This window comes from Kitasatospora sp. NPDC094028, from assembly GCF_049543595.1.
Lineage (GTDB): Bacteria > Actinomycetota > Actinomycetes > Streptomycetales > Streptomycetaceae > Kitasatospora.
In genome coordinates this window covers 1-55,416 of sequence record NZ_JBMVFA010000033.1, presented here as the reverse complement: position 1 = coordinate 55,416, position 55,416 = coordinate 1, and the positions used below count along the sequence as shown (strand labels likewise).

The following is a 55,416-nucleotide window of genomic DNA, read 5'->3' as shown; positions in this document are numbered from 1 at the left end:
GAGCAGCGGTCTGCCGAACGCGCGGAAACGGTCCGTCTTCTCGAACGCGGCGCCGTTCCTGATCAGGATCTCGTGGATCAGCTCCACCGAGTTCGCCAGGTACATGTACTGGCCGGCGACCTTGTAGGCGCCGAGGTCTCCGCACTGCTCGAAGGTCCGGGAGAACAGTGCCAGCCGGTCCTGCTTGAACTCCCAGGTGTTGCCGATGAGGGCCCGGCCCTTGAGCCGGGGTGGCGCCTGGTCGCGGACAGCGGACGAAATGGCCATGAAGTCGTGGCCTCTCTGGGTACGGGTGGGCGTCAGCGCGAACGCGCGCGCCGGAACGCCAGCCAGATGACCGGCGCACCCAGGGCCGCCACCGCGGCGCCCACCACTGAGGTGAGGTGCATGCCGTGCAGGAAGCTGTGGTCGGCGAGGTCCGCCAGCCGCGGCAGGTGGGCCTGGGCCGCCACCGCCTTGGCGGCCTCGGCGGACTCCTCGGCGGCGTGCGCGGCCGGGGCCGGCAGGTCGGCCAGCTTCGGGCGGAGGTCCGAGGCGTAGGAGTTCGCGAGCAGCGAGCCGAGTACCGCCACCCCGAGCACGCCGCCGATCTGCCGCATCGAGTTGTTGACGGCGGCGCCCGCGCCGGTGCGCTCGGGCGGCAGCACGGCCATGATCGCTTCCGTGGTGGGCGCCACCGAGGCGCCCATCCCGGCGCCCTGGACCAGCATCACCAGCCAGAACCAGGGCATCGCGGTGTCCGCGCCGAACCGCACGTAGGCGAGGAAGGTCCCGGCGGACACGAGCATGGACAGCGCGACGACCGGCCCGACCCCGAACCGGCGGACCAGCGGGGCCGAGAGCGGGGCGCCGGAGAGCACGCCGACCGCCACCGGCACCAGGTTCAGGCCGGCCTCGAACGGCGTCTGGTTCAGCGTGCCCTGCAGGTAGAAGGCGGTGTAGTACATCGAGCCGCTGAGCGCGAAGAAGGTCAGCATCACGGCCAGGCTGGAGCCGGCGAAGCGGCTGTTGCGGAACAGTCGCACGTCGAAGCTCGGGCTGGGGACGCGCAGTTCGACCAGCACGAAGACCACCAGGACGGCCAGGCCGCCGAGCATCGGGCCGAGCACCACCGGGGTGGTCCAGTCGTTGCGGTGGCCGCCCTCGATCAGGCCGTACACCAGGGACAGCAGGCCGACGGTGGAGAGCAGCACGCCGACCGGGTCCAGGCGGGGCTTCACCTCGCCGCGCGCCACCGGCAGCAGCAGCCGCGCGCCGATCAGCGCGAGGCCGGCCAGCGGCAGGTTCACCAGGAAGATCGAGCCCCACCAGAACCGCTCCAGCAGCGCGCCGCCGACCAGCGGGCCGGCCGCGATGGCGAGTCCGCTCGAACCCGACCAGACGGCGATCGCCATCGGCCGCTTGGCCTCGTCGAAGACCGCGGCGATCAGGGAGAGCGTGGCCGGCATGATCAGCGCGCTGCCGATGCCCATCGCCCCACGGGCGACGATCAGTTCGGTCGCACTGGTGGACAGGCCGGCCCAGAGCGAGGCGCCGGCGAAGGCCACCAGGCCGGTCATCAGGAGCGCGCGGTGGCCGTACCGGTCTCCCAGCACGCCGCCGGTGAAGAGCATCACCGCGAAGATCAGGGTGTAGGAACTGATGCTCCACTGCAGCTGGTTGGGCGTGGAGGCCAGCCCCTCGTCCGGCGAGGCGAGGGTCTTCAGCGCGACGTTGAGGATGGTGTTGTCGAGCCACACCGTCAGCTGCGCGAGCACCAGGACGACGAGGGCGAGCCACTGGCGGGCCCCGGAGCCCCTCACTTCGGGGCGCTCCGACGCCCCTTGGGCGAGCTGCTGCACCACGTCCGCACGACCTCTCGACGAAGGGTTTGTCGCTCAGCCCCACCAGGCCGGCCCGGCGGCCGCGCCCGCTTGTCAGCTTGGCGCCAGCACCGCGCACCCATCGTGTCGGGCTTGTCCACGGAGGGTCAACGACCGGCATTCCATTGGCAATTACTTGCCAGTCACCCCGTCTGACCGGCCGCGCTCTCGGCCAGCGAGCGCAAGGTCTCCAGCTGGCGGCGCATCATGAAGAGGTCGCCCCACACCATCGCCCGGCAGCGCAGCCGCCCCAGCGGCCCGCCGCCGCGGCCCACCAGCAGCTTGACCACCAGCCGGGTCAGCCCCGGGCCGTCGTCCAGGACGACGTAGCTGATCGCGAACCCGCCGAACACCCCCCGGGCCCACGGGGTGTCCAGCACCATGGTCAGGTGGCGGTCCACCTCGAAGTCGGTGAGCTCGAAGATGGTCATCACCCGCTGGCCGCGCGCCAGCTCCTCGGCGCCCGGGGTGAGCGAACGGGGGCTGAGCCGGCCGAAGTTGTCCAGCGCGTCCCAGCTGTACGGGGCCACCTTCAGCTGGCACAGCCAGCGGAAGACCACCGCGCGCTCGGCCCGGACGGTGACGGCCCGGAACCACTCCTCGGCCGGCGGCGGCAGCAGGCCCTCGCACGGGTACGCGGCCTCGCACTCCTCGGGCCGGGCACCCCAGTTGCGCGGATCGGCCACCACCGCGCTCACCCGAGGGCCCGCTTGAGGAAGTCGAGCACGGCCTCGCGGTACTGCTCGGGCACCGCCTTCAGGCCCTGCAGGTGCTCCGTCCCGGGCAGCACCAGCACCTCGGCCTTCGGGTAGCCGGCCGCGAGCCGCCGCACCTCGTCCACCGGGATGATGCTGTCGTCCTCACCGGCCAGGAAGAGCGAGGGCACCCGCAGGTAGCCGCCCTCGGCCGGCGGCGGCCACTCGGCGTGCAGCATGGCCGTGCCGACCGAGCCGAAGACCCGGCTGAGCACGCCCAGCGCGGGGGCGGTGCGCAGCGGCCGGGGCACCGGGATGCCCTTGGCCTCGATGAAGTTGCGGAACAGCGGCGGGATCGCGCGGGCCGGGCCGCTGTCGGTGACGATCGCGTCGACCGGGCAGTCGGCGCGGCGCAGCAGGTAGAACGAGGGGAAGGTGGAGAAGGAGAAGCCGAACACCGCGACCTTGGCGCCGGCGTAGCCGCGCTGCTCGCGCAGGTACGCCACCACGGCCGCGACGTCGTCGGTGTGCCGCCGGCTCAGGCCCCAGCAGGCGCGGTCGGTGAAGCTTCGGCCGTGGTTGCGGTGGTCGAACATCGCCACGGTGTAGCCGGCCTCATGCAGGAACGCGGCCTGGGCCAGGCTCGCGGACTTGCTCAGGCCGATGCCGTGCCCGACCACCACCACCCGGTCCGAGCCGCCGGGGCAGAGCCACACGTGCAGGTTCCGCCCCGGCCCGCCCACGGGGAGCAGCACTTCCTCGGCGTCCAGCCCGAACTCCTCGGGAGTGCGGTGGTGCGGGCGGCGCGGCGGGTGGTACACGAGGTAGGAGAGTGCCGCGGCGTACAGCGGCGCGACGGGCACGGCCAGGACGGCCAGCGCCCTGGTCAGCGGGCTCGGCCGACGACCGCGGGCGTCGGCGGACACGCCCTGGTCACCAGTCGGTGCGCGGTCCATCTGATCCCTCCCCGCTCGGATTCCCGGCCGAGCCCATTATGCCCGCGCACCACCAGAAGTGATACGCACAACCAGAACTGACTGATTGTCAGTCTTGTGTTCCCGACGCCGGACCGCGGTGTCAGACGACGATGCCGCCGTCGACCTGCAGCACCGCGCCGGTCACGTACTCCGCGCCGACCAGGTAGGAGACGGCGTCCGCGACCTCCTCGGGCCGGCCCAGCCGGCGCAGCGACACGTTCTCCGTCGCCCGGGTGCGCACGGCGTCGGAGAGTCCGGCCGTCATGTCGGTCTCGATGAATCCGGGGGCCACCACGTTGGCCCGGATCCCGTAGCGGCCGACCTCCTTGGCGAGCGCCTTGGTGAAGCCGATGACCCCGGCCTTGGAGGCCGAGTAGTTGCTCTGGGTCGCGTGGCCGTAGACCCCGGCCACCGAGGAGAGGGTGACGATGCAGCCCGCCTTGCGCTTCATCATCTCGAAGACCACCGAGCGGCACACGTGGAAGGTGCCGTCCAGGTTGGTGTCCATCACCTCCCGCCAGTCCTCCTGCTTCATCATCAGCAGCGGCTGGTCGCGGACGATCCCGGCCGAGGTGACGACGATGTCGATGCCGCCGAGCTCCGCGTTGACGGCGGCCACCAGGTCCCGCACCTGCTGCAGGTCGGCCACGTCGGTCTGCCGGCTGTAGGTGCGCACGCCGAAGCCGGCGAGTTCCTTCTCCAGTTCCTCGGCCGCGTCCGGCCGGGAACGGTAGCAGAAGGCCACGTCGTGCCCGTCCGCGGCCAGGCGCAGCGCGGTGGCCCGGCCGATCCCGCGCGATCCGCCGGTGACCAGCGCGACCTTGCCCGTCCTCGCGTTCATCCGTTCTCCTTCCTGGACACCGCCGGCTGCCCGGCGGTGAGCTCGGTGGCGGGCCGCATCGCCATGACCACCCGCCCGATCTCCATCACGGTGCGGCCGTCGACCACGGCCTCGCCCTCGAAGATCACGGTGTCGCTGAACGACCGGACCAGCCGGACCCGGTGCTCCAGCACGTCGCCGGGCAGCACCGGGTGGTGGAAGACCACGTCGGCGATGCCGCCGAAGAGCATCACCTGCCCGGTCAGCACGTCCGGGTTGGGGAGGTCCCAGGCGGCCAGTACGCCGGCCGCCTGGCACCAGGACTCGACCAGCAGGACGGACGGGTAGGCGTGCTCCCGGTCGTCCGCGCCCTCCGGCAGGTCCTGGTACCAGGGCTCGTTGGCGGTCACGGCCTTGCGGGCGGTGAGCCGCTCGCCGGGGACCAGGTCGTCCACCCGGTCCACCAGCAGCATCGGGTAGCGGTGCGGCAGCACCCGCTTGATGCCCGCGACGGTGATCACAGCGCACCCTCCTCGGTGAAGCGCAGCCGTACCGCGGCGGCCTGGCCGCGCGCGGTGCCGGCCACCGCCCGGCAGCGCCAGGCGCCGTCCTTCTCCTGCCAGGCCACCTCCACCTCCAGGCGGTCGCCGGGGAAGACCGGGCTGAGGAAGCGGGTGGACTCGATCGCCGCCAGCCTCAGCCCCGGCTTGGGCAGCGTGGCCAGGGCGGTGTGGTGGACGTGCTCCACCACGCAGACCCCGGGGAAGATCGGGAAGCCCGGGTAGTGGCCCGGGAAGACGGGCTCGTCCGCCGCCACCAGCACGGCGGCGGTGCCCGAGCCCTCCGCCACCGGCTCGGGGCGGCCCCGCACCGGGCTGACCGCGCCGGGCATCAGGCCAGTCCGAGCTTGTCGGCCAGCAGGTCGTGGGCCTTCTTCAGGCAGGTGACCTGCTTCAGCTCCTCCTCGCCGAGGGTGACGCCGTACTTGCGCTCCAGGACGACCATGACCTCCATGGCCATCAGCGAGTCCACGCCGACCTCGTTCACGAAGTCGGCCTCGTCGGTCAGTTCGCTCTCGTCCACGTCGAGGACGTCGGCGACGGTGGTGCGCAGCTCGTCCATGTCCAGGACAACGTTCGACATGATTCCTTCTTCCTGTGCGGTCGTGCTCACGCGGGCCGAGGGGCCCGGGAGTCGGGGAGAGGGTCCGGACGGTGTCCGGACGGTGTCCGGGGGGCGGCCGGGGGCGGCCCGGGGCGGGCAGCCGGGGGCGGTCGGCCCGGCGGGGTCAGACGAAGAAGACGTCCCGGTAGGCGGACCAGTCCAGGCCCGGCGCGTCCGGTCCGCCGGCCCGGCGGACCCCGGGCTGCAGCCAGCCGGGGCCGGCCTCGAAGTGGGCCAGGTCCGCCGCGTCGACGAACACCCCGGCGCCGTGTTCGAGCAGGCTGCGGACCGAGTCGCGGGGGCTGGGCAGGGTGTCGAGGGTGTCGTGGCCGACCCGGACGGCCGGCGCGGGCCGGGTGTCGGCCGCCGCGAAGGTGACCGCGAGGCCGCGCAACAGGACGTCCACGCCGCCCAGTTGGCGGTTGAGCTCGCGGGCGAGGTACAGCACGTCGGCGAACTGGGTCTCCAGCGCGCCGCGGTAGGCCCGTTCGATGACCAGCAGCCGCCGGCCGGGGGTGTCTCCCTGGTCGGCCATCTCAGATCACCCCCAGGAAGAGCGTGGTGCGCGCGGCCGCGACGTGCTCGGCGAACTTGAACGGCGGCCGCAGCTTGATCCGGTCGGCCAGCGGGACGCTGCCGCGCTCCTCGGTGCAGAACCGGCAGGAGTACCAGGTGAGTTGCTCCGGGAACGCGTCCAGCAGCCGTTCCGCGAGGGCCAGCGTGGACGGGTAGCCGTGGGCCCAGTTCTCCAGGTTGCGCGGCTTGGTGGCGCCCAGCGCGGCCTTGGCGATGCCGGTGGCGTGGCCGCACGTCCACAGGTGGACGGTGGCGCCGCGCTCCAGCAGGGCCTGGGCCAGCCGGACGGCGCTGGTGAGCATGTCGCTGGTGTGCGGGGCGCCCATCAGGGCGAGCAGCACGTCCGCGTCGGGGATCCGCTGGGCCATCTCAGTGCCACACTCCTCGCACCTGCGGCTCCAGCAGCCGTTCGGCCACCTCGGCCATCTCCACCAGCCGTACTCCGTCCAGCACCTGGTCGGCGGTGAGGGCGCGGTGGGCGAGCGAGAACCCGTCCACCCAGACCTCGCCGCCCTGTTCGAGCAGGGTGTGCAGGGCGGTCGGGCCGCTGGGCAGCGCGGCCACCACGCCGTTCTCCACCAGGAAGAGCACCACCCGGTGGCCGGCCCGGCGCAGCGCCACCGCGTCCTCGGTGAACCGGTCGGCGCCCGGCCCGGCCCACGGCCCCTGGGATTCGGTCAGCAGGTAGTCAGCCACGGCCCACCATCCGGTCCTCGCCTTTCCCGGTCGCGAGGTCCTTCCCGGCCGCGAGGTCCTTCCCGGCCGCCTGGAACGCCTCGGTGAGGAAGCCCAGGAGCCGTTCGCGGTAGTCGGCCTCGTCGAACCGGATCGCGTTCATGTGCAGGGCGTTGGGCGCCGTCCAGCTCACCGCGTCCGGGTAGCGGGCGGCGACCGGGGCGATCTGCGCCGGCGGCACCACCGCGTCCTGCCCGCCGGCCACGAACATCAGCCGGGTCGGCACCGCCCGCAGGTCCGGCGGCCACTCGCGGACCGCCAGCATCAGCCGGCCGAGCAGGCCGAAGGCGTGCCGGTAGAGCGCGGCCGGCAGGCCCTCGGTCAGTTCGGCGGGCAGCGTGCCGCGGCGCAGGGTGGCGAAGTGCCGCAGCCCGGCCCCGATGTCGTACATCGGCCCGCTGTCGCAGACCACCGCCGCCACCGGGCGGCCGATCCGCTTGAGGACGTTCAGGCAGACCCAGGTGGAGAACGAGAAGCCGACCAGAGCCACCCGCCCGCCGCCGAGCTCCCGGTCCGCGCGCACCCAGCGCAGGACGTCCGCCAGGTCGTCGGTGTACCGGTCGGCCATCCGGGTCAGCCGCCGGTCCCGCCCGCTGTCGCCGTGGTTGCGCATGTCGAAGGCGACCACGTGCCAGCCCGCCTGGTGCAGCAGCTTGATGTGCGCCAGGGTGCTGGACTTGCTGCGGCCCATGCCGTGGCAGAGCACCACCGTGTCCGGCCCCGCCCCGGGCACCGCCCAGCCGCGCAGGGCGATGCCGTCCCGGCTGGTGGTGAGGGTGAACTCGCGCTGCGGCAGGCCCTTGTCGGCCGGGGTGCGGCCCGGCTTCCCGGCCGGCGGGTGGTAGACCTCGAAGGCGTGCCGGGCCGCCGTACCGAGCGCGGTCGCGACGGCGGCGGGCAGGCGGGTGAGGCTCATCAGCTGGTCAGCGCCTCTCCGCCGTCGACCCCGATGATGTTGCCGGTGATCCAGGAGGACTCGGCCTGCGCCAGCAGGACGACGGCCTCCGCCACGTCCTCGGGCCGGGTCAGCCGGCCGTGCGGGTTGCTGCGGGCCGCCAGGTCGACCAGGCTCTCGTGCTCGGGGATCCGCTCCAGCGAGGGGGTCACCGTCACGCCGGCCCGGATCGAGTTGACCGCGACCCGGCTGGGGGCCAGCTCCAGGGCGAGCTGGCGCACGTGCGACTCCAGCGCGCACTTGGCCGCCGAGACGGCGCCGTAGTTGGCGGTGACCCGCTGGTCGCCGGCGCTGGTCATCGCGAAGATCTTGGAGCCGGCGCCGAGCAGCCCGGCCCCGTACAGGTCCTGGCTCCAGTAGACCAGCGAGTGCGCCATCACGTCGAGCGTCATGTTCATCTGACGGCTCGTCAGCACCGCTCCGCCGTCGACCGGCAGGTACGGCAGCAGGCTGCCGAAGGCGAGCGAGTGCAGCAGCACCCGCAGCGGCCGGCCGCCGGTCAGCTCGGCGAAGGCCGGCAGCAGTTCGGCCCGGGTGGCGGCGGCGGCCGCGTTGGCGTTGAAGAAGTGCGCCTCGACGCCGGTGGAGCGCAGCTCCTCGACGGCGGCGCGCGCCTTCTCCTGCCCCGCGGCGGTGTCGAAGTGCACGCCGAGCACGTTGGCCCCGGCCAGCGCCAGGCCCTTCGCGGTGGCGAGGCCCATCCCGCTGGAGGCCCCGAGGATGAGGTTCCAGCTGCCTTCGAGTGGTGTGGTCATGACGTCCTGCCCATCCGATCGTCGATCCAGCGGTGCATCAGTTCCGCTCCGGCGGCGTCACCAGGACGACGGCCAGGTTGCCCTCGGCCGCGGCGGTGACCACCGCCACCGGGCCCTCGCCTGCGGCGAGCGCGCCGGCCACCTGCAGCACCGGCTCCAGCGAGCCGGCCCCGGCCTCGACCCGGGTCGCCCCCGTGCCGAGCGCGGCGCTCACCGCCGCGGCCACCGGGGAGTCGTCCACCACCGCGACCGTGCGGTGCCGCCGGCCCGCGGGCAGCCCGAGTTCCGTCAGCAGCGCCGCGATCCGCTCGCGCAGCCGGTCCGCCGCGCCGGCGGCCGCCGGCGGCGGCAGGAAGAGGCTGCGGGCGGCGCAGCGGCCGTAGCCGCGCGCGCCCCGGGCCCGGAGCCGGTCGGCGGGCTCCAGCACCAGGGCGGCCGCCCCGCGTTCGGAGGTCCGCGCGCCCGGGTCGCCCTCCGGCAGCGCCTCCTCGGTGGCGCCGGCCAGCAGCCAGGACGCCCGGCCGAGGCCGACCGCCCGGCTGCCCGCCTCGATGGCCTCCAGGCCGGCCACCCGCGGCGAGGTGAGGGTGAGGTTGAAGCCCTTGAGCGCGTGCTCGGTGGCCAGCCGGCTGCCGAACAGGTTGATCGAGAAGTACGGTGCGGTGGCCGGGTTCAGCATCCGCGCGCCCTCGGCGACCACGGTCGCGTCGATCGCGGTGTGCACCGCCACCGCCGAGCTGTTGGTGCCGACCGCGGCGCCGCGGCGCTCCTCCTGCTGCTCGGGCTCGCCCGCGTCGGCCAGCGCCTGCCGGGTGGCCGCGAGCAGGTACTGGGTCGCGGTGGGCAGGTACTTGTACCCGCGCGGCCCGAGCCGCTGCCGGTAGTCGAACCACGGGTCCGGGCCGACCGTGCGCGGCCCGTACGCGGCCTCGTCCGGCCGGTCGGACCACGGGGTGACGACCCCGATGCCGGAGACCACCAGATCGGTGCTCATACCCCCGCCTCCTTCAGCACCAGGGACACGTTGTTGCCGCCGAAGGCGTAGGCGTTGACCAGGGCGTAGCGGCCGGTCAGCGGCGTGGCCGCGGTCGGCAGGAACACCTTGCACTCCGGGTCCTGCTCGCCCAGCGCCATGTTCGGCGGCACCGTGCGGCGGTAGAGGATCTGGACGGCCGCGACGAAGGCCAGCGCGGCCGCGGCGCCGCCGGTGTGCCCCAGCAGGGCCTTGAGGCTGTAGACCGGCAGCCGGTCCGGGGTGGCGCCCAGCACCTCGCCGAGCACCTGGCTCTCCACCAGGTCGTTCAGCTCGGTGCCGGTGCCGTGCGGCACCACGCAGCCGACCTGGTCGGGCGCGGCGCCCGCCGCCGCCAGCGCCTCGCGCATCGCGCGGGTGATCTGGGCGCCGGTGGGCTCGGGCGCGGTGGCGTGGTAGGCGTCGCAGCTCCAGCCGACGCCCGCCAGCTGGGCGTACACCCGCCGGGCCTGGCGGGTACGGGCGTGCACCGCGGACTCCAGCACCACCATCCCGGCGCCCTCGCCGAACAGGGTGCCCTTGCGGTGCCGGTCGAACGGGCGGCAGCGTTCGGGGTCGATCGCGCTCAGCCGGTTGAAGCAGGCCAGCGCCACCCGGGAGTACGCCTCGGCGCCGCCGGCCACCACCACGTCGGCCTGGCCCGAGCGGATCAGGTCGGCCGCCAGCGACAGGCCGAACCCGCTGGCCGCGCAGGCGTTGCTGACACTGGAGTTGGCGCCCTCGGCGCCGAACCAGGAGCCCACCGCCGAGGCCACCGAGAAGACCGGGGACCAGCGGTCGGACTCGGGCCGCCCGTCGGTGCGCCACTGCTCGTGCAGGCCGGAGTCGCCCATGCCGGTGCCGATGACCACGGCTACCCGGTGCGGCGGCACGTCGCCCAGGCCCGCGTCGGCGACCGCCTGGCGGGCGGCCTCGACGGCCAGCTTGGAGCCGAGGCCGAGCCGCAGGTCGCCGTAGCGCTCCGGGCCGGTCGGCACCGCGTCCTCGGGCACCGCGTACATCAGCGGCAGCTTCATCCGGGCGTGCGGGTCGGGGACCGTGGTCGGGGTGCTCCGCGCCGCGGTCAGGCCCTCCCAGAAGGCGTCCACTCCGGTGCCCAGGTGGGAGACCACTCCCACGCCGGTGATCAGCACGTCGTTCATCAGGTCCTCCCGCCCGTCGGTGCGGCCTCGGCGGTGACGTCGGTCATCGGTGCGGGTCTCCCTCTCGGTCGCGGTCTGCTCGGTGCTGCGGGGCCGATTCGCACCCGCCGAAGATCACCACGGAGTTCTCTGCCGCCGGAGGCCGGCGCGTCCGTCCGGTGCCCCCCGCGTGAATTCGCGGATTCCACCGCCGCCCCCTATTTCGAGACCGGTGGTTTCGCAATTCGGTGACGGGTCGGGCGGCGGTACGGCCGGCGGCGCGGATCAGTTCCAGTCGGCGGCTTCCGCGACGACCGTGTACACACCGTCGAGGTTCACCATCCGGCCGAGCTCGGACTGGTTGATGACGACGTTGAACTCCTTCTCCAGCGCGGCCAGGATCTCGATCGCGCGCAGCGAGTCGGCGTCGTGCTCCTCCTTGAAGAGGCTGGTCGCGGTCACCTCGTCGGGTTCGATCTCAAGGATGTCGCAGACGATGCCCTTGATGGTTTCCTGGCGCTCTTCGATGGTGGCCGCCACAGCGGTACCTCTCTTCTCTGGCTCTGCCGAGGAAATCCGCCAGGGAATCGAATGCTCCCCCGGGGTGACTTCACCGTATTCAGCGGCGACCGGGGCTTTCAACGCGCAGTCAAGTTGCTGCCAGTGCGGGCGTTCGGAGCGGTTGCGCCGATTGGCAGCTTCCGGCCATCGGGGGCCCGCGGGAACCGTTCCGGGAAATGCCGAATGGCGTGCACCGATGACCGGTACACGCCATTCAACACGTCCATTCGGAACGCCGTCCACCGAAGCGTCAGAATGCGGCCTCGGGCAGTTCCATCAGGGACTGGTCGCTCCCTTCCGCGAGCCGCTGCCACACCGGCAGCACGGGCAGCACGGTGCGGGCGAAGAAGCCGGCCACCGCCACCTTGCCCTGGTAGAAGGGACGGTCCCTTTCCGGGGCGGCGGGCAGCCGCTCCAGGGCCACCGCGGCCTGCCGCAGCAGCAGGTAGCCCACCATCACCTCCCCGGTGGCGAGCAGCAGCGCGGTGGTGTGCTGGCCCACCCGGTACAGCTCCCGGCCGTCCTCGGCAGCGCCGGCGAGCTGGGCCAGCAGGGCGCCGAGCATCCCCTCCAGGGCGTCCAGGGCCGTGGTCAGCCGGGCACGGCCGGCGGCCAGCCGCTCACCGCCCGGGCCGTCCGCCAGGAACCGCCGGATCTCCCCGGTCAGCCGCCCGAAGGCGACGCCGTTGTCCCGGACGACCTTGCGGAAGAAGTAGTCCAGGCCCTGGATCGCCGTCGTCCCCTCGTACAGGCTGTCGATCTTGGCGTCCCGGATGTACTGCTCGATCGGGTAGTCCTGGAGGTAGCCGGAGCCGCCGATGGTCTGCAGGCTGTGGGTCAGCTGCTGGAAGCATCGCTCGGAGCCGAAGCCCTTGACCACCGGGAGCAGCAGGTCGGCCAGCCCCCGGGCGGCCGGATCCGACTCGCCCCGGTGCTCGGCCTCGACGACCCGGTCCTGGAGGGTGGCCGTGTACAGCACCAGGGCGCGCAGGCCCTCGGCGTAGGCCTTCTGGGTCATCAGCGACTGCCGCACGTCGGGGTGCCGGGTGATCGGCACCCGGGGCGAGCCCTTGTCGGCCATCGCGGTGAGGTCCGGGCCCTGGACGCGCTCGCGGGCGTACTCCAGGGCGTTCAGGTAGCCGGTGGAGAGGGTGGCCATCGCCTTGGTGCCGACGAACATCCGGGCGAACTCGATGATCGTGAACATCTGCCGGATGCCGTCGTGCCGTTCGCCCAGCAGCCAGCCGCGGGCCGGCCGCTCCACCCCGAAGGTCAACTCGCAGGTGGTGGAGGCCTTCAGGCCCATCTTGTGCTCGACGTTGGTGGCGCAGACGCCGTTGCGCTCGCCGAGTTCGCCGGTCTCCCAGTCGAAGTCGTACTTCGGCACCAGGAACAGCGACAGACCCTTCGTCCCGGGCCCGGCCCCCTCGGGGCGGGCCAGCACGAAGTGCACGATGTTCTCGGCCAGGTCGTGCTCCCCGCCGGTGATGAACCGTTTCACCCCGGACAGCTCCCAGGAACCGTCCTCCCGCGGGCGGGCGGTGGTGCGCGCGGCGCCCACGTCGCTGCCGGCGTCCGGCTCGGTCAGCACCATGGTGGCGCCCCAGCGCCGCTCCACCATGTGCCGGGCCAGCCGGTGCTGCTCCGTCGTCCCCAGGCGCTGGACCACGGACGCGAAGGACGGGAAGCCGCAGTACATCCAGACCGCCGGGTGGGCGCCCAGCAGCAGTTCGCCCACCGCCCAGAACAGCGAGGGTGGGCACGGCGTGCCGCCGAGCTCCTCCGCCATGCCCAGGCGCCACCACTCGGAGTCCAGGAAGGCCTGGTAGGAGCGCCGGAGGCCGTCCGGCACGGTGACCGAACGGGTGGCCGGGTCGAAGACCGGCGGTCTGCGGTCCGACTCCGCCCAGGAGTCGGCCAGCGGGCCGGCCGCCAGCCGCCGCACCTCGTCGAGCACGCCCCGCGCGGTCTCGGCGTCCAGCTCCGCGAACTTCCCCGTCCCGTAGAGCTGCCGGGAGTCGAGCACTTCGAAGAGGTTGAACTCCAGGTCGCGGAGGTTGGACTTGTAGTGCCCCATCTGGGCCTCCGAACTGTCGGGCGCTGCCCCGCAACGCCGGTGCTGGTGGGGGTGGTTCAGGAGCCGGCGCCGACCGGCGCGCTCACCGGGGCCCGCAGGCCGGCGGGGTTCCGGTGCGGCCCGGGCCGCGGTGCCAGCATCCCCATCTCCGCCGCCAGCATTCCGGCCCGGAACCGCGACTTCGTCCCCAGCGACTCCAGGATCTCGGCGACGTGGCGGCGGTAGGTGCGCACCGAGATCCGCAGTTCGCGCGCGGCCTTCTCGTCGGTCGCCCCGGCGAGCAGGCGGGCCAGCACCTGGCGGGCGATCTCGGTGTGCTCGTGCTCGGGCGCCGGCGTCCGCACGCGCGGGGCGCCGGCCGACTGCCAGACGTTGTCGAAGAGCGCGCCCAGCGCGTCGATCACCACCGCCGAGCGGACCACCGAGGCGTCCGCGCCGACCGCGGTGCGCACCACCGAGACGTGCCGGTCGACGATCACCGCCTCCAGCGACGGGATCCGGGCCGGCCGCACCTCGATCGGCCAGTCGCCCGCCAACTCCGCGACCACGAAGTCGTGTTGCATCCCCACGTGGGTACAGAGCATGCGCACCGAGACCGCCCGGTCCAGCACCGCCAGCAGCTTCCGCAGGTCGGCGCAGAGCTCCTTGGTGCGGCGCGGGCTGGCCGACAGCACGATGTCCACCGACGCCCGGGCGCCGCTGATGACGTTGACGATGGCCTCGCGCACCGGGCCGATGCCGGGCTCCACCAGCTCGACCGGACGGCTGCGCTGGGTCCACTTCCGGTACCGGTGGGCCGCCGTGTCGATGAGCATCCGGACATTGCTCAGCGCGGCGTCGAACTCCTCCTCGTCGGCCCCGACCAGACCGCGTAACTCGGCTGCCGCCGGCGCCGGTTCGAGCACCCCTGAGTCACGCTCCATAGCCACCCCTGTGGATCGTTCCCTGCACTGCCACGCCCGGCGGCACGCACCGCCGCCGGGAGCCCTTCCGCACGGCGCCGGCGTGGTGCTCCGACGCCGGAGTCCTACGCCGAGGTCGAGACGAGCCCCAGTTCGACGGCCCGGGCGCCGGCCTGGAAGCGGGAGCCGGCGTCGAGTTCGCGCATGATCTCGGCCACGTAGCGCCGGTAGGTCCGCAGCGACAGCCGGAGGACCCGGGCCGCGACCTCGTCCGTCTGGCCGGCCCGCAGGCATTCGAGGATCCGCAGGCCGGTCTGGCTGCGGGCCCGGCTGTCCGGGCCCGGCCGGTCGGCGTACCGCAGGGCGCTGGCCCACGCCACCGCGTAGAGGGAGGTCAGCGCGCCGACCACGGCCGCGTCCTTGACCACCGAGACCCGGCGCTCGCCCGCGCCGCTGCCCGACCAGACCAGGGCGGCCGAGGAGTCCAGCACCACCGCCTCGCGCAGGGCCGCCTCGGTGACCCGCAGTTCGCAGTGGTCGGCGGTGCGCAGGGCCTCCCGCACCGGGGTCCGGCCGACCGCCCGCGGATCGCAGAGCACCCGCAGCGTCGCCGGCTCCACCGCGGCCACCCGCCGGCCGGCCAGCGCCACCCGCATCAGTTCGCTCGCCGCGCCGGTGTCCGGGACGGAGACGCTGACCTGCCGGACACCGCCGCCCACCAGCGTCGCCAGGGCCGTCTCCAGGGCGGACTGGTCCTCGACCAGCAGCGCCCCCGAGGACGGGCCGCGGCGCCGGATGGACTCCACCGAGTCGAGAAGTTCGCGCGCCCGGGACAGCGTCAGGGCCAGCTCGGCCTCGGCCGGCGGCACCGCGCCCGACCGGACGGCGGTTGCGCCGCCCCCCTCCCGCCGCTCCCACCGTGCTCCGGCGAGGCCATCCGCTCCACTGCTCGCCGGTACGGAATCCACTGCCCGTCTCCCCCACTCGGACGGCCCTCACGACGGTGGGCGGCCCCTGCTTGCCTGAACGCCTCGGCCGAGGGGCCGGGCTGACCGCCTTCCGGCCGGCCGACGCGCAATGGTTGAAAGTGAAATGACATTCGGAACAGCTTCGTCCGCATCCTCGGGGCCGGAGTGTGTCCGGTCACCATCCGAACGGCTCGAACCGCACACGAGCCACCCCGGGGCGAAGCGGGCTCCATCTCCCCATAAACGCCCAGCACGCGCAAGACCGTGGCAGCTTCTTGCCAGCCTGCTCCCAACAAGCCGGCCAGGAAAGCGAATTCACCTCGCCACGCGCGGACATGACGCCTGGTCGGACGGCTTGTGACAGGTGCACGCACAGCCGCGCGCTCTCCCGCGCCCGGCACGCTCAAACCCCCCAGAAAAGGGGGGTTCGGCCACCCCCGCCACCCGCGTAACGTCGACCCCGTGACAGGAGGCGGACCCTCGGGGCCGAACTTCACCGGACGGCCAACCGGGCTTCCCCGAGCGTCACTTGCCGTACCTTCGCAAGATCTTGACGTTGTGTGAGTTTCGAGATCCACTTAGCTCGCGTCGCATCGGGCTGCCTGGAGGGTCTCATTGGGGTCAGGGCTGCAGCGGGCCAGGCGGTTCATGCTCCTGGCCACCGGCCTGTACCGGGCCAGCCACCTGATCGGTGGCCTCGCCGCGGCGGTGGCCGGCGGGACGGGCCTCCTGCTGTTCGGTGCCGCCCTGGCGAGCAGCGCGGCACTCTACCTGCCGGGGTACCGGCGCGGGGCCCTCGACCGCACCGCGCTCTGGACCGACGTCGTCTCGGCCGGCTGCCTGGTCCCGTTCCTCGCGCTGGTCACCGACAGCGTGCCCGTCTCCCAGCCGGGCACCTGGGTGATGCTGCTCGGCAGTTCGGCGTGCGCCACCGCGGCGGCCGGGCTGGCGGGGCGCGGCGCGGTGGTCGCGGTCGGCCTGGTGGTGGCCGTGCACACGGCGTGCTGCCTGCGGGCCGGCGAAGTAGGCCCGCTGGGCGGACACCTCGTCTCACTGCTCTCCTCCGCCCTGATGGCACACGTCCTCTGGCGCTACCTGCACCGCCAGGGCGTACTGCTGGACGAGGCCCGGGAGCGGGCCGTCCGGGCCGAGGCCGCCCGGGCCCGCCGCGCCGAACGGATCGCCCAGCACCGGGCCCTGCACGACACCGTGCTGGCCACCCTCACCGCCGTCGCCCGGCAGCGGGTCGACCCGACCCGGGCCGAGTTCCGGGAGCGCTGTGCCCGCGAAGCCTCCTACCTGCGGCGGCTGATCCAGCGCTCGGACGAGGAGGACGGGCAGGTCGGCGAGGTCGCCGCGGGCGAGGCGCTGGAACAGGCGGTGACCGCCGCCGAGGGCATCGGCCTGACCGTCGCCACCCGGTACCACGCGCTCCCGGCCCTGCCCGGCCCGGTCGCCCGCTCGCTCGCCGCCGCCGTGACCGAGGCGCTGAACAACGTCCGCCACCACGCCGGCACGTCGACCGCCCACCTGACCGCCACCGGCCGCGGGCACGGCATCGCCGTCACCGTGGCGGACGACGGCGCCGGCTTCGACCCCGCGCTCGTACCCGCAGACGGCACCGGCCTGCGCCGGTCCATCCACGCCCGGATGGCGGAGATCGGCGGCACCGCCGAGGTGGACAGCGCCCCGGGCGAGGGCACCCTGGTGGAACTGCGGTGGCCGGCATGACCGGTGGAGCGGACCACCCGATCCGCGTCGCGGCCGTGGACGACGACCGGATGCTGCTGGACGGCCTGTGCTCCTGGCTGGAACGGGTCCCGCGGCTGCGCCTGCTCGCCGCCGCCCCGACCGTCGACGAACTGCTCGCCGGGCCCGGCCGGCAGGCCGACGTGGTGCTGCTCGACCTGCTGCTGCGGGACGGCTCGGCGCCCGCCTCCAACGTCGCCCGGCTGTGCGCGGCCGGCCCCCGGGTGCTGGTGATCAGCACCCAGGCCGGGCCCGCCGCCGTGGCGGACACCGTCGCCGCCGGCGCGGCCGGCTACCTGACCAAGGACCACGCCCTGGACCGGCTGGTGGACGCGATCGGCGAGGTCGCCGCCGGCCGCGCCGTGCACTCCCCCGAACTCGCCTTCGCGCTGGCCCACGACGACCGGCCGGACCGCCCCCGGCTGACGCCCCGGGAACAACAGGTGCTGCTCGACTACGCCTCGGGCCTGACCCTCAAGGCGACCGCCCGGCGGACCGGGATCAGCCCGCAGACCGCCAAGTGGTACCTCGACCAGGTCAAGGAGAAGTACCGGCAGGCCGGGCGGCCGACCTTCACCAAGCTCGACCTGGCGTCCCGGGTCCGCGAGGACGGGCTGGACGCCGGGTAGGCCGCCGGGTAGGCCGCCGGGTAGGCCGCCGGGCGCGGGTAGCATGCGAAGTTGGCTGCCACGCAAGGTTCGTGACGGTACGCCAGACTGCAGGGGGGAACTCACGTGGGATCGCCTGTCCGGAGCGGACCCGATCGTCGCACCCGATCCGATGGCCCGGCGCCCGCCCTGCTGCCCCCGTCCGCGCGCGGGTGGCTCTGGCTGCCGGCGGCCCTCGCCGCGCTGGTGGTCCTGGTGCTCGGGATCCGGTACGCGGGCGAGGGCGAGCCCGGCCCGGTGGACGACGGGATCGGGACGGCACTCTACGGAGTGGGGGCACCGTGGCGGTCCGTCGCCCACGCCCTGGACGCCCTGGGCGAGCCGGTCGGGGCGACGGCCCTGGTCGCGGCGGCCGTGGCGGGCTGCCTGCGGTTCCGGCGTCCGCGCGGTGCGGTGTTCGTGGCGGCCGCCGTCGCACTGACCGTGGGAGCGGCGACGCTGCTCAAACACCTGGCGGGGCGCACCATCCACGGCGACGCCAACCTGTCCTACCCGAGCGGCCACACCGCCTTCCTCACCGCCCTCGCCCTCTCCCTCGCCCTCCTCGCCACAGGCCGCCCGGGCCGGGCCCGCCGCGGCCCCGGCCCCTGGCCACTGCTCGGCGCGGCACTCCCGGCCGGCGCCGTCATGGCCTGGGCCCAGGTCGCCCTGGGCGCCCACTACCCGACCGACACACTCGGCGGCTGGTGCCTCGCGCTGGCGGTGGTACCGGTGACCGCCTGGGCGGTCGACCGGGTAGCGGAGCGGAGATAGTTCAGGCGAAGCGGCGGAAGACCGGCTTGACCGGGCGGCCGCCCAGCCAGGGGGTGGGGTCTCCGGCGTCCAGGGCCTTGCGGTAGACCGCGCAGGCGGCGGCGACGGCCTCGACGGTGTGGGCGATGTCCGCTTCGTCGAGCGCGCTGCTCACCACGAACGAGGGTGCCAGCACGCCGCCCGCGAGGAGTTGGCGCAGGAACAGGGTGCGGTACTCCTGCGAGGGCCGGCCGTGCTCGTCCAGGGTGGCGAAGACCAGGTTGCTGGCCCGGCCCCGCACCACCACGTGCTCGCCGACGCCCATGCCCGTGGCGGCCTCGCGGACGCCGGCGGCGAGTTGCTCGCCGAGGGCGTGCAGCCGGGCGGTGATGCCCTCCTCGGCGTAGGTGGCCTGCACGGCCATCGCGGCGGCCAGGGCGTGCGTCTCCGCGCCGTGGGTGGTGGAGAGCAGGAACACCCGGTCCTGCGCGTGGCGCAGGCCGCCGCGCTCCATCAGGTCGCGGCGCCCGGCCAGTGCGGAGACGGCGAAGCCGTTGCCGAGGGCCTTGCCGAAGGTGGAGAGGTCGGGGGCGACGCCGTACAGGCCCTGGGCGCCGGCCTCGGACCAGCGCAGGCCGGTGATCATCTCGTCGAATATGAGTACGCAGCCGTGCCGGTCGGCCAGTTCGCGCAGCCCGGCGAGGTATCCGGCGGGCGGCTCGGTGTGGCCGGCGGGTTCGAGGATCAGGCAGGCGATCTCGCCCCGGTGGCGGGTGAGCAGGTCCTCGGTGGCCGCCAGGTCCCCGTACGGGAAGCCCACGGTGAGGTCGGTGATGGCGTCAGGGATGCCGGCGTTCATCGGTGTGGTGCCGATGAACCAGTCGTCGACGGAGAAGAACGGGTGGTCGCGGCAGACGGCCACCCGGGTGCGGCCGGTGGCGGCGCGGGCGAGGCGGACGGCGGCGGTGGTGACGTCGGAGCCGTTCTTGGCGAACTTGACCATCTCGGCGGTCGGCACGGTGGCCAGGAAGCGTTCGGCGGCGTCGAGTTCGAGGATGGACGGCCGGGCGAAGTTGCTGCCCCGGTCGATCTCCCGCCGCACGGCCTCCGTCACGCGCGGGTGGGCGTGACCGAGGCTGACGGACCGCAGGCCGGCGCCGTACTCGACATAGCGGTTGCCGTCGACGTCCCACACGTGGGCGCCGCGGCCGTGGCTGATGACCGGGGCCAGGCCCTCGGGGTACTGGTCGTCGCCCTTGGCGTAGGTGTGCGCGCCGCCGGGGATCAGCGCGTGCAGCCGCTCGTTGGCTGCCCGTGACTTGGGGAGCCGGAAGTCGTCAGTGGCCATGGGGATCTCACTTCTCCTTGGCGGCGAGGACCTCGGCGAGGTTCGGCGCCTCCCGGTCCCGCTTGGACATCGACACGGGCGGCAGCGGCCAGGGGACGGCCAGCTCCGGGTCGTCGAAGGCGATCGTGACGTCCTCGGCCGGGTCGTGCGGGCGGTCGATCCGGTACGAGACGTCGGCGTCGGTGAGCGCCTGGAAGCCGTGCGCGCAGCCCGCCGGGATGTAGACGCTGGCCTGGGTGTCGCCGGACAGCCTGAAGTGGGCCTGGCCCAGGTAGGTCGGCGAGTGGGGCCGCAGGTCGACGACGACGTCGAAGACCTCCCCGTGCGAGCAGCGCACCAGCTTGGCCTCCCCGGCGCCGGAGCGCAGGTGCAGGCCGCGCAGCACGCCCTGGACCGAGCGGGAGACGCTGTGCTGGACGAAGGCCTCGGGGTCGATGCCCACCGAGCGCAGCACCTCGGCGTCGAAGGTGCGGCAGAAGAAGCCGCGCTCGTCGGCGTACGGGGTCGGTTCGAACAGGAACGCGCCGGCGATCGCCGGGACTTCGGTCACCTTCATGAGGTCTCCCGTGGGAAAAGGGTGGTGGTCAGGGCGGCGAACTGCCGCTCCAGCTGCCGGGTGGCCGCGAGGTTCCGCTCGGTGAGGGTCTGCCGCAGCTCGGCCGCGTGCTTCTCCAGCTCCCGGAACTGCTCGATCAGCCGGTCGGCGTCGACCTCGCGCGCCGGGTGGCAGTAGGCGTCCAGCCCCATCCGGGCCATCAGCGCGTCGCTCTTCGCCGCGTAGCTGAGCGCGAGCGTCGGGGTGCCGGCCTTCAGCGCGCAGACCAGGTTGTGGTACCTGGTCGCCACCACCGCGTCGGCGGCGGCCGCCTCCGCCATCAGCTCGGCCAGCGAGGCCGCCGGGGAGGCGGTGACCAACGGCGAGCCGACCGCCTCGATGATCGCGGCGACCACCGGGGCGTCGCACTCGTCGCCGGTGAGCAGCCGGACCGGCCGGCCGTCCTCGACCAGCGCGCGGACGAAGCGGGTCGTGCCGTCGAGGTAGCGGCGGTGGATCCGCTCGGCCCGGGCGCGGTCATCGTTGCCGCCGTGGAAGTCCATGACGCCGACGCAGACCAGCCCCGGGGTGCCCGGGGATGCGGGCGGCACCGGCAGGGCGAAGGCGAGGTCCGGGTGGACCTCGTCCCGCGCGGTGTCCACGCCCATCCCCCGCAGCGCGTCGCGGGACAGCTCGTCCCGGTACGAGCGGTACGCGGCCAGCCGCGCCGACCGGCGCACCAGGGCCCGGGTGGCCCGGTCGCGGATCGGGGCGGCGCCGACGCCGACCAGCGCCACCTTCGTCCCGAGCAGCCGGCCGGAGGCGCAGAGCAGGAACAGCGCGTACGGGAAGCCCCAGGGCCGCAGCGGCAGGGTGGCCTCCAGGACGCCCATGCCCGGCACGATCACCACGTCGTGCCGCCGTACCCAGGCGGCGGTGCGGACGGCGTCGACGAGCTTGCCCAGGCCCTTGGCCGCGATCGCGCCCGCCCGCGAGGCCGTCCGGTACTCGCCCCGGTTCCAGTGCAGCCGGGTGGCGGGGATCCGGTACCGGGCCGTGACGGCCTCGGGCCCGCCGCAGAACGCGTCCACGACGGCCTCCGGGTGTTCGGCGCGCAGGTGGCCGAGCACGGCCTCCAGCGAGCCGTCGTTGCCGAGGTTGCCGGAGCCGAGCAGGCCGAACACCCCCACCCGCGACGGGGGTTGCCTCATGCCCGCCTCCCCTCGCGGCCGGCCACCAGGTCGTCGACGGAGACCGTGAGCGAGGACGGCTCGACCGGGGCGCGGTCCTCGACCCGCTCGCCGGCGCCCGGGCGCAGCCGGCTGGTCATCCAGGACGCCAGGTGGCGGTTGCACGCGCTGCGGTCGGCCGAGGACAGCGGCGCCCGCCGGATCGCCGAGGCGAAGCCCCAGACGTACTCGGCGAGCAGCCGGGGCGTCGGGTGCAGCAGACCCGCCCGGCGCGGGTCCAGGTTGACGCAGCGGGAGCGCTTGGAGGGGTTGGCCCGCTCGGCGCGGGTGGGGTGGTCGCGGCGGAAGTACAGCAGCTCCGGCACCTGGTGGAAGGGCCCGTGCAGGGTGATCTCGGCGACGAAGGTGCGGTCCGCGTGGTGGTAGCTGTCGTGCGGCTTGACCCGGCGCAGCACGTCGGCCCGCATCACGCCGTAGAAGTCGTCGCCGCCGGGCTCGAACAGCAGGCTGCGGAAGCGCTCCGGCGCGGACGGCGAGTCGGTGGCGAGGCCGTAGGCGTAGGGGACCTTCACCCGGCCGGTCTCGTCGATGACGGCCTGGTCGGAGTGGGCGAGGATGACCTCCGGCCGTTCGTCCAGCGCCTCCACGCAGCGCCGCAGCAGGTCCCGGGCGTACAGGTCGTCGTGGGAGGCCCACTTGAACAGCTCGCCGCGGCACTGGGTGAAGACGAGGTTGTGGTTCGGCGCGGCGCCGATGTTGCGGGGCAGCCGCAGGTAGCGGATGCGCGAGTCCTGCGCGGCGTACTTGCGGCAGATGTCCTCGGTGCTGTCGGTCGAGGCGTTGTCGGTGATGACCAGCTCGAAGTCCTCGTAGGTCTGGCCGAGCAGGGCGTCGAGGGACTCGGCGAGGTACTCCTCGCCGTTGTAGACGGGCAGCCCGATGCTCAACCGGGGAACGGCGGTCATTGCGTCCTCACTTCGGGATGGTCAGGGACGGGTGTGCGGTGGTGCTCGCGCAGGGCGGCTCGCAGCTGCAGCCACCAGAGGGCCGAGCCGCAGGCCGTGGCGGAGGCGACGCCCCAGGCGGAGCCGGCGGTGCCGGCCAGGGCGGCCCCGCCGAGCCCGCCGCCCAGGTAGCAGGCGGAGGCGAAGAGCTGGCAGCGCAGGCTGCGCCGGGCGGCGGCGAGGGCGCGCAGTCCGGCCGCCGCGCCGCTGCCCAGGCCGGCGCCGGCGACGCCGAGGGTGGCCGGCACGATGAGCTTCGACGCGTCGTGCCAGACGTCGCCGAGGACGAGTTCGCCGAGCCGGTCCGGCATCAGCAGCAGGGCCGAGCCCCACAGCAGGGCGGCGCCGGCCTGGCCGCCGCCGAGCAGGAAGCAGAACCGGCCCAGCCGCCCGGGGGTCTGCCGCAGGACCCGGGCCGCCTCCGCCACGGTGACCAGCGACAGCCCCATCAGCAGGGCGAGGAACGGGCCCTGGAGGAGTTCGGCGCCGCGGACGGCGCCGACCGCGCCGACGCCGACGATCGCGCCGAGCCCGTACGCCCGCAGCTGGCCCGCGCCGCTGAGGCTGACGTTCTCGACCAGGTACCGGCTGCCGAGGTCGCGCTGCTCGCGCAGCCAGCCGCGGGTCCCGGTCACCCGGGGCCGGATGCCGGACTGGAGGAAGCCGTACCCGGCCGCCGCCGCGGCGGCGGCGCCCCAGGCCAGCACGAAGCCGGCCACGGTGCCCACCCGGGCCGCGACGACCATGGCCGGGACGAGCGCGACACCCTGCACCAGGTCGTTGGCGAAGGCCTTCTGCCCGGTGCCGGCGGCGAAGAACGCGAACCGGCGGGCGTCCTGGAGCAGGAGCGCCGGCAGGGCGACGCCGAGGCCGGCGAACGCGGGCCCGACGTCGCCGCCGAGGCCGAGGCCGACCAGCAGGCAGCCGGCCCCGAGGGTGGCGCCGACGGTGAGCGCGGTGCCGGAGGACCGGGCCGCCGCCGCCCGCCAGGCCGCCTCCGGCACGCCGCTGAAGCGCACCATGAGCGGGTCGGTGGCCAGTCCGCGGGAGACGTTGAGCACCACGCCGTAGGTCAGCCAGGCCAGGCTGAACACGCCGAAGGCGTGCACCCCCAGCTCGCGGGCGACGTAGATGCCGACCGCGAAGTTGATCATGCTGGTGACCGCCTGGTCGGCGAGCCCCCAGGACACCCGGCCGAGCACGCCCCGCCCGGCGCCGGGCTTTCGCTCGGGCCGGGCCCGCCCCGGCGGGCCGGCCCCGGCCTTCGTCCGCACTCCCTCGGTGGCCATCCGCGTCACGCCTTGATCAGCCCGGCGCCCTCCAGGGCGCCGGCCGCGGCGGCGACCGAGTCGAAGGGCAGCCCGGACCGCCGGGCGACGTCGAGCAGGCTGTGCTCGCCGTCGGACAGGCTCAGCACCCAGAGCATGGCCAGCTGGGCCTGCCCCGCGTCGCTGCGGCCGCCGAGCGACTCGTACAGCCCGCGCCGGCCCAACTGCGGTTCGCCGTACGGGCTGAGGTTGACGTAGCGCCGGTTGCGGTCGAGCACGGCGAAGGCCTCGCGGCAGACCGCGAGGGTGTCCGCCATCGCCTCCGGCGAGACGAAGTCCGGGTTGTCCGCCGAGGTGTGGTACTCGGGGTACTGCCCGTTCGGGGTCCGGCTGAGCGAGCCGACGCCGAGGTTGAACCCGGGCGAGCAGTACTGCCGCTCGTCGTAGCCGTACGGGGTGAACTCGTTGATGTGGTGCGGGCGTTCGGAGACGGCGAGGACGTGCCGCAGCACCTCGTCGATCTCCGCGTCGCCGCGCCGGCTGCGCTTGTACGTCAGCGGGCCCCGGTCGCCGGCGCAGGCCAGCACCAGCCCGTGCTTGACCTGGTCCACCCGCTCGGCGTTGCGGGCCAGCCAGGTGATCGCGCCGACGGTGCCGGGCGCGAAGACGAACCGGTAGGTGTACCAGGGCGAGCGCTGCGCCAGCTCCCGGGCCAGGAACACCGCCACCGCGACGCCGGCCATGTTGTCGTTGGCCAGCGCGGGGTGGCAGACGTGGCAGGAGACGATCACCTCGTCGGTGACCTGCCCGGGCACCACGTGCTCGGCGTAGCTGAGGTGGCCGTCGGCGAGCGTGGAGTCGACGCGCACCTCGTAGTCGCCCTCCGGCAGGGCGTCCAGGGTCTCCTGGGCCAGGCAGAACCCCCAGTCCGGCTTGTAGTAGCTGGTGCGGTACGGCACCCAGGTCGGGTGGTCCGGCAGGGTGTGCAGGTGCGGGCGCAGCTCGCTCAGCGGCATGGTCGCCGCGACCGGCACGCTGTAGCCGACCACGTGCAGGGCGGACGCGGCGAGGTCGACGACCCGCTTCCCGGTGGCGTCGGCGACGTACGCGTCCCGGATGTTCCACTCCTGCGGCACCGTCCAGTCGAGCACCTGGGTGCCGGTCGGCACCTCGTGCCGCCGCAGCGGCAGGTACTCGCCGATGATGTCCAGGGTGGCGCGCAGCCCGTCGCCGGTGATGCTCCGGCAGAGCGGGTACAGCCGCTCCACCAGGGCGTGCATCTCCTCGCCGACGCCCGTCACCGGCACCACCGCAGGGTCGCGTCGACGGTGCCGGCCTCGGCGGCCCGGCGCAGCACGGCCAGCCGGGTGAAGCTGCGCTCGAAGCTCTCCCGGGTGAGCCCGAACCGCTGGTAGGCGTCGGCGAGTTCGAGCGCGCCCTGCTTGACCGTCCACTCGCACTCGAAGCCCGGCAGCGCGGCGCGGAACCGGGAGAAGTCCACCCGGTACGAGCGCGGGTCGGCGCCGTTCTCGCCGGTGATCCGCACCTTCGCGCCGGCCACCGCCTCGGCGACCTGCTCGGCGATCTCGGCGACCGTGACGTTGTTGACCTCGCTGCCGATGTTGAACGCCCGGTCGTGCACCGCCTCCCGGGGCGCCTCCAGCGCGGCCGCGAAGGCCCGGGCGATGTCGGCGGCGTGCACCAGCGGGCGCCAGGGGGTGCCGTCGGAGAGCACCAGCACCTCGCCGGACAGCAGCGCGTGGCCGACCAGGTTGTTCAGCACGATGTCGGCGCGCAGCCGGGGCGAGTAGCCGAAGGCGGTGGCGTTGCGCATGTACACCGGGGTGAAGTCGCCGTCCGCCAGCGCGTGCAGGTCGTCCTCCACCCGCACCTTGGACTCGGCGTACGGCGTCACCGGGCGCAGCGGGGCGTCCTCGGTCACCAGGTCGTCGCCGCCGGCGGCGCCGTAGACGGAGCAGGTCGAGGCGTACAGGAAGCGCCGCACCCCGGCGTCGCGGGCCAGTTCGGCCAGCCGCACGGAGGCGTGGTGGTTGATGTCGTAGGTGAGGTCCGGCGCCAGCGAGCCCAGCGGGTCGTTGGAGAGCGCGGCGAGGTGGATCACGGCGTCCACCCCGGCCACGTGCTCGGCGGTGACGTCGCGCAGGTCCACCCGCGGGCCCGGCGGGTCGGCGGGCACCGGGCCGAGGACGCAGTCGGCGAACAGGCCGGCGTCCAGCCCGACGACCTCGTGCCCGGCGGCCGCGAGGACCGGGGCCATCACGGTGCCCAGGTAGCCCTGGTGTCCGGTCAGCAGTACGCGCATTGGGTCATCCCCCCAGGTTGAGAGTGAGTTTGGTGACGGCGAAGGCCTCCGCGTAGCGCGCGTGGCACTCGATGCCGCGGATCCGCGCCAGCCCGAGGAACGCCTCCCGGTCGTACCAGGGCCGGTGCCGCTGCGAGGGGTAGTGCTCCTGCAGCAGCCGCACCTTCCGTTCGGCGACCTCCGGGGCGAGCGGCTGGTAGGCCACCGGGCGGCCCAGGTCGGCGTCCCACTTGACGATCTCGTAGCCGAGCACGAGGTGGTCGCGGAACGCCGTGGTCAGCAGCGTCGCCAGCCCCCGGTGGTCCTGGTGCGCGTCCTCGGTGCGCGGGCCGAGGACCAGGTCCGGTTCGGTCTGCGCGCGCAGTTCCTCGACGGCGGCCTTGGCCTCGTCCCAGTGCGCGGGCAGCCGCCCGTCCGGCAGCTTGAGGACGGTCAGGCGCAGGTCGGCGCCGGGGCAGAAGGCGGCGAGCGCGGCCCGCTCCTCCTGTTCCCGCTCGCCGCCACCGCCGGAGAGCACCAGCGCGTCGACCCGCAGGCCGGGCCGCGCGAGGCACATCGTCAGCAGGGTGCCGCCGGCGCCGATCGCGATGTCGTCGCAGTGCGCGCCCACCGCGACGACCGCGTCCGGGCGCCCGGCCCCGAGCCGGATCACGCGGTCCTCACGCCGGAGCCGTCCCTCTCCCACACGGCCCACGGGCGCTCGCCGCGGGCGTAGCCGGCGTCGAGCGCGGCCCGCTCCTTGACGGTGTCGGTGGGCTTCCAGAAGCCCCGGTGCTGGTGCGCCACCAGCCGGCCCTGCTTGGCCAGCCCGGCGCAGCCGTCGGCGACCAGGTCGCCGTTCTCCGGGATGTGGTCGAACACCTCCTGGCGGAGCACGAAGTAGCCGCCGTTCTCCCACAGCGGCAGTTCGCTGACCGCGGTGATCCCGCCGACCAGGTTGTCCTCGCCCAGCTCGACGCAGTGGAAGGAGGACTGCGGCGGCACCACCATCATCGAGGCGCCCGCGTCGCGCTGCGAGAACTTCTCGATCATCTCCGGCAGCGGGGCGTCGGTGAGCACGTCGGCGTAGTTGGCGAGGAACATCTCGTCGCCGTCCAGGTGGTGGCGCACCCGGCGCAGCCGCTCGCCGATCGGCGACTCGATGCCGGTCTGCGCGAAGGTGATCGTCCACGACGCGATGTCGGTGGACAGCAGCTCGGTCTTCCCGTTCCGCAGGACGAAGTCGTTGGACGTCGTCTCCTGGTAGTCGAGGAAGAAGTCCTTGATGTGGCGGGCCCCGTAGCCGAGGCACAGGATGAACTCGGTGTGCCCGAAGTAGGCGTAGTAGCGCATCACGTGCCAGATCAGCGGCCGCGGGCCGACCATCGCCATCGGCTTGGGCACGTCGTCGGAGGTTCCGCTGCGCATCCGCAGCCCGTAACCGCCGCAGAACAGGACGACCTTCACGGCTTCACCTCGACGATGCTCAGTTCCGGGATGGGGAAGACCAGCCGGCCGCCCCACTCGTGCACGAAGGACAGCTGCTCGGTCAGCTCGGCCCGCAGGTTCCACGGCAGGACCAGCACGTAGTCCGGCTTGTCGGCGGCGATCCGCTCGGGCGGCAGGACCGGGATGCGGGTGCCGGGGGTGAACCGGCCGTGCTTGTAGGGGTTGCGGTCGACGGTGTACGGGAGCAGGTCGGGCCGGATGCCGCAGTGGTTGAGCAGGGTGTTGCCCTTGCCCGGGGCGCCGTAGCCGACGACCGTCTCGCCGCGCTCGGCGGCGTCGATGAGGAACCGCAGCAGGTCGCGGCGGACCTTGGCGACCCGGGTGGAGAACTCGGTGTACCCGGACAGCTCCTGGAGCCCGGCGGCCTTCTCCCGGTCGAGCACCTCGGCCACCCGCCGGCTCGGCTCGCCGGCCGCGCCGTCCGGCCGGGCCCACAGCCGGATCGAGCCGCCGTGCGTGGGCAGCAGCTCGACGTCCACCAGCGTGAGCCCGCCGCTCGCCAGCGCCCGGATCGCGGAGGCGACCGTGTAGTACTGGAAGTGCTCGTGGTAGATGGTGTCGTACTGGTTCTCCTCGATCAGGGTCAGCAGGTGCTGCACCTCGATGGAGACCCAGCCGTCGTCGGCGACCAGGGCGCGCAGCCCCCGGGTGAAGCCGACCACGTCGGGGATGTGCGCGTACACGTTGTTGGCCACGACCAGGTCCGCCGGGCCGTGCTCGGCGCGCACGGCCGCGCCGGTGTCCGGGTCCAGGAACTCGGTGAGCGTCGGCACGCCCGCCTCCCGGGCCGCGGCGCCGACGTTCACCGAGGGCTCGATGCCGAGGCAGCGGATCCCCCGGTCGACCACGTGCCGCAGCAGGTAGCCGTCGTTGCTCGCGACCTCGACCACGAAGGCGTCCGGGCCCAGGCCGATCCGCCGGGCGGCGCCGTCGACGAAGGCGCGCGCGTGCTCCACCCAGGAGGTCGAGTAGGACGAGAAGTACGCGTACTGCGTGAACGTCTCCTCCGGTGTGATGAGCGGCGGGATCTGCGCCAGCCAGCAGTCGGTGCAGACCCGCAGGTGCAGCGGGTACGCCGGCTCCGGCCGGTCCAGTTCGTCCGCGGCGAGGAAGCTCTCGCACGGCGGGGTCGCCCCCAGGTCGACGACGCTCCCCAGCGCCGTCGAGCCGCAGAGTCGGCATCGTGTCATCGACTGCTCCCGTTCCTGCCCGGGCGGGTGCCCCGCCGCGGGCCAGCGTTTCCGTTCCCTACCGGCGGCGCGAGGTCCGCGCCGCCGGACCGACCCGCGATCGCGGAGCGGTAGCCCTCCACCAGGCGCTCCAGCCCCACAGCCGGGCTGAACCCCTGCTCGTACCGGCGCCGGGCCGCCCGGCCCATCTCCCGGTTGCGTTCCGGCCCGGCCGTGATCCGGCGCAGTCCGGCCGCCAGCGAGGCCGGCTCGCCCGGCCGGTGCAGCAGCCCGGTCACCCCGTCCTCGACGAGCTCGACGAAGGCGCCGTGGCCGGCGGCGACCACCGGCACCCCGGCCGCCATCGCCTCCACGACCACCAGGCCGAACGCCTCCAGCCAGGTCGACGGCGCCACCACGGCGACCGCCCGCGCGACGGCCCGCCGGCACTGCTCCGGGTCGTACAGGCCGGCGAACCGGACGTCGTCCCGGCCCGCCGCCCAGGCGGCGACCTCCGGCTCCAGCGGCCCGGCGCCGGCCACCACGAGCGGCACGCCCACCCCGCCGGCCGCGGCGAGCTCGTCCCACGCGGCCATCAGCAGCCGCACGCCCTTGGCCTCGGCGAGCCGGCCGAGGTAGAGCACGTGCTCGCCGTCGCCCGCCCGGCGCTCCGCCGGGTCGGGGACGAAGTTGTGCTTCACCGCCAGCCGTTCGGCCGGCAGGCCGGCGTCGCGCAGGACCTCGCGCTGCGCCGCGGAGATGCAGAAGAACCGCTCCACGCCGGACCACCAGCGCCGCCGGTTGACCGCCAGACCGACCGCCAGCGGCACCGTCGCCAGCCGGGAGTTCCGGTAGCAGCCGTGCCGGACGGCGGGCAGCGGCGAGCCCCCGACGCACTCGGTGCACGGCCGGCCGTCCCGCTGCAGCGTGCCGGGCGGGCACACCTGGGTGTAGTTGTGCAGCGTCGCGACGGCGGGCACGCCCGCGTCGGCGCAGGCCGCCAGCACCGCCGGCGACAGCAGCGGGAAGACGTTGTGGACGTGCACCACGTCCGGCCGGTCGGCGCGCAGCCGGGCCGCGAGCTCGGTGCGGACCGCCGGGTTCCACGGCACCAGCAGCGGCACCGCGACCTTGCCCAGCAGGGACCGGCCGGCGATGTCGTCGCTGCGCCGCTCGAACACCTCGACCCGGTGGCCCGCTTCGCGCAGCAGCCCCACCTCCTGGTCGACGACCCGGTTCTCCCCGCTCGGCTGCGCCGAGCCGTAGCGGTTGTGCACCACGAGGACGTGCATGCTCACCCCACCTCCGATCTCTGGACCCGTTGCGGTGTGCTCTGCCGGGGGACGCGCGGCACCGGGACGCGGAGCACCGGAAGCCGCGGCGCCGGGTCGGGCACCACCAGCAGCGAGGCGGCCACCGTCAGGTGCAGCAGGTACGGCGAGGCGTCGCCCAGCCCGGCCTCGGTGTACGAGGCGATCGCGCAGTAGCTGATCAGGTAGATCGCGCAGGCCCGGGCGAGCGACGGCGGCCGCAGCAGCGCGACGCCGCCCAGCGCGACGAAGACCGCCGCCACGATGGCGACCCCGGCCAGGCCCTGCTCGTTGAAGACGGCCAGCCAGCTGTTGTCGATCGGCAGCCCGCCGAAGGACTTGTCGCCCAGACCGGTGCCGAACAGCTGCTCCAGGGTCGTCCGGGGCGCCGCCAGCAGGGCGTCCCACACCTTGGCCCGGCCGGTGAGGTTGGAGAAGTTCTCCTGGCTCTGCCCGCGCAGGAACCACGCCTGGAGCAGCGAACTCAGGCCCACCGCGGCCACGGTGGCGACCAGCACCGCCCAGCCGAAGAAGCGGCGGGCGGCGGCGCTGGTCAGCAGCAGCGAGCCGATCGCCAGAAGCAGCCCGACGATCAGGCCGAGCGTCGCCGTCCGGGTGTGGGTCAGCGCGAGCAGGAGGAGCGAGGGCACGATGACCAGCGCCGCGCTGCGCCCGGTCGTCCGGCGGTCCAGCAGGAGCAGCACGGTGAGACCGATGATCACGGCGGCGTACTGGCCGATCTGCGGCGGGGTCAGCGGCCACAGCGCGCCGACCAGCCGCCCGCCGTACAGCTCGGGCATGGCCGCGCCCGGGGAGATGACCAGGCCGGCGGCCACCGAGGCGAGCACCACGGAGTACATCCGGATGTGGGCGCGGACGAGCCCCTCGCCGCCGTCCCACCAGCGGCTGAGCAGCCACAGCGTGCCGACGAACAGCGACAGCCGGAAGCAGCGGAACAGCGCGCCGTAGCCGGAGGTCAGGTGCGCGCTGGCGACCACGCTCAGCACCAGCAGCAGGGTGAGCAGGAACAGGAAGGCGCTGGGCCGGATCCGCAGCCGCAGGTTGACCAGGAGCGCCAGGGCGAACGCGGAGACCAGCGCGCCCATGGTGGCCATCTGGATGAGGGAGCGCGGCAGCGGGATGACGGTCTGCGCCCCGGCGGAGCCGAGCGTGTTGAGGATCAGCAGCCCCCAGATCGGCTCGACGAGCCGCCGCGCCGCCGGCCGGTCCGGCGTCAGGTCGCGGCGCATCTCAACCACCCGCCTGCGGCTGGAGGTTGCTGCCCGCGTCCTGCTGGTACGGCGCGCCCTGCCACTGCCCGAAGTCGAGCGTGCGGCTCGGGTCGTGGGCGACGAAGCTCCACGGCCCCAGGTAGGTGTTGTCGTGCCAGCGGTTGTCCTGCTTGCCGGTGATCGCCTCGGCCACCGGGTCGCCCTTGTACGGCGACCAGTCCGGGTAGGTGCCGTAGTTGGCGAGCACGGCCATCCGGCCGCAGCGCGCGGTGCACCCGACGACGGACGGGCTGAACGCGAAGCGGTTGTCGTGGATGTCCACCCGCTGGGTCTTCCACCGGCAGTCGGCGTAGAGCGGGGCGCCGGCGATGGTCGGCTGGGCGCAGCGGGCGGTGTCCTTCACCAGCAGCGTGCAGTCGCCGGAGGAGGTGTTGGCCGGGCTGTTGCAGAACCGGTCGGCGTTCTCCCACAGGGTGATCCCGGACCAGTTGTCCTCCAGCACGTTCCGGTCGATCTCGATCCGGTCGGTGCGGGCCGGGATCCGCGGTTCGCCGCCGGATTCGGACAGGTAGACGGTCGCGAACGGGAAGGTGTCGCCGCGCTCGGCGGCCCGGCGGCCCTCGACCCAGTCGTTGCGCCGGATCGTGTTGTTCCGGATGACGGCGTTGTAGCTGGTCTCGTAGATCAGCGCGGCGCCGTCGTTGGCCTCCAGCAGGTTGTCCTCGATGCGGAAGTCGTTGTTGTTGGTGTCCGCCCACAGCCCGGTGCCGCGGTTGTCGTGCACCCAGTTGCCGCGCACGTCGGCGCCGTTGACGGCCCAGAACTTGACGCCCCCGGTGCAGCCGCAGCCCGGCTGCCGCTTCTCCCAGTCGTCGGTGTCGTTGCCGGTGATCTCGTTGCCCTCGACCACCAGGTCGCTGATCGGGGCGCCGGTCTTGTACGCGTTGATGCCGTACTGGCCGTTGCCGCGCAGGCAGCTGGCGCGGACCCGCTGGTGGGCGCCGGCCATCAGCCCGGCGCCGGAGTTGTCCTGGATCACGGCGTGCTCGATCACCCAGCCGTCGGCCGAGTCGTGGTTGACCACGCCCTCGTTCTGCGGCGCGACGAAGCCCCGTACGGTCAGGTGGCGGATGCTGACGTTCGCGGCGGGGCCGCCGAACGCGTACTGGTTGGTCTTCCCGCCGTCGAGCACCGCGCCCGGCGCGCCGAGGTAGCTGTCCCCCTCCTTGGGGACGACCTGGGCGAACCGGTCCGCTTCGAGCCGGTGCGTCCCCGGGCCGAGCCAGAACGTGGTGTTCGGGGGGCTGGCCTTGGTCTTCGCGGCCAGGTCGCCGACCACCGCCGGGTCGACCGTCACCGCGCCGGCCGGCGCGGTCGACGGCCCGGCCCCGGGGTCGGCGCACACCCGGGCCACGGCCGGCGGCCTGGACGGCGTGGCGGTCGGCTCCGGCCGGGCGTCCGACCCGCTCGTGCAGCCGCTCGCCGCCAGCAGGGCCAGCGCCAGCGCCGCCGCTCCCCCGTGCCGCCTCGTGATCGCCGTCCGCACCGCTCAGCCCCCGAACCCGAGGACGGTGGTGAACTCCTGCACGGCGTCCGCGCATCCGGTGCCGACCAGGGTGGTGGCGGGCTCCTTGCGGCCGAAGCCGGCGGAGTACCAGCCCAGCGGCGGGTCGGTCTCGGCGCGGTGCGCCCGCCAGGTCAGCTGCCCGGGCAGGTCGAGCACCGCGCGGCGGTCCTCGCCGCCCGCGGTCCAGGTCAGCACCGCCCGGTTCCCGGTCAGCCGGGCGGTGACCGCCGGGCCGAGGTGGAACGCCAGCCGGACGGCCCGGCGCGGGCCGCGCACCTCGTCGACGATCCGCAACTCACCGATCACGTCGGTCAGTTCGACGCGGCGGCGGTGCACCGAGGGCCGGTAGCCGTCGTGCTCGGCGCACCAGCGGGCCACGCCCGCCCCGGCGTCCCCCGCGGTGTCGACGGCCAGGACGCGGCTGCGGGCGTGCCGGGTCCACAGGAACGGGCCGCCGGAGACGGACTGGTCGGTGCCGTCCAGCTCCAGGGTGTTGTGGCCCAGCGTCGAGCGGAAGTACCGCCGCCACTCGGGCTGCCCGTGGTAGCAGAACGTCCCCGGGTCGGCGAGCACGTCGACCCCGTCGTGCCGGACCTCCACGGACAGCGCGTCCGCGTGGCCGTGCGCGGCGATGGACAGGAACCCGTGCGGGCCGCCGTCGCAGCGGCACCAGATCCCCGTCGTGCCGCGCAGCACGGTCAGCCCCGCGTCGGCGAAGTGGGCCGGCCGGCGGGCCGGGCGGCGGACGCCGCCGTCCGTTCCGTACGGCCGCAGCAGCGCGGCCAGCAGCGGGGTGCGCACGTCGCTGCCGGTGACCGCCGGCCACCAGGGGAGGCGGCCGAACACGGCGCCGCCGGTGGCCAGCAGCGAGGCCCAGCGGTCGGTGCCCGCGCCGTCCACGACCAGGCCGTGGCCGTCGTCCGCGTCCCCCTGCCGGGGCGGCCGCAGCCGGTCGTCCACGACGGCCGCGAGCGCGTCGGTCATCCGCAGCAGCACCAGCCGGACGGTCCGGGGGACGGGCACGGCGGCGGCGTCCGCCTCGGCCACCGCGGCCAGCCCGAGCTCCAGGACCAGCCCGTGGTACTCGGTGGCCAGCTCGCGGTTGAGGCCGGAGGGGAAGGTGTTGCCGCGCAGGTGCCGCTCCAGCGACCGCAGCGCGCCGGCCCGCCAGCGCGCCGAGGACGGGAACCAGCCGAACGCGCAGGCCGCGGCGAACTGCCCGGCGGCCTCCGCGATGACGTGGTTGTTCGCCGAGGAACCCCGGCTGGGGAAGGCGGCCAGCCAGCGCTGGTGGTGCCAGATCTGCTCCAGCGCCACCGGGTTGCCCTCGAACAGGGCGGCCGCGCCCGGCCAGCCGTCGAGCAGCCGGCGCACCCACACCCAGGACAGCAGCCGGATGCCCAGCTCGATGCCGCTGATCCAGTGCACCCCGCGCAGCGGCGGGTTGGCCGCCCACCAGGACCGCAGGTGCGCGGCCACCCGCTCGGCGTACCGCTCGTTCCCGCTGACCGCGTAGGCGGCGGCGAGCACGGTCAGGTACTGGTGCCGGGACGGCTCCCAGATCTGCTTGATGTCCCCGACCGCGTCCTCGTCGCGGTACGGCACGTCGAAGGCGTAGCCGTCGGGCGCCCGGCGCCCGGTCCTCGGGTCGCGCCACCAGTCCGGGGCGGCCATGTCCGCGCGCTCCACGCCGAAGAACCGGGCGCGGCCGTCCATCAGCCGGTCCGCCTCGGCGAGCAGGCGCTTCGCGGCGTCCGGCGGCACCGCGGCGAGCGCCCCGGCGGGCAGCACGGCGGTGAACCGGGCGGCCGGCGCCAGCGGGCAGGGCGGCACGGGCGCGGTGCGCCAGCGCCGCCTGCGCAGCGCGTCGCCGACCCGGCCGGCGACCTCCTGGGGCCCCATCGCGGCCAGCCGCCGCAGGTACCAGCCCGGGCCCATGCTCACAGCGACCTCGCCAGGGTCACCGGCGCGCCGGCCGCCAGGCTCGCCCGCACGGCGAGGGTGGCCGCCGTGGTGGCGACCAGCGACTCCAGCGGCACCGGCATCGGCCCACCGGTGCGCACCGCCCGGACGAACGAGGCCAGTTCGTTGGACTGGCCCTTGTCCCGGGCCTTGGGCAGCCGGGAGCTGACCCAGCGCTTGCGGTCGGCCGCGCCGTCGAAGTACACCGAGGCACGCACGAAGTCGTCGAGCTTGAGCACCCTGCCGTCCGCGAGCAGGTCCAGCGTCTCCTTGGGGAAGCCGGGCGCGCCGGAGGTGACGTAGCTGAGGGTGGCGGTGGAGCCGTCCGGGTAGCCCAGCACGATCTGCAGGTCCTCGTTGCCGGACGGGGCGACGGCGTACACCGAGACCGGGTCGGCGCCCAGCAGCCAGCTCGCCGTGTCGATGAAGTGCCCGCCCTCGCCCTCGAACCGCGAGCCCTCGGTGCCCTGCTGGAGGTACCAGCTGCCGTGCTGGAGCCGTCCGGCGTTGACCAGGTAGCGCAGGCTCGCCGGGCCGGTGCGGGCGCCGAGGTGGGCCTTCGCCTGGCGCAGCAGCGGCGCGAACCGGCGGTTGAAGCCCACCTGGAGCCGGTCGTTGCCGGACTCCTCCACCGCGGCGAGCACGGCGGCGAGTTCGTCCCCGGTCAGGGCGAGCGGCTTCTCGACGAAGACCGTCTTGCCCGCGAGCAGCGCCCGACGGGTCAGCTCGGCGTGCGAGCTGTGCCGGGTGACCACGAACACCGCGTCGATCGACCGGTCCCCGAGGACGGCGTCCAGGTCCGTGGTCGCCCGGGCGAAGCCGAACTTGCGCTGGGCGTTGGCCGCCGAGAGCGCCGTGGTGGTGACCACCGTGGACAGCTCGACGCCCTCGCGCCCGGCGAGGTGCGGCAGCAGCATCGAGGTCGCGTAGTTGCCCGCGCCGACGAACGCCAGCCGCACCGGCGCCCCGGCCGGTCGTGCCGGCGCGGTGCGGGCCGGGGTGGTGCGGGCCGGGGCGGCGGTGGCGGCGCGCCGCACCTCGGGCACCGTCACCTCCGGGGCCTGCGGCCGCCCCTCGGCCGCCGGGTAGCGGAACAGCGCCGTGACGGCCTTCAACTCGCCGTCCTTCAGACGCCGGTAGGTCTCCACGGCGTCCTCGAAGTCCGCGACGTGGGAGACCAGCGGGCCGACGTCGACCCGGCCGCGGGCCATCAGGTCCAGGAAGCAGGCCAGGTTGCGGCGCTCCGTCCAGCGCACGTAGCCGATCGGGTAGTCGCGCCCCTCCAGCTCGTACTCCGGGTCGTAGCGCCCGGGGCCGTACGAGCGGGAGAACCGGACGTCCAACTCCTTCTCGTAGTACGCGTTCCACGGCAGGTCCAGGCGGCACTTGCCGATGTCGACGACCCGGCCCCGGTCCCGGGCCAGGTGGGCGGCCAGCTCCACGGGCTGGTTGCTGCCGCCGCCGGCCGCCAGGTACACCTGGTCCACGCCGTGGCCGCCGGTCAGCTCCAGGACGGCGTTCTCCACGGCCGCCGAGCCGGGGTCGCCGCAGGCCGCCGCGCCCAGGCGCTCGGCCAGTTCGCAGCGCGCCGGGTCGGGGTCGGCCCCGATCACCCGCACCCCGGCGGCGGTCAGCAGCTGCGCCACCAGCTGGCCGATCAGCCCGAGGCCGATGACCAGCGCCACCTCGCCGAGCTGCGGCTCGCCCTGGCGCACGCCCTGCAGGGCGATCGACCCGACGGTGCCGAAGGAGGCGTGCTGCGGCGCGAGGCCGTCCGGCACCGGGGTGTAGAGGTTCCCGGGCACCCAGTTCAGCTCGGCGTGCAGCGCGTGCTCGTTGCCCGCGCAGGCGACCAGGTCGCCGACCTTCACGTCGTCGATCCCGGCGCCGACCTGCTCGACCACCCCGCACAGCGAGTAGCCCAGCGGCGTGTACGAGTCGAGCTTGCCCATCACCTTGCGGTAGGTGGCGGGCAGCCCGTTGACGGCGACGCTCTGCATCACCTTGGCCACCTGGTCCGGGCGGGAGCGGGCCTTGCCGACCATCGACATCCCGGCCTCGGACACCTTCATCATCTCGGTGCCGGTGGAGATCAGCGAGTAGACGGTGCGCACCAGCACCCCGCCCGGCTTGCACCCCGGCACCGGCACGTCCAGCACCGACAGCTCGCCGCTCTTGTAGTTCTGCACAACCTGTTTCACCGGAAGTCCCCTCGCTCCTCAGACCGTTGCTTCTACGCGGTGGCGCCGCGGTACCAGTACTCCAGGGTCAGCACGTGCCACAGGTGCTTGGAGTAGTCCTGCTGCCCGGCGGCGTCCTCGGCGACCAGCCGGGCCAGCGCGTCGCGGCGCAGGAAACCGGAGCGGACGAGTTCGCCGTCGTTGACCACCTCGCGCACCAGCGGTGCCAGGTCCCGGCTCATCCAGGCCCGCAGCGGAGCGCTGAACAGGCCCTTGGGCCGGTACACGATCTCCCGGGGCAGGACGGAGGTGGCCGCCTCCTTGAGGACGGCCTTGCCCTGCCGTCCGACGATCTTGCGCTCGCCCGGCACCGCGAACGCGGCCCGGACCACCTCGACGTCCACGTACGGCACCCGCACCTCGGTCGAGGCGGCCATGCTGGAGCGGTCCGTGTAGGCGAGGTTGAGGCCCGGCAGGAACATCCGGGCGTCGCCCAGGCACATCCGGTTGACGAAGTCGTCGAGGTCGTTGTCCTGGTAGACGTCCCGGTGCTCGGTCAGCACGTCGTCGACCGTCCCGGCCAGGTCCGGGTCGACCAGGCCGAGCAGCTCCTGCCGGTCGTACATGGTGTAGCTGCGCCGGAACGCCGTCTCCTCCGGCAGTTCGGCGAAGGAGAGGAAGCGCTTGGCGAACCGCACCGACCGCAGCCCGCGGCGGGAGGTGGCGACGGGCAGCCGGTCCACGGCCGCGGACAGGCCGCGCCGCAGCGGCCGCGGGACGCGCTGGTAGCGCAGCGCGAGCTGGTTGGCCAGGTGCTTGCGGTAGCCGGCGAACAGCTCGTCGGCGCCCATCCCGGAGAGCATCACCTTGACCCCGGCCTCCCGGGCGGCCGAGCAGATCAGGAAGGTGTTGATCGCGGCCGGGTCGCCGATCGGCTCGTCCAGGTGGTACGTCATCCGCGGCAGCAGGTCGAGCACGTCCGGGGCGATCTCGATCTCGTGCAGGTCGACGCCGAACTGCCCGGCCACCCTGCGGGCGTAGCGCAGGTCGTCGGGCATCGCCTCGAACCTGGCGTCCTCGGCGCGGAACCCGATCGTGTAGGCGGAGATCCCCGGGTGGTCGCGGGCCGCCAGCGCGGTCAGGTAGCTGGAGTCCAGCCCGCCGGAGAGGAAGGTCGCCACCGGGACGTCGGAGAGCAGGTGACGCCTGGTCGACTCCTCGACGATCGCGGCGAGGTCCGGCCGTTCGCCGGCCCGGGCCCGCTCCCGGCCCTCGGCGGCGACGTCCCGCAGGTTCCAGAACCGGCCGCGGTCCACCCGCCCGTCCGGCCGGCACCGCAGCCAGCTGCCCGGCGGCAGCTTCTCCGCCTCCCGGTACGCGCAGCGGGAGTCCGGCACCCAGTAGTAGAGCAGCGAGGCCACCAGCGCCGCGTGGTCCACCTGCAGCGACCCGCCGGTGGCGGCGGCCAGCGCCTTCAGCTCGGAGGCGAACACCAGGCCCTCGCCGCGCCGGACCAGGAAGAGCGGCTTGATGCCGAGCTGGTCGCGGGCGAGCACCAGCTCGCCGGTCCGCTCGTCGAAGACCCCGAACGCGAACATGCCGCGCAGCCGGGGCAGGCAGTCGGTGCCCCAGCGCCGCCAGGCCTCCAGCAGCACCTCGGTGTCGGAGGTGCCGCGGAAGCGCACCCCGGCGGCGGCCAGTTCGGCGCGCAGCTCGGGCGCGTTGTAGAGCTCGCCGTTGTACGTCAGGACGAGGCCGTCCGAGACCATCGGCTGGGCGCCGGTCTCCGACAGGTCGATGATGGACAGCCGGCGGTGGCCCAGATGCACCTCGCCGTCGGCGAGGGCGTGGCCGTACCGGCCCGACCCGTCCGGGCCCCGGTGGGCGAGGGTGTCCGTGAGCAGGTCGGTCACGGCCTTGCCGTCCGGCCATCGGTACGTGCCCGCGATGCCGCACATGTGCTACCTCGCCTCCTGGTCGCTGTCCGGGACCGTTGCGGTCCGGGTCGTCAGTCGTCGGGTCCGCCGCACGGCCCCGTTCTGCCGGGCCGGCCGCTCGCCGCGCCCCCGCGGCGCGGTGTGCGGTCCGTCCCAGAGTGTGCCGTCGGTGCGGTCCCGCGGATCGGGGTCGATCAGCACCACGCCGATCACGGCGATGCGCTGCTCCGCGAGTTGGCGCGCCACGGTGTGCAGCCAGGCGGCGCTGCCGTGCCCGGCCCGCACGACGAGCACCGTCCGGGTGCCGAGGTGGCGCAGGTCCGTCCACGCCGTGCCGGGCGCCACCGAGCCCACGCCGAGCCGGCGCCGGTCCTCCGGTACGGTCTCGGCGTCCGCGCCGTCGACCACGGTCGGGCCGTCCGCCGTGCGGCGGCGGTCGGTGAGCCGCGCACCGGGCAGGCCGTCGACGAGGACCACCGGCCCCCGCGGCTCCAGTGCCGCGGCGAGGTCCAGGGCGATCGCGGCCGCGTTGCGCGCGCTGCCCAGTTCCAGCAGCGACACGGGCTCGTCCGAGTCCCGCACGGCGCGGGCCAGGGTCGTGGTGAGCCCGGTCCGGGCCGCCCGGGTCCGTTCGCGCTGCCACCGTCCGGCCGGGCGGTGCGGCAGCTCCGCGATCACCGAGGCGCCGAGGTTCGCCGCGACCTCCCGGCGCAGCACCGGGCGGTCCGCCACCACCGCGCCGACCGCGGCCAGCGCGATCCCGAGGACGAGACCGAGGACGAGCCCGATCCCGCCGTTGGTGGCGGCGCCCTTGGCCAGGGACTGCCGTTCCAGCCGCGGGGCGTCGACGATCTGGGTGCCGGCGGCGAGCCGGGGCGTGCCAACCTTCGCCTCCGCGGCGCGCTGGCTGAAGTCGGTGATCCGGGAGGTGAGTTCGGCCCGGCGGGCGATCAGCGACTCCAGGTTCGCCGAGGTCTTCGGGCCGCTCTGCTGGGATTCGTCCCCGACCGCCTGGTTGACCTGGGCGAGTTCCTCCTTCAGCCGGTCGCGCTGGTCGGTCAGGGCCTTGGCCTCGGCGTCCGCGGCCTCCTGGAGCCGCCGCACGTGGTCGGCGACGAAGGCCTCGGCCAGCGCCTTGGCCCGGGCCACGGCTTCGGTGTCGCTGTGCCCGCTCGCGGTGATCTGCAGCAGGTTGTTGGTCAGGCCGGTCCCCGTGTAGTCCTTCAGCAGGTCCTCCAGCTTCGTCGCGGAGCCGAGGGACTTGAGGGCCTGGCCGGCGATTCCGGTGGTCTGCAGCAGGGCGACGTCGGTGCGGATCAGCGTTCCGGGGTCGTTCGGCTGGTCCGCCTGGTGCGCGACCAGCACCTTGGTCACCGCGGTCGGCGGCGGCGGGCTCAGGACCGTCACGGCCGCGCCGAGCAGCAGCCCGAGCAGCGCCAGGGCGCACCACAGGCGCCGGCGCCGGCGCACCGCGACGACCAGCGCGTGCAGGTCCAGCAGCGGCGGGGCGGTCGACGGCTCCGCGGTCGTACGCGTCGTCACCCCGTACCTCTCCTCGCCTCGGCACCGGCCGCGGGCACCGGATCGGCGGCGTCCGGCGTCCGCCCGGCGGACCGGGCCGGACGGGCCGCCCGGACGGTGCCGGCCACGACGACGCCGACGAGCTCGTGCTTCGCGTCCGCGCACGCCCCGGCGAGGCCGGCGAGCTCCGGCGCCGTCCAGCTGCCCGCGCTGAGCACGACCACGGCGCCGGACTCGCCCTCGCCGTCCGGCACCAGCGGCCGGTCCACCGGGACCTCCACCACGCGCCGCAGCAGATCGCCCCCGGCCTCGGCCACGAGCTGCTCGGCGGCCAGCCGGGCCGTCCCGTCGCCCTCCGGGACGACCACCAGCAGCCGCCGGGCGGACGGCAGCCCGTCCCGCAGCCGGGCGCAGACCCGCCGGTAGCGGAGCTGCCGGCCGGCCTCGTCGCCGGAGGCGTGCGGCACCGGCAGGTCCCACCGGACGTCGAGGCCCAGCAGCCGGCGCGCCAGGGCTCCCGGGCCGCGGCCCCGCGGGCGCTGCGCGGCGCGTCCGCCGGGCACGTCGACGCTGCCCAGCACGGCCGAGCCCAGCGCCGCCGCGAGTTCCGGTTCGGTGCGCGGCCGGCGGCTCGTCCGGGCGGCGGTGAGGTGGCCGACGACCGCGAGCAGGAGGGCCAGCACCGCCCCGCCGACGACGAGCTGCGTCCGCGTCGGCGGGGCCTCGCCGGACGGCCGGGCGGCCGGGCCCATGACGACCATGTTGGCCTTGTTGGCGGTGGCCGGGTCCGCCTGGTCCAGCTTCTTGACGGCGTCCTGGAGCGCGGTGCGCAGCTTCGCGAGCTCGGTGCGGGTCTGCACGCTCTCCACGGTCTGCCCCGGGCCGGTCGCGTCGGCCAGGTCGGTGATGCGGCGGCTGGCCTGCACCACCATCTGCCGCAGCTGCTCGGGCTGCGCCGCCCCCGGGTCCGTGCCGTCGCCGGACAGCCGCGCGGCGAAGGTGACGAACTGCCTGGCGACCTGGTCGGCGAGTTGCTGGGCGCGCTCCGGGGTGTCGGCCGTCCCGGAGATCTTGATGATGTTGCCGTCCGCGGCGGTGGCGCTCACCTTGTCCCGCAGCTCGGCGCCCCCGCCCCAGCCGAGGGTGGCGGCCGCCCGGTCGACCACCACCGAGCTGGTCGCGATCTCCGCCTGGGTCAGCAGCTCGCGCTCCTGCCACACCCCGGGCAGCAGGACCGACGCCGTGGTCGTGTAACTCGGCGGGAACAGCAGGGAGGTGCCGTAGCCGACGAGCGCGCCCACCAGGGCGAGGACGGCGAGCAGCCGCCAGCGCCCGCGCAGGATCCGGCCGATCGTGACCAGGCGTATCGTGTCGTCGCTCAACGGCGCGGCCTTCTCCCGGCCCGGCCCCGGCCGCGCGCCGACACCGGGGCGCGGCCGGCGACCGCGGCGGCGTAGGCGGCGAGCAGCGACCGCTGGGAGTCGCGCCAGGCGAGCGGCCCGTTGATCCGTTCCTGGCCGAGCTTGCCCATCCAGGCCCGCTTCTCCGGGTCGTCCATCAACTCCTCGACGAGCCGGGCGAATTCGGCCTCGTCGTTGGCGGGCGCGTAGACGGCGGCGTCCCCGGCGGAGACCCGCGCCTCCTTGAGGTCGAAGGAGACGATCGGCCGGCCCATCACCATGTACTCCAGGACCTTGTTCATGGTGGACACGTCGTTGAGCGGATTGCGCGGGTCCGGGGAGAGGCACACGTCGGCGGTGGACAGGTAGCGCACCAGGTCGGCGTCCGGCACCCGGCCGGTGAACTGCACCTGCTCGGAGAGCCCGAGCCGCCGGGACAGCTCCACCATCGCGTCGAAGGTGTCGCCGCCGCCGACGAACACGGCGTGCCAGTCGGTCCGTCCGCGTTCGTCGCGCAGTTTCGCGAGCGCGCGCAGGGCGTAGTCGACGCCGTCCTGCGGGCCCATCACGCCGAGGTAGCACAGCAGATGGGGCTTGCCGCGCTTGAGCCCCGGCTCCGGCGGCACCGGCCGGAAGCGGTCGGTGTCGGGCGCGCTGCGGACCACGAAGACGTCCTCGGGCCGCAGGCCGCCGCGGCGCAGCGCGGTGTCCCGGTAGCTCTCGTTCGTGGCGAGCACGATGTCCGCGGCCCGGTAGGTGAGCCGCTCCAGCGCGCGCACGCCGCGGTACAGCAGGTCCGCGCCGCGGTCGAACCGGGAGAGGTACAGCTCCGGCACCAGGTCGTGCTGGTCGAACACGAAGCGCGCGCCGCGCCGCTTCAGCCACAGGGCGGGCAGGAACAGCAGGTCGGGCGGGTTGCAGGCGTGGACGACGTCGACCGGGCCGACCCTGCGGGCCAGCCGGGCCGTGTGCCACAGCGCCGTGCCGTACTCGCGCAGGTAGCCGGCCGGGCCGCCGGTGGCCGCCCGCAGCGGGTAGCGGTGGATCCGCACCCCGTCGACCACCGCCTCGGGCTCGGTGTCCCGCCTGCTCCCGCGCGGGCAGATGACGTCCACCGTCCAGCCCGCGTCGCGCAGCGTCGTGCACTCCTGCCACACCCGCCGGTCGAACGGCACCGACAGGTTCTCCACCAGGACCAGCGCGCGACGGCCGTGGCCGTCGCGACCGGCCGTCTCGTCGAACGACGCGTCACCAAGCAAGGCCCGTGTACCCCGGTTCGGCCCGGCGCGCCTCGGCGTCGGGAAGGCGGACGAGGTCGACGATCTCCGGGCCGCCGCCGGGCGGCAGCGCGGACAGCACGGCCGGGTCCCGGGTGCCGATCACGCACACCTCGGCGTGCCGGAGCACCTCGTCGACGGACGGCGCGAGCAGCTGCGCGAGGTGCGGCAGCCGGTTCTCGATGTACTCGCGGTTCGCGCCGAGCAGCCGCGAGAGGTTCACGTTGGGGTCGTAGATCCGCAGGTCGTAGCCCTTGCCGAAGAGCCGCTCGGCCAGCTCGACGAGCGGGCTCTCGCGCAGGTCGTCGGTGCCGGGCTTGAAGGAGAGGCCGAACATGCCCACCCGGCGCCTGCCGGTGCGCTCGACCAGTTCCACCGCGCGCTGCAGGTGGTCGGAGTTGGAGGGCAGCACGTGGGAGAGGATCGGCACCGAGACGTCGGCCCGCCGCGCCGCGTGGACCAGGCTGCGCAGGTCCTTGGGCAGGCAGGAGCCGCCGAAGGCGAAGCCGGGCCGCAGGTAGGCGGGGCTGATGTTCAGCTTGCGGTCGGCCAGGAACACGTCCATCACCCGGTGCGAGTCCACCCCGAGGGCCTGGCAGACCGCGCCCAGCTCGTTCGCGAAGCCGATCTTGAGGCCGTGGAACGCGTTGTCCGCGTACTTGATCGCCTCGGCCACCGGGACGGGCACCCGGAACACCTCGCCGGGCAGGGTGGCGTACAGTTCCGCGACCACGTCGCCGCTCGCCACGTCCAGCTCGCCGATGACGGTCTTCGGCGGGTCGAAGAAGTCCCGCACGCTGGTGCCCTCGCGCAGGAACTCCGGGTTGACCGCGACCCCGACGTCCACCCCGGCGGTGCCGCCGAGGTGCTTCTCCAGGATCGGCACCAGCAGGTCGAGGCAGGTGCCCGGCAGCATGGTGCTGCGGAAGACGACGGTGTGCCGGCCCCCCTTCTCGGCCGCCGCGGCACCGATCTGCTCGGTGACCCGCTCCAGGTAGGTGGTGCACAGGCTGCCGTTGGGCTCGGACGGCGTGCCCACGCAGACCAGCGACACCTCGCTGGCCGTGACCGCCTCGCGGACGTCGGCGGTGGCGCGCAGCCGCCCGGCCCGGACGACCTCGGCGGTGAGCTCGCCGATCCGCTCCTCGACCACCGGGGCCCTGCCCTCGTTGACCAGGTCGACCTTCACCTGGTTGACGTCCACCCCGATGACCTCGTGGCCCAGGCTGGCCAGGCACGCGGCCGACACGCAGCCCACGTAGCCGAGCCCCAGGACGCTGACCCTCATGACCCGTTCCTCCCCTCGGGCAGGCCCTTGTGGCCGGCCGTCCGCGCGCCGATCGGGCGACGCTCCTCCCGCATCAGTTGGCCCCGCATCAGTAGGCCCCCTGCCCCTGCAGCACCGCCCGCAGCGTCTTCCACAAGATCACCGCGTCCAGGGCCAGCGACCAGTCCTCCACGTACCGCAGGTCCAGCCGGACCGCCTCCTCCCACGGCAGGTCGCTGCGCCCGCTGATCTGCCACAGGCCGGTGAGCCCGGGTTTGACGAGCAGCCGCCGCCGGATGTCCGGGCCGTACGCGGCGGACTCCTCGGGCAGCGGGGGCCGGGGCCCGACGAGCGACATCGAGCCGGCCACCACGTTGAACAGCTGCGGCAGTTCGTCGAGCGAGTACCGGCGCAGCACCCCGCCCACCCTGGTCACCCGCGGGTCCCGGCGGAGCTTGAACAGCAGGCCGGCGCCCTCGTTGCGGTCGGCCAGCTCGGCGCGGGCCCGGTCGGCCCCGACCACCATGGTGCGGAACTTGAGCAGGGTGAACTCGCGGCCGTCCTTGCCCACCCGCTGCTGCCGGTAGAACGCCCCGCCCCGGCTGTCCGTCCGCACGAGCAGCCCGATGAGCAGCATCAGCGGCGCGAACAGGATCAGCAGGACCACCGCGCCCAGCCGGTCGACGACGGCCTTGACCGCCCGCGGGCCGCCGGTGAAGGTCGGCATGCTGACCCGCAGCATCGGGATCCCCAGCACCGCGTCGACGTGCAGCCGCGGGCCGGCCACCTCCATCAGCACGGGGGCGACGACCATCTCGGCCTCGCCGCCCTCCAGGTTCCAGGCCAGCCGCTGCAGCCGGTCCGGCGACCAGTGCGGGTCCGGGGTGACCGCGACGACCCGGTAGCCGTCACGGCGGACGTGGTTGGCGACGTCCGCCAGCCGCCCGACGACCGGCACGCCGTCCAGCCGGTCACCGCCCAGGCCGAGGTCGTACGGCGTGCACACCGCCTCCACCCGCCAGCCGAGGTGCGGGAACTTGCGGGTGCGGGTGATCAGGTCGCGCACGGTGGCCGGGCTCCCGGCGGCGAGCACCGGGCGCAGGCACCGCCCCTCGTTGCGCTGCCGGTGCAGCCAGAGCCGCAGCAGGTACCGCTCGGTCATCGTGACGAGCGTGATCGCCGGGATCGCGACGAAGATCCAGAGCTTGATGTTGTGCGAACTCAGGGCGATCCCGCCGAGCGACAGGACGACGGCCGCCGTGAACAACGAGCGTCCGAGCCGGCGGAACTCCTCGGCGCCCTGGCCGAGCACGGCCGGCGCCCAGGACCGGGTGGTCGCCAGCGCTCCCAGCACCAGCAGTTCGGTGCCGAAGGCGAGGATGCCCCACTTCTCGTGCCAGTTGGCCGCGTCCCGGACCCCGAAGAATCCGCCGATCGCCGCCACCACGAAGGCGGTGGCCACGGTGTCGCTGACGATCACCGTACGGCGGTACTGCTGCTCCCAGTCGATCTCGGGCCGGCTGTACTTCCCGTTCACCCGGCGCCTGCGCGCCGGTGGAACCGGGCGGACTAATTCCCCCTCCCCCTGTTCGACTGCCCCGTCCAGGTCGTCAGTGGGTTCGACGTGCTCGCTCCACACGATTCCTCCCCCCGGGAGGCCCGCGCCTCCCGCACTGTTCCTCCCCTCGGGAGGCACCGACTCCCGTACCGCGCTGTTCCCTCCTCCGGTGAGGTCCCGGCCCCCGCGCATGCCAAAACAGGCCCTCGCCGTGCTGCGTGAAACCCCACCCGGGCATCGACGGACGCGAATGTCCTGCCGCATTCCCAGGGCGTGCGGAAAACCGCCGCGGATCCTGCACGTCCGCAGCGCCGAACCTAGATCGTCATTCCCGCCCCGCGTCCGACCGTGCGGGGCGAAAATCAATGTAGAGCATCGAAGCGACCCAAAGAGGGGGATGTGTGAAACGCGTGCTCGAAATTTGAACTGGGATGTACCGGAGGGTGACGAGGGGCCGCCCGCCGACCACGGCGACACGCCCGGTGGCCTGCGAGGACGGGAGCCGTCCGGCCGGCCGGTACCCATCCTTCCGGGGTGCCGGGCCGCGGCCGACAGGGCCGATTTCAGGACATCCGTACGCCGTCCGCCGGCCGGGGCGGCCCGATCCGGCCCGCGCCAAGATCCGCCGGAAACCAAAGATCGTCTTCGAATGATCGGATCCACGAAGAGATCACGGAAATGGCATCAACAGTCCCACCCGCACCAGTGGCCCGACGCACAACGGTGGCCCGGCGCGGAACACTCCGCCCCGGGCCACCGCCCGCTTTTCCGGACCGCCCGGCTACCAGGCGGCCCCGGCGTACGGGCGGGCCCACAGCGCCACCTGGAGGGTGACGGCCTTGAACCACGCCTGGTGCATCGCCAGCCCCCGGGGACGGGCCGGACGGCGACCGATGATCACCCCCTACGATGACCGTCATGACTTCAGGGGGGCCGGGAACACAACTCGTCGACGGACGCTTCGAACTGCTGGAGCGGCTCGGCGGCGGAGGCATGGGGCTGGTGTGGCGCGCCCGCGACACCATGCTGCACCGCGAGGTCGCGCTGAAGGAGGTGCGCCCGCCCGACCCGGCCCTGCTCGACGGCGACCCCCGGGCGGCGCGCGTCGTGCGCGAGCGGGTGCTGCGCGAGGCCCGTTCGCTGGCCCGGCTCAACCACCCCAACGTGGCGACCATCCACCACATCGTGGACCTGCCCGAACTCCCGCACCCCTGGCTGGTGATGGAGCTGGTGACCGGCGGCTCCCTGCACGACCGGCTCGCCCGCGGCCCGATGTCCCCGCCGGAGGCGGCCCGGCTCGGCCGCGGCGTGCTGTCGGCCCTGACCGCCGCCCACGCGGCCGGGATCCACCACCGCGACGTCAAGCCCGGCAACGTCCTGCTGCGGCCGGACGGCACCCCCGTGCTCACGGACTTCGGCATCGCCGGCCTGGCCGGGGCGCCCAGCCTGACCACCACCGGTTCGCTGATCGGCTCGCCCGAGTACATCGCGCCCGAACGCGTCCGCGGCGAGGAGGGCAACCCGGCCTCCGACCTGTGGTCGCTGGCGATGATGCTCTACGTCGCGGTGGAGGGCCACCACCCGCTGCGGCGCGGCACCAGCCTCGCCACGCTCGCCGCCGTCCTCGACGACCCGGTGCCGCCGCCGGTACGGTCCGGGCCGCTCGCGCCGGCGCTCACCGCCGTCCTCGTCCGCGACACCGCGGCCCGACCCGACGCCCCGCACCTCGACGCGCTGCTCGCCCACGCCGAGGCCGCCGCGGCGCACACCGTACGGCTCTCCCCGCCCGCGCCCGCCGCCACGGCCGGCCCGGCGCCGACCCTGCGGCAGGACGACCGCCCGCACCCCACGGTCCGGACCGAACCGCCCCAGCCGCTCCCGGACGCGCCCACCCCGGCCCCCCGGACCTCCCGGGCCGGCGCCTGGCGCGCGGCGCTGCGGACGAGCTACTACCTGGTGCCCGCCGCGCTGATGCTCACGATCGCCTTCACCGCCCAGCACTTCGCGTCCGACGGCGGTGGCACCTCCGCACCACCCGCCTACCCGGGCCTGCTGACCCCGAGCGGCGCCCGCGACGTCATCCAGGCCATGAGCCCGAAACTGGGCGGCTTCACCGTCCTCAGCTTCACCCTCTCCGAGGACTCCGGGTTCGCCACGGCCCCGACCGCCGCGAACCACAACCTCTACGACTCCTTCGACTACCGGGGCGGCAAGACCGTCCCCTCCCCCCGCGGCGGAGGCCAGGTGACCGCCGGCGACAAGGCGGTGGACCTGCGCAACGTCAACTGGGACGCGCTCCCCGCGCTCCTGCAGCAGGCGGACACCGGCCTCGGCATCCCGCACCCGACCACCCACCACATCACCGTGCAGAACTCCAAGGCCTGGGGCGAGACCGAGGCGACCGTGACCGTCTACGTCGGCGACGACCACGGCGGCGCCCACCTGGCGGCGACCCTCGACGGCAAGGTCACGGAGACCTACCCGCGCCCCAGTTGACGTTCCGCGCCGCCCGACCCGACCGGGCAGGACAGCGGCGGAAGGACGGCGGCGGAAGGACGGCGGCGGAGGGACGGCTCAGGAGGCGAGCGGCTCGATCTCCCCCGCGAAGACGATGACCTGGTCGATGAGGCTCCGTCGCAGATGGACGACGTCCGTTCCCGCCAGGCGGGGGCCTCCATCGGGCGTGGTGAACACCCACTGGTACCGGGCCCATTCGTCCGGCATGTCCACCGCCGAGCAGCGCACCATCGTGCCGGTCCCCGCCGGGTGGCGCCGGATGTCGAGCACGAACCGCTCGACCGCCTCGATTCCCTCACTGCGACCCAACGGCCCCCAGAAGACCACGTCCGAGGTCAGGGCCTGGGAGAGCAGGGCCGTCACATAGCCGTCGTCCGAGGCGTTGAACGCGGAGATGAACGTGTCGATCGCGGAGCGTGCCGTCTCTTCCTGCATCCCCCAGTCATACCAGCAGTTTCGCGTGCGCTCGACCCACCGGCCCGGCGTGGCCGGTGGTTTGGCCCGGGCACCCACCCCTCGCCCACCCAGGCTGGGGAGCGCCGGCAGCACCGTCCGCCCGCCCGCGACCGTCCACAATCCCGTGAACCGGTCCGGCTGTCAGTCCAGGTGCCGGCGGGCGGCGGCGAGGATCTCGCGGGAGAGGGCCGGGTCGTCGCTGGCGCGCGCGAGCAGGATGGCGCCGACGAGCGTGGAGAGTTCGGCGAGGGCGGTGCCGCGGTCGTCCTCGTCGCCGCCGAACTGCCCGTAGCCGTCCACGAGGTCGTGCAGGCCCGCCGTGAAGGCGGCGCGGATCGGGGTGCCGGGCTCGGCGCGGATGGCGTCGGCGGCCAGGGCGGCCGCGGCGCAGCCGCCCTCGGGGTGGTCGCGGTGGACGTCGGAGAGGTAGCGCCGCAGGAACTCGGCCCGGCCGGCCCCGGCCGGCCCGTCGTCGGGTGCCGCCCCGGCGAGCTCGTCCAGGGCCTCGCGGCGCTCGGTGAAGGCGGCCTGGAGGGCCTGGACGATCAGGTCGTCCTTCGAGCTGAAGTGCCGGTAGAAGCCGCCGTGGGTGAGCCCGGCGGCGGCCATCGCCTGGGGCACGCTGACCTGGTCGGCGCCCTTCTCCCGGATCAGCCGGGAGGTCTGCTCGATCACCTGCTGCCGGTGCCGCTGGGCCTCGGCTCGTGACACTCGGGGCATGGTCGGCGGTCCCTTCTTCGTCCTGAGCCCCCGGACGTCCTGTGCGGAAGCTCCTGAGAATCCTACTTCCGCATCCCATTTAGATGATGGTAATAATCTAAAGCCATCCTACGAGCGAGGAGAACGCACATGACCGTGATCGAAGGCTCTGTCGCGCTGGTCACCGGAGGCCGCCGCGGCATCGGCCGGGCACTCGTGGAGGAACTGCTCCGGCGCGGCGCGACGAAGGTCTACGCCACCGCCCGCAACCCCGGCCTCGACCCCGTTCCGCACCCGGACCGGCGGGTCGAGGTGCTCCCCCTCGACGTCACCGACGACGCCTCCGTCGCCGCCCTGGCCGAGCGGGCACCGGACGTCGACCTCGTCTTCAACAACGCCGGCGTCCTCCACCCGGCACCGCTGCTCACCACCGACCTCGCCCTGGTCCGGGACACCTTCGAGACCAACGTCTTCGGCCCGCTGCGGATCGCCCGCGCGTTCGCGCCGGCGCTCGCCGCCCGCGGCGGCGGCGCACTCGTCGACCTGCACTCCCTGCTGTCCTGGGGCGCGGGCGCCGGCGCGTACGGCGCTTCCAAGGCCGCCCTGTGGTCGCTGACGAACTCGCTGCGCCTCGAACTCGCCGCCCAGGGCACCCAGGTCGTCGGCGTGCACCTGGGCTTCGCCGACACCGACATGGTCGCGGCCATCCCGGTCGAGAAGACCGCCGTCGCCGACGTCGCCCGCATCGTCCTGGACGGCGTCGAGCGCGGGCAGAGCGAGATCCTCGTCGACGACGCGACCCGCGCGGTCAAGGCCGCGCTGTCCGGGCCGGTGGAAGGCCTCGCCGTCTCCGTCCGCCGCTGAACCCGCCGGCACGTCACCGCATCGAGGAGAACCATGCCGCTCTGGCACGTCTACCACTCGCCCGGCACCTACACCGCGCCGCAGAAGAAGCAACTCGCCACCGACATCACGGAGTTCTACGCCCGCTTCGGGCTGCCGAAGTTCTACGCCGTGGTGCTCTTCCACGACGTCGACCCGGAGTCCTTCCACATCGGCGGCGAGCCGGCGCCGGACGCCGTCCGCATCGTCGTCGAGCACCTCGCCCGGCACAGCGAGGACCCGGACCTGCGCCGGCGGACCAGGGAAGCGCTCGCCGCGCTCCTCGCACCGCACACCACGGACCGCGGCCTGTACTGCGAGTTCCACGTCGACGAGACGCCGCGGGACCTCTGGATGATCGACGGCCTCACCCCGCCCCCGCCGCTGAGCGAGGCCGAGCGGCACTGGGCCGAGGAGAACCGCCCGAGCCCGTACTGATGCCCGCCACGGGCGCGGCCGGCAGCGTGCACTGACACACTGCGGGCCGCGCCCGGCGGAGGGCCGGGTCCGTCAACGCCTCGGCCCCGCCAAGGCGTACGCCAGGGTGCCGGTCGCCAGCAGGGCCCATGCCGTCCCGGTGGAGACCGCCGTGCCGGGCGGGAGGACCGTCCAGCCGAGCACCTCTCCCGCGGTGCCGCCCGGAACCGGGACAAAGAGGGTGAACGCGAGCCAGCCGGCCGGGAGGGTCCAGGCGAACTGCGCCCCGCACAGCGCTGCACCGAGCGCGGCCAGACCTGCCAGGCCCGCGCTGTCCCGGACGACGACCTCCACCGGGGCGAGGCCGACTCCCACCGCCCGGAAGGCCGGCAGCGCCGCGCACGCGGACACGCCGATCAGCAGCACGTGCGCCGCCCGGCGCGGCACCCAGCGGATCGCCGCCGTCCGCTCCAGCACGACGTCCGGCCCGCCGAGTCCGACGGACCCGGCCGCCACGTTCGCCGTGAGGATCAGGACCACCATGCCCAGGCCCACCGGGCCCGCCCCGCCCCGGGTGCAGGCCCACAGCGCCAGCGCGACGAGCGTGATCGCGGCGGCGGAGGTGGGCACCTGACGTGAACGGGCGTACAGGATCAGCCATCTCATCGCGAGGCCTCCCCCGCCAGCACCGGCAGCTGGGCGAACCCCGAGCAGGAGAGGGCGGCAGCGTGCAGTCCGGCGATCCGCGAGCGCTGCTCGGCCGGTGACAGCGCCGTCAGCCGCTGCCAGGCGATGTCGGCGTCCGCCCAGACCTTGAGCGCGTACGCGTCGCTGCCCTTCTCCTCCAGCGGTTGGAACCGGGAATCATGGAGGGCCCAGCTCACGGCGACGCTCTGGACGGCGACGTCGCGGCGCCCCCCACCCTCCCGGTCGTTGTTCCCGCTGCAGCTCGGTGCCAGACCCTGGCCGATGAGCGCGCGAGTCAGTTCCTCCCCTGTCGCATCGGCGAACGGCCGGTCGTCGAAGTCGACCAGCACCACCTCGCCGGAGAGCTCGCGTTCGTCGCCGAGCGCGCGCAGCGTGGTGTCCTCCCGCACCGCGTTCGGTGCCTGGTCGCCCAGGACGTCGTGCAGCACGCGCAGCGCCTCTTTGCTACGCAGCGCGAGCTCGGGCAGGCGTGCGCGGTTCGCCTGCGTCACACACACCGGTCCGTCGCAGACCGGGGCGGCAGCGGCCTTGTCGACGACGTACGTGTCGCGCGCAGTGGACGGGAGGACCAGCAGGGCCAGGGCCGCGCCGGCCACCGCAGGGATCACCGCGAGCAGCCGGGCCCGGCGGGTCACGGCCGACAGCAGTGCGGAGCCGGTGGCGAGCAGGCCGAGCAGCCAGAGCGCCTGACCGACGTGCACGGAACCAGCGAGGGTCAGCAGCATCTGCCGCGGCTCCGCGGTCGCCGGGGACAGCAGGGCGAGCCGGTTCGGCGCGACGCTCGACGGCACTGCCCCGTCACTGTTCTGCTGCCCGAGGAGGTCCGTCAGCAGGAGGAAGAGCACCACCAGGGCCGGCGGGGTGAGCACGGAGGGCAGGGTCCGCGCGACGCCCATGCCGAACACCGCCCCCGCGACGAGGGCCAGCGCCGCCACGAGGGAGATCGGCAGCCAACCGAGGGGCGCGTAGGTGGTCCGGCCGAGAGCCACCTGGACTCCGCCCACGAGGACCAGGAGGCCGAAGCCCGACGCCAACGCGAGCGCCATCGCACCGATCGGCAGGGCCGCACGGCGCCAGGCGGGCAGTGGCGTGGTCATCAGCAGTTCGGTCGTCCGCGACCGGGCGTCGCGCAGCCCGTACACCGCCCCCATTCCCACCACGAGCGGCCACCAGAGCGCCAGCAGGTACCGGGTCCACATCGCCATCGTGGTCCACTGGGCCGTCCAGCCCGCGTTGCCCCGCCACCAGACCGCATCGATCGGGCAGAGGATCGCCAGGCTGCCGGCCAGGACCACGACGCCGGCCCACGGGGCGACCGAGCGCGTCAGCTCGGTGCGCAGGACACGCCCGGTCACCAGGTGCCTCCCCGCTGCCCGGAGTCGCTGAGCAGGGCCGAGTAGCCGCGCTCCAGCGGGCTGTCGCCCGGGTGCTCGGGGCCGCCCGCGGCGGCCAGCTGCTCCGGCGTGCCCTGGAAGACGAGCCGTCCGTCCGCGAACAGCACCACGTCGGAGCAGGCGGCCGCGACGTCCTCGACCAGGTGGGTGGAGACGACGACACAGGTGTCGCGGCCCAGGTCCTGCAACAGCTCACGGAACCGCAGGCGCTGCGCCGGATCCAGGCCGGCCGTCGGCTCGTCCAGCAGCAGCAGCGCGGGATCGTTGACGATGGCCTGGGCGATGCCGGCCCGCCGCACCATGCCGCCGGACAGCGTCCTCATCCGGTGGTCGGCGCGGTCCGCCAGGCCGACCCGTTCCACGGCCCGCTGGACGGCCCCGGGGACCTGCGCCTTCGGCACCTCCTTCAGCCAGGCCATGTACTCGACGAACTCCCGCACCGTGAAGCGCCGGTAGTAGCCGAAGTCCTGCGGCAGGTAGCCGATCCGCCGGCGCAGGGCCCGCAGGTCGGCCGTCCCGCCCACGGCGGTGCCGAGCAGCTCCAGCCCGCCCCCGGCGGGTCGCAGGACGGTGGCCAGAGCCCGGATCAGGCTGGTCTTCCCGGCTCCGTTGGGACCCAGGAGGCCGTGGGCGCCGATGCCCAGGGAGAGGTCGAGACCGTCGACGGCCAGCTTCTTCCGTCCGACGCGCACTCTCAGATCGTCGGCACGGATCTCCCAGGCATAGGTCTTCGGCGCGGTGTCGGCCACGCTCGTCATAGGCGTCATGCGGTCATCCCTTCCGGGGGTTGACGGTGGTTGACGGTCGTTCACGGTGTCGCGGGCGCTCCGGTGCCTCACCGCGTCGCGTACGCGTTCCGGCGGGCGAACACGGCGCCGATGCCGAGCGCGAGGAGCAGAGCCCACAGGGGCAGCCGATCCGGCTGCAGGACGAACTGTCGGACGAGCGGCACCCGGCCGGTGGCCCACGCGGGCACCACCACGGCGGCGGCCCACCCGGCCGCCAGTCCGGCGGCGGCCCGGGTCACGCCGACCACGCCGCCCAGCGCCAGCGCGGTGGAGGTGAAGGCCAGGGAGGGCAGCAGCCACTGGGCCGCCGCCGTACTGCCGGTCAGCAAACCGCCCAGCAGGAGCCCGGGCAGGACCACCACGAGGACCGCCGTCGTGCGCCGCAGGAGCAGGGGCAGGCCAGTCCGGGCGGTCGAGGCCGTCAGTTCGTGCGCCGGATCCAGGCGCCGCGACCACGCCGCGGCGACACCGCACAGCGGCAGCAGGGGCGCGACCAGCGACACGGGCGACGCCCCGCCGAAGAACCGCGGGGACGCGAGCGCGTCCAACAGCAACGCCGTCAGGGTGACGGCGACGGTCATCGCGAACCACGGGGCGACGACCGGCATCAGCCAGACCGAGAACCGCCGCGGGCGGCGCCGGCCCGCGGCCGCGCCGGCCGCCGCCGCCAACTCCGGTTCCAGACCGGCCCGGACGGTGCCGAGGAGCGCGACGACGTCGGGCGCCCCGGCGGTCACGGAGGCAGCCAGCCGGCTCCGGCACGGCGCGCACGTCTCCAGGTGGGCCTCCAGGGCCCAGACCGTGTCGGCGGCGATCGTCGCCTCACCCCGTGCGTAGTCGTCGATCAGTTCCTTCGACGGGTGTTTCCCACTCATGCCAGCGCCTCCCGCATCGCGATCCGGGCCCGGCGGGCGCGGGTCTTGACCGTGCCCTCGGGCAGTCTGAGCAGAACGGCGGTCTCCCGGACGGACAGCCCGTCGAGCACCGTCGCCTGCAGGACATCGCGGAGCTCCGGCGCCAGTCGCCGCAGGGCGTCACCGACCTCGCCGCCGACCGTCCCGGCCAGTGCCTCGTCCTCCGCCGCGGGCACCACAGCCCGCTCGGCGGCGGCGACCGGCGGTTCGGCGTGGTGGGCGCGGCGCCGGAACGCGTCGACGAGGCGGCGCGCCGCGATCGTCCACAGCCACCCGACTGCCGTCCCGCCCACCGCGCTCCCGGCGAACGCGCCGGCCGCGCGCCACACCGCCAGATACGTCTCCTGCATGACCTCGGCGACGATCTGCTCGTCCGCGCAGCGACGGCGCAACCGCACCGCCAGCCACGGCGACGTGCGCCGGTACAACTCGTCGAACGCCCCGCGGTCGCCCCTGGCCACCAGCCGGACGAGGCGTTCCTCGTCCAGCTCGTCCAGTGCCTTCCTCCGTGATCTCACACCAGCCAGACGCCCGATCCGGCGTTCGGGTTCTGCATCCGCCGTGACCTGCGTCACACGCGCGTTCCGGTGGGGTTTGGGCTGTCCCTTCCGGCGGTAAACGCGAAAAGGCCCGCCCGGATAACCCGGGCGGGCCTTTTCTGAATGATTGTTCGGCGGCGTCCTACTCTCCCACAGGGTCCCCCCTGCAGTACCATCGGCGCTGTGAGGCTTAGCTTCCGGGTTCGGAATGTAACC

53 protein-coding genes and 1 rRNA gene (1 of these 54 only partly in view) are annotated in these 55,416 nt (G+C 74.1%); 6 read left to right on the top strand and 48 right to left on the bottom strand.

The features are described from left to right. From ACPC54_RS33690 to ACPC54_RS33600, 19 genes are all read right to left on the bottom strand, one after another. Positions 1–267, bottom strand: partial view of a cytochrome P450 gene (locus ACPC54_RS33690; protein WP_498970251.1) — the 5' portion only. It extends 1,152 nt beyond the left edge of the window; the window shows 267 of its 1,419 coding nt (coding positions 1–267); the start codon lies at positions 265–267; its stop codon lies off the left edge, out of view. A gap of 32 nt (positions 268–299) precedes the next feature. Continuing rightward, positions 300–1,802: an MFS transporter gene (locus ACPC54_RS33685; RefSeq protein WP_498970250.1), complete on the bottom strand. Its 1,503-nt coding sequence runs from the start codon at positions 1,800–1,802 to the stop codon at positions 300–302. Positions 1,803–2,005: 203 nt separating this feature from the next. Then, on the bottom strand, positions 2,006–2,560 hold the full coding sequence (locus ACPC54_RS33680; RefSeq protein WP_498970249.1) for a hypothetical protein: 555 nt from the start codon (positions 2,558–2,560) through the stop codon (positions 2,006–2,008). After that, on the bottom strand, positions 2,557–3,513 hold the full coding sequence (locus tag ACPC54_RS33675) for an alpha/beta hydrolase (protein ID WP_498970248.1): 957 nt from the start codon (positions 3,511–3,513) through the stop codon (positions 2,557–2,559). The genes ACPC54_RS33680 and ACPC54_RS33675 overlap by 4 nt, the downstream gene beginning before the upstream one ends. A gap of 121 nt (positions 3,514–3,634) precedes the next feature. Beyond that, positions 3,635–4,375, bottom strand: coding sequence for a 3-oxoacyl-[acyl-carrier-protein] reductase (fabG, locus tag ACPC54_RS33670; protein ID WP_498970247.1), 741 nt, complete (start codon positions 4,373–4,375; stop codon positions 3,635–3,637). Continuing rightward, positions 4,372–4,875: a 3-hydroxyacyl-ACP dehydratase FabZ family protein gene (locus tag ACPC54_RS33665; RefSeq protein ID WP_498970246.1), complete on the bottom strand. Its 504-nt coding sequence runs from the start codon at positions 4,873–4,875 to the stop codon at positions 4,372–4,374. Before ACPC54_RS33665 ends, fabG begins: the two co-directional genes overlap by 4 nt. Further along, positions 4,872–5,246, bottom strand: a complete 375-nt coding sequence (locus ACPC54_RS33660) for a 3-hydroxyacyl-ACP dehydratase FabZ family protein (RefSeq protein ID WP_498970245.1) — start codon at positions 5,244–5,246, stop codon at positions 4,872–4,874. The genes ACPC54_RS33665 and ACPC54_RS33660 overlap by 4 nt, the downstream gene beginning before the upstream one ends. Further along, the gene (locus tag ACPC54_RS33655) at positions 5,246–5,497 is read right to left on the bottom strand and encodes an acyl carrier protein (protein WP_045694150.1); all 252 of its coding nucleotides are present in this window, start codon (positions 5,495–5,497) and stop codon (positions 5,246–5,248) included. Before ACPC54_RS33655 ends, ACPC54_RS33660 begins: the two co-directional genes overlap by 1 nt. A gap of 145 nt (positions 5,498–5,642) precedes the next feature. Further along, positions 5,643–6,053, bottom strand: a complete 411-nt coding sequence (locus tag ACPC54_RS33650; RefSeq protein ID WP_498970244.1) for a hypothetical protein — start codon at positions 6,051–6,053, stop codon at positions 5,643–5,645. Between the two features lies 1 nt (position 6,054). After that, positions 6,055–6,462, bottom strand: coding sequence for a hypothetical protein (locus ACPC54_RS33645; RefSeq protein ID WP_045694154.1), 408 nt, complete (start codon positions 6,460–6,462; stop codon positions 6,055–6,057). 1 nt (position 6,463) lies between these two features. Then, entirely contained in the window at positions 6,464–6,790 is a 327-nt protein-coding gene (locus tag ACPC54_RS33640) for a DsrE family protein (protein WP_498970243.1), read from the bottom strand. Then, a complete protein-coding gene (locus ACPC54_RS33635) occupies positions 6,783–7,745 on the bottom strand; it encodes an alpha/beta hydrolase (protein ID WP_498970242.1) in 963 nt (320 codons plus the stop codon). Before ACPC54_RS33635 ends, ACPC54_RS33640 begins: the two co-directional genes overlap by 8 nt. Then, positions 7,745–8,539: an SDR family oxidoreductase gene (locus ACPC54_RS33630; protein ID WP_498970241.1), complete on the bottom strand. Its 795-nt coding sequence runs from the start codon at positions 8,537–8,539 to the stop codon at positions 7,745–7,747. The genes ACPC54_RS33635 and ACPC54_RS33630 overlap by 1 nt, the downstream gene beginning before the upstream one ends. Before the next feature lie 37 nt (positions 8,540–8,576). Beyond that, positions 8,577–9,533 (bottom strand): beta-ketoacyl synthase N-terminal-like domain-containing protein, encoded by a 957-nt coding sequence (locus tag ACPC54_RS33625; protein WP_498970240.1) that lies wholly within the window; start codon positions 9,531–9,533, stop codon positions 8,577–8,579. Next, on the bottom strand, positions 9,530–10,714 hold the full coding sequence (locus ACPC54_RS33620) for a beta-ketoacyl-[acyl-carrier-protein] synthase family protein (protein ID WP_498970239.1): 1,185 nt from the start codon (positions 10,712–10,714) through the stop codon (positions 9,530–9,532). Before ACPC54_RS33620 ends, ACPC54_RS33625 begins: the two co-directional genes overlap by 4 nt. A gap of 264 nt (positions 10,715–10,978) precedes the next feature. Beyond that, positions 10,979–11,233 (bottom strand): acyl carrier protein, encoded by a 255-nt coding sequence (locus ACPC54_RS33615; RefSeq protein ID WP_498970238.1) that lies wholly within the window; start codon positions 11,231–11,233, stop codon positions 10,979–10,981. A 271-nt stretch (positions 11,234–11,504) separates the two neighbouring features. Then, entirely contained in the window at positions 11,505–13,331 is a 1,827-nt protein-coding gene (locus ACPC54_RS33610) for an acyl-CoA dehydrogenase (protein ID WP_498970237.1), read from the bottom strand. Positions 13,332–13,387: 56 nt separating this feature from the next. Next, on the bottom strand, positions 13,388–14,254 hold the full coding sequence (locus ACPC54_RS33605; protein WP_498970236.1) for a LuxR C-terminal-related transcriptional regulator: 867 nt from the start codon (positions 14,252–14,254) through the stop codon (positions 13,388–13,390). A 104-nt stretch (positions 14,255–14,358) separates the two neighbouring features. After that, entirely contained in the window at positions 14,359–15,102 is a 744-nt protein-coding gene (locus ACPC54_RS33600) for a helix-turn-helix transcriptional regulator (RefSeq protein WP_498970235.1), read from the bottom strand. Positions 15,103–15,849: 747 nt separating this feature from the next. Here ACPC54_RS33600 and ACPC54_RS33595 point away from each other — a divergent pair. From ACPC54_RS33595 to ACPC54_RS33585, 3 genes are all read left to right on the top strand, one after another. Then, positions 15,850–16,932 carry a sensor histidine kinase gene (locus ACPC54_RS33595; protein ID WP_498970234.1) on the top strand — a complete coding sequence of 361 codons (1,083 nt, stop codon included), beginning with the start codon at positions 15,850–15,852 and terminating at the stop codon, positions 16,930–16,932. After that, positions 16,929–17,579, top strand: a complete 651-nt coding sequence (locus ACPC54_RS33590; protein WP_498970233.1) for a response regulator — start codon at positions 16,929–16,931, stop codon at positions 17,577–17,579. Before ACPC54_RS33595 ends, ACPC54_RS33590 begins: the two co-directional genes overlap by 4 nt. A gap of 105 nt (positions 17,580–17,684) precedes the next feature. Next, entirely contained in the window at positions 17,685–18,371 is a 687-nt protein-coding gene (locus tag ACPC54_RS33585; RefSeq protein ID WP_498970232.1) for a phosphatase PAP2 family protein, read from the top strand. 1 nt (position 18,372) lies between these two features. Here the strand turns inward: ACPC54_RS33585 and ACPC54_RS33580 are convergent, their stop codons facing one another. The 21 genes from ACPC54_RS33580 to ACPC54_RS33480 all read right to left on the bottom strand — a co-directional run bounded on the left by ACPC54_RS33580 (position 18,373) and on the right by ACPC54_RS33480 (position 45,865). Beyond that, on the bottom strand, positions 18,373–19,698 hold the full coding sequence (locus ACPC54_RS33580) for a glutamate-1-semialdehyde 2,1-aminomutase (RefSeq protein WP_498970231.1): 1,326 nt from the start codon (positions 19,696–19,698) through the stop codon (positions 18,373–18,375). A 7-nt stretch (positions 19,699–19,705) separates the two neighbouring features. Beyond that, on the bottom strand, positions 19,706–20,254 hold the full coding sequence (locus ACPC54_RS33575; protein WP_498970230.1) for a dTDP-4-dehydrorhamnose 3,5-epimerase family protein: 549 nt from the start codon (positions 20,252–20,254) through the stop codon (positions 19,706–19,708). Next, the gene (locus ACPC54_RS33570; RefSeq protein ID WP_498970229.1) at positions 20,251–21,444 is read right to left on the bottom strand and encodes a polysaccharide pyruvyl transferase family protein; all 1,194 of its coding nucleotides are present in this window, start codon (positions 21,442–21,444) and stop codon (positions 20,251–20,253) included. The genes ACPC54_RS33575 and ACPC54_RS33570 overlap by 4 nt, the downstream gene beginning before the upstream one ends. Beyond that, the gene (locus ACPC54_RS33565; RefSeq protein WP_498970228.1) at positions 21,441–22,388 is read right to left on the bottom strand and encodes a glycosyltransferase family 2 protein; all 948 of its coding nucleotides are present in this window, start codon (positions 22,386–22,388) and stop codon (positions 21,441–21,443) included. Before ACPC54_RS33565 ends, ACPC54_RS33570 begins: the two co-directional genes overlap by 4 nt. Further along, positions 22,385–23,716 carry a hypothetical protein gene (locus tag ACPC54_RS33560; RefSeq protein ID WP_498970227.1) on the bottom strand — a complete coding sequence of 444 codons (1,332 nt, stop codon included), beginning with the start codon at positions 23,714–23,716 and terminating at the stop codon, positions 22,385–22,387. Before ACPC54_RS33560 ends, ACPC54_RS33565 begins: the two co-directional genes overlap by 4 nt. A 5-nt stretch (positions 23,717–23,721) precedes the next feature. Continuing rightward, positions 23,722–25,005 (bottom strand): DUF4910 domain-containing protein, encoded by a 1,284-nt coding sequence (locus tag ACPC54_RS33555; protein ID WP_498970226.1) that lies wholly within the window; start codon positions 25,003–25,005, stop codon positions 23,722–23,724. Further along, positions 24,993–26,018 (bottom strand): NAD-dependent epimerase/dehydratase family protein, encoded by a 1,026-nt coding sequence (locus tag ACPC54_RS33550; RefSeq protein WP_498970225.1) that lies wholly within the window; start codon positions 26,016–26,018, stop codon positions 24,993–24,995. Before ACPC54_RS33550 ends, ACPC54_RS33555 begins: the two co-directional genes overlap by 13 nt. A gap of 4 nt (positions 26,019–26,022) precedes the next feature. Next, the gene (locus tag ACPC54_RS33545) at positions 26,023–26,670 is read right to left on the bottom strand and encodes a PIG-L deacetylase family protein (RefSeq protein ID WP_498970224.1); all 648 of its coding nucleotides are present in this window, start codon (positions 26,668–26,670) and stop codon (positions 26,023–26,025) included. Further along, positions 26,667–27,464: a sugar phosphate nucleotidyltransferase gene (locus tag ACPC54_RS33540; RefSeq protein ID WP_498970223.1), complete on the bottom strand. Its 798-nt coding sequence runs from the start codon at positions 27,462–27,464 to the stop codon at positions 26,667–26,669. The genes ACPC54_RS33545 and ACPC54_RS33540 overlap by 4 nt, the downstream gene beginning before the upstream one ends. Further along, positions 27,461–28,696, bottom strand: coding sequence for a methyltransferase domain-containing protein (locus tag ACPC54_RS33535; RefSeq protein WP_498970222.1), 1,236 nt, complete (start codon positions 28,694–28,696; stop codon positions 27,461–27,463). The genes ACPC54_RS33540 and ACPC54_RS33535 overlap by 4 nt, the downstream gene beginning before the upstream one ends. Then, positions 28,693–29,967 carry a glycosyltransferase gene (locus ACPC54_RS33530; protein WP_498970221.1) on the bottom strand — a complete coding sequence of 425 codons (1,275 nt, stop codon included), beginning with the start codon at positions 29,965–29,967 and terminating at the stop codon, positions 28,693–28,695. The genes ACPC54_RS33535 and ACPC54_RS33530 overlap by 4 nt, the downstream gene beginning before the upstream one ends. A 2-nt stretch (positions 29,968–29,969) precedes the next feature. Further along, complete coding sequence (locus ACPC54_RS33525) at positions 29,970–31,235, bottom strand: O-antigen ligase domain-containing protein (protein WP_498970220.1); 1,266 nt, start codon at positions 31,233–31,235, stop codon at positions 29,970–29,972. A 1-nt stretch (position 31,236) separates the two neighbouring features. Further along, on the bottom strand, positions 31,237–32,763 hold the full coding sequence (locus ACPC54_RS33520; protein WP_498970219.1) for a right-handed parallel beta-helix repeat-containing protein: 1,527 nt from the start codon (positions 32,761–32,763) through the stop codon (positions 31,237–31,239). Positions 32,764–32,766: 3 nt separating this feature from the next. Continuing rightward, on the bottom strand, positions 32,767–34,722 hold the full coding sequence (locus tag ACPC54_RS33515) for a heparinase II/III family protein (protein WP_498970279.1): 1,956 nt from the start codon (positions 34,720–34,722) through the stop codon (positions 32,767–32,769). Between the two features lie 2 nt (positions 34,723–34,724). Continuing rightward, positions 34,725–36,947 carry a bi-domain-containing oxidoreductase gene (locus tag ACPC54_RS33510; RefSeq protein WP_498970218.1) on the bottom strand — a complete coding sequence of 741 codons (2,223 nt, stop codon included), beginning with the start codon at positions 36,945–36,947 and terminating at the stop codon, positions 34,725–34,727. A gap of 32 nt (positions 36,948–36,979) precedes the next feature. Next, positions 36,980–38,884 carry an asparagine synthase (glutamine-hydrolyzing) gene (asnB, locus tag ACPC54_RS33505; protein ID WP_498970217.1) on the bottom strand — a complete coding sequence of 635 codons (1,905 nt, stop codon included), beginning with the start codon at positions 38,882–38,884 and terminating at the stop codon, positions 36,980–36,982. A 3-nt stretch (positions 38,885–38,887) separates the two neighbouring features. Beyond that, positions 38,888–40,405, bottom strand: coding sequence for a Wzz/FepE/Etk N-terminal domain-containing protein (locus tag ACPC54_RS33500; RefSeq protein ID WP_498970216.1), 1,518 nt, complete (start codon positions 40,403–40,405; stop codon positions 38,888–38,890). Continuing rightward, entirely contained in the window at positions 40,402–41,766 is a 1,365-nt protein-coding gene (locus ACPC54_RS33495) for a Wzz/FepE/Etk N-terminal domain-containing protein (RefSeq protein ID WP_498970215.1), read from the bottom strand. The genes ACPC54_RS33500 and ACPC54_RS33495 overlap by 4 nt, the downstream gene beginning before the upstream one ends. Next, entirely contained in the window at positions 41,763–43,043 is a 1,281-nt protein-coding gene (locus ACPC54_RS33490; RefSeq protein ID WP_498970214.1) for a glycosyltransferase family 4 protein, read from the bottom strand. The genes ACPC54_RS33495 and ACPC54_RS33490 overlap by 4 nt, the downstream gene beginning before the upstream one ends. Next, positions 43,033–44,349, bottom strand: coding sequence for a nucleotide sugar dehydrogenase (locus tag ACPC54_RS33485; protein WP_498970213.1), 1,317 nt, complete (start codon positions 44,347–44,349; stop codon positions 43,033–43,035). The genes ACPC54_RS33490 and ACPC54_RS33485 overlap by 11 nt, the downstream gene beginning before the upstream one ends. Before the next feature lie 88 nt (positions 44,350–44,437). Continuing rightward, on the bottom strand, positions 44,438–45,865 hold the full coding sequence (locus ACPC54_RS33480) for a sugar transferase (RefSeq protein ID WP_498970212.1): 1,428 nt from the start codon (positions 45,863–45,865) through the stop codon (positions 44,438–44,440). 939 nt (positions 45,866–46,804) lie between these two features. Between ACPC54_RS33480 and ACPC54_RS33475 the strand changes: the two genes are divergently transcribed. Next, on the top strand, positions 46,805–48,382 hold the full coding sequence (locus tag ACPC54_RS33475; protein WP_498970211.1) for a serine/threonine-protein kinase: 1,578 nt from the start codon (positions 46,805–46,807) through the stop codon (positions 48,380–48,382). Between the two features lie 78 nt (positions 48,383–48,460). Here the strand turns inward: ACPC54_RS33475 and ACPC54_RS33470 are convergent, their stop codons facing one another. Both ACPC54_RS33470 and ACPC54_RS33465 read right to left on the bottom strand, forming a co-directional pair. Further along, positions 48,461–48,838 (bottom strand): nuclear transport factor 2 family protein, encoded by a 378-nt coding sequence (locus tag ACPC54_RS33470; protein ID WP_498970210.1) that lies wholly within the window; start codon positions 48,836–48,838, stop codon positions 48,461–48,463. 162 nt (positions 48,839–49,000) lie between these two features. Further along, a complete protein-coding gene (locus ACPC54_RS33465) occupies positions 49,001–49,579 on the bottom strand; it encodes a TetR/AcrR family transcriptional regulator (RefSeq protein ID WP_498970209.1) in 579 nt (192 codons plus the stop codon). A gap of 129 nt (positions 49,580–49,708) precedes the next feature. On the opposite strand from ACPC54_RS33465, the gene ACPC54_RS33460 reads away from it, so the two are divergent. Both ACPC54_RS33460 and ACPC54_RS33455 read left to right on the top strand, forming a co-directional pair. Next, positions 49,709–50,422, top strand: coding sequence for an SDR family oxidoreductase (locus tag ACPC54_RS33460; RefSeq protein WP_498970208.1), 714 nt, complete (start codon positions 49,709–49,711; stop codon positions 50,420–50,422). Between the two features lie 33 nt (positions 50,423–50,455). Next, a complete protein-coding gene (locus ACPC54_RS33455; protein ID WP_498970207.1) occupies positions 50,456–50,878 on the top strand; it encodes a tautomerase family protein in 423 nt (140 codons plus the stop codon). A gap of 72 nt (positions 50,879–50,950) precedes the next feature. Here ACPC54_RS33455 and ACPC54_RS33450 read toward each other — a convergent pair whose 3' ends face one another. From ACPC54_RS33450 to rrf, 6 genes are all read right to left on the bottom strand, one after another. Next, on the bottom strand, positions 50,951–51,523 hold the full coding sequence (locus ACPC54_RS33450; RefSeq protein ID WP_498970206.1) for a hypothetical protein: 573 nt from the start codon (positions 51,521–51,523) through the stop codon (positions 50,951–50,953). After that, positions 51,520–52,920 (bottom strand): hypothetical protein, encoded by a 1,401-nt coding sequence (locus tag ACPC54_RS33445; protein ID WP_498970205.1) that lies wholly within the window; start codon positions 52,918–52,920, stop codon positions 51,520–51,522. The genes ACPC54_RS33450 and ACPC54_RS33445 overlap by 4 nt, the downstream gene beginning before the upstream one ends. Then, positions 52,917–53,726 carry an ABC transporter ATP-binding protein gene (locus ACPC54_RS33440; protein WP_498970204.1) on the bottom strand — a complete coding sequence of 270 codons (810 nt, stop codon included), beginning with the start codon at positions 53,724–53,726 and terminating at the stop codon, positions 52,917–52,919. Before ACPC54_RS33440 ends, ACPC54_RS33445 begins: the two co-directional genes overlap by 4 nt. Before the next feature lie 68 nt (positions 53,727–53,794). After that, positions 53,795–54,622, bottom strand: a complete 828-nt coding sequence (locus ACPC54_RS33435; RefSeq protein WP_498970203.1) for a zf-HC2 domain-containing protein — start codon at positions 54,620–54,622, stop codon at positions 53,795–53,797. Continuing rightward, entirely contained in the window at positions 54,619–55,179 is a 561-nt protein-coding gene (locus tag ACPC54_RS33430; RefSeq protein ID WP_498970202.1) for an RNA polymerase sigma factor, read from the bottom strand. Before ACPC54_RS33430 ends, ACPC54_RS33435 begins: the two co-directional genes overlap by 4 nt. Before the next feature lie 150 nt (positions 55,180–55,329). Then, positions 55,330–55,416 (bottom strand): 5S ribosomal RNA (gene rrf, locus ACPC54_RS33425); the annotation flags it as partial.

What these genes read in the sequence shown, in the direction of transcription:
- ACPC54_RS33550 (WP_498970225.1), bottom strand. Translation starts at nt 26,018, where the DNA reads ATGCGCGTACTGCTGACCGGACACCAGGGCTACCTGGGCACCGTGATG.
- ACPC54_RS33605 (WP_498970236.1), bottom strand. Translation starts at nt 14,254, where the DNA reads ATGGAGCGTGACTCAGGGGTGCTCGAACCGGCGCCGGCGGCAGCCGAG.
- ACPC54_RS33660 (WP_498970245.1), bottom strand. Translation starts at nt 5,246, where the DNA reads ATGCCCGGCGCGGTCAGCCCGGTGCGGGGCCGCCCCGAGCCGGTGGCG.
- ACPC54_RS33675 (WP_498970248.1), bottom strand. Translation starts at nt 3,513, where the DNA reads ATGGACCGCGCACCGACTGGTGACCAGGGCGTGTCCGCCGACGCCCGC.
- ACPC54_RS33440 (WP_498970204.1), bottom strand. Translation starts at nt 53,726, where the DNA reads ATGACGCCTATGACGAGCGTGGCCGACACCGCGCCGAAGACCTATGCC.
- ACPC54_RS33455 (WP_498970207.1), top strand. Translation starts at nt 50,456, where the DNA reads ATGCCGCTCTGGCACGTCTACCACTCGCCCGGCACCTACACCGCGCCG.
- ACPC54_RS33485 (WP_498970213.1), bottom strand. Translation starts at nt 44,349, where the DNA reads ATGAGGGTCAGCGTCCTGGGGCTCGGCTACGTGGGCTGCGTGTCGGCC.
- ACPC54_RS33435 (WP_498970203.1), bottom strand. Translation starts at nt 54,622, where the DNA reads ATGAGTGGGAAACACCCGTCGAAGGAACTGATCGACGACTACGCACGG.
- ACPC54_RS33450 (WP_498970206.1), bottom strand. Translation starts at nt 51,523, where the DNA reads ATGAGATGGCTGATCCTGTACGCCCGTTCACGTCAGGTGCCCACCTCC.
- ACPC54_RS33470 (WP_498970210.1), bottom strand. Translation starts at nt 48,838, where the DNA reads ATGCAGGAAGAGACGGCACGCTCCGCGATCGACACGTTCATCTCCGCG.
- ACPC54_RS33630 (WP_498970241.1), bottom strand. Translation starts at nt 8,539, where the DNA reads ATGACCACACCACTCGAAGGCAGCTGGAACCTCATCCTCGGGGCCTCC.
- ACPC54_RS33515 (WP_498970279.1), bottom strand. Translation starts at nt 34,722, where the DNA reads ATGGGCCCGGGCTGGTACCTGCGGCGGCTGGCCGCGATGGGGCCCCAG.
- ACPC54_RS33655 (WP_045694150.1), bottom strand. Translation starts at nt 5,497, where the DNA reads ATGTCGAACGTTGTCCTGGACATGGACGAGCTGCGCACCACCGTCGCC.
- ACPC54_RS33575 (WP_498970230.1), bottom strand. Translation starts at nt 20,254, where the DNA reads ATGAAGGTGACCGAAGTCCCGGCGATCGCCGGCGCGTTCCTGTTCGAA.
- fabG (WP_498970247.1), bottom strand. Translation starts at nt 4,375, where the DNA reads ATGAACGCGAGGACGGGCAAGGTCGCGCTGGTCACCGGCGGATCGCGC.
- ACPC54_RS33465 (WP_498970209.1), bottom strand. Translation starts at nt 49,579, where the DNA reads ATGCCCCGAGTGTCACGAGCCGAGGCCCAGCGGCACCGGCAGCAGGTG.
- ACPC54_RS33560 (WP_498970227.1), bottom strand. Translation starts at nt 23,716, where the DNA reads ATGGCCACCGAGGGAGTGCGGACGAAGGCCGGGGCCGGCCCGCCGGGG.
- ACPC54_RS33525 (WP_498970220.1), bottom strand. Translation starts at nt 31,235, where the DNA reads ATGCGCCGCGACCTGACGCCGGACCGGCCGGCGGCGCGGCGGCTCGTC.
- ACPC54_RS33625 (WP_498970240.1), bottom strand. Translation starts at nt 9,533, where the DNA reads ATGAGCACCGATCTGGTGGTCTCCGGCATCGGGGTCGTCACCCCGTGG.
- ACPC54_RS33565 (WP_498970228.1), bottom strand. Translation starts at nt 22,388, where the DNA reads ATGACCGCCGTTCCCCGGTTGAGCATCGGGCTGCCCGTCTACAACGGC.
- ACPC54_RS33570 (WP_498970229.1), bottom strand. Translation starts at nt 21,444, where the DNA reads ATGAGGCAACCCCCGTCGCGGGTGGGGGTGTTCGGCCTGCTCGGCTCC.
- ACPC54_RS33580 (WP_498970231.1), bottom strand. Translation starts at nt 19,698, where the DNA reads ATGGCCACTGACGACTTCCGGCTCCCCAAGTCACGGGCAGCCAACGAG.
- ACPC54_RS33595 (WP_498970234.1), top strand. Translation starts at nt 15,850, where the DNA reads ATGCTCCTGGCCACCGGCCTGTACCGGGCCAGCCACCTGATCGGTGGC.
- asnB (WP_498970217.1), bottom strand. Translation starts at nt 38,884, where the DNA reads ATGTGCGGCATCGCGGGCACGTACCGATGGCCGGACGGCAAGGCCGTG.
- ACPC54_RS33460 (WP_498970208.1), top strand. Translation starts at nt 49,709, where the DNA reads ATGACCGTGATCGAAGGCTCTGTCGCGCTGGTCACCGGAGGCCGCCGC.
- ACPC54_RS33610 (WP_498970237.1), bottom strand. Translation starts at nt 13,331, where the DNA reads ATGGGGCACTACAAGTCCAACCTCCGCGACCTGGAGTTCAACCTCTTC.
- ACPC54_RS33645 (WP_045694154.1), bottom strand. Translation starts at nt 6,462, where the DNA reads ATGGCCCAGCGGATCCCCGACGCGGACGTGCTGCTCGCCCTGATGGGC.
- ACPC54_RS33530 (WP_498970221.1), bottom strand. Translation starts at nt 29,967, where the DNA reads ATGCACGTCCTCGTGGTGCACAACCGCTACGGCTCGGCGCAGCCGAGC.
- ACPC54_RS33535 (WP_498970222.1), bottom strand. Translation starts at nt 28,696, where the DNA reads ATGACACGATGCCGACTCTGCGGCTCGACGGCGCTGGGGAGCGTCGTC.
- ACPC54_RS33620 (WP_498970239.1), bottom strand. Translation starts at nt 10,714, where the DNA reads ATGAACGACGTGCTGATCACCGGCGTGGGAGTGGTCTCCCACCTGGGC.
- ACPC54_RS33635 (WP_498970242.1), bottom strand. Translation starts at nt 7,745, where the DNA reads ATGAGCCTCACCCGCCTGCCCGCCGCCGTCGCGACCGCGCTCGGTACG.
- ACPC54_RS33475 (WP_498970211.1), top strand. Translation starts at nt 46,805, where the DNA reads ATGACTTCAGGGGGGCCGGGAACACAACTCGTCGACGGACGCTTCGAA.
- ACPC54_RS33590 (WP_498970233.1), top strand. Translation starts at nt 16,929, where the DNA reads ATGACCGGTGGAGCGGACCACCCGATCCGCGTCGCGGCCGTGGACGAC.
- ACPC54_RS33650 (WP_498970244.1), bottom strand. Translation starts at nt 6,053, where the DNA reads ATGGCCGACCAGGGAGACACCCCCGGCCGGCGGCTGCTGGTCATCGAA.